The following is a 40,776-nucleotide window of genomic DNA, read 5'->3' as shown; positions in this document are numbered from 1 at the left end:
CCGGCGACGAAACAGCGGTCCTCGCGGTCGTCGAGGAGTTGGCCGCTCAAGGCCACAAGACCAAGCGCCTCACCGTCTCGCACGCCTTCCACTCCCCGCTCATGGAGCCGATGCTCGACGAGCTGCGCGCGGTCGCCGAGAGCGTCACCCACCAACCACCCACCACTCCCCTGGTCTCCACCGTCACCGGCGAGGTCTTCACGCCGTCCCCGGAGTACTGGGTGCGCCAGGCGCGCGACGCGGTCCGGTTCGCCCAGGCCGTGGCGACGTTGCGGGGCCAGGGAGTGCGGACGTTCCTGGAGGTCGGTCCCGATGCGGCACTGTCGGCGATGGTGGACTCCGACGAAGTCGTGGCGTCCACGCGGCGCGACCGCGACGACGTCACCGCGGTCGTCGGCGCGCTGGGCCGGCTGCACGCGCGGGGCGTGCCCGTAGCCTGGGCGAACTTCTTCGCCGGCGCCGGCCACGTCGACCTGCCCACCTACGCGTTCCAGCACCAGCGGTACTGGCTGGTCACCGAGGAGGCGACGGGCAGCCCGACCGGCTTGGGCCTGACCGCAGCAGACCACCCCCTGCTCGGCGCGGTCCTAACCCTGGCCGATTCGGAACGCACCGTCCTCACCGGCCGCCTCTCCCTCCGCGACCAGTCCTGGCTGGCCGACCACGCCGTCCTCGGCGAGGTCCTGCTCCCCGGAGCCGCCCTGGTAGAGCTGGCCCGCCGAGCAGCCGAACACGCAGACCTCGACGTCGTTGACGAGCTAACCCTCCACGCCCCACTCGTCATCCCCACCGAGGGTGCCGTCCAGCTCCAAGTCGAGGTCGGCGACCCCGACGAGTCCGGCAGCCGCCCCGTCCGCGTCCACTCCCGCCGCGAGGACGCCCTCGACGACGACCCGTGGACCCACCACGCCACCGGCCTCCTCAGCACCACGCATTCAGACGTGGACACGTCATGGGCCACCGAATGGCCGCCCAACGCCACTCCGGTGTCCGTCGAGGATCTGTACGACCGGATCACGGACCTCGGCGTCGACTACGGCCCAACGTTCCGCGGCCTGACAGCGGTCTGGCGCGAAGGCGAGACCCTGTACGCCGAGATCACCCTCCCCGAGGGCGTCCCGACCGGCTTCGGCCTGCACCCCGCGCTCCTCGACGCGGCCCTGCACACCCTGTTCGTCGACGCCGAGGCCGTCCGACTCCCGTTCAGCTGGCACGGCGTGCACGTGGTCTCCCCCGGCGCCACCGCCCTACGCGTCCGCATCACCCCGACCGCCCCCGACACCTACACGCTCTCCCTCGCCGACCCGTCCGGCACCCCGGTCGCCACAATCGACTCGTTGGTGGCCCGCCCAACCGAGCGTGCTTCCACTGTGGACTCCCTCTACCGCTTGGATTGGGTCGCCATCCCCACCCCGGTCGGCCCGGTCGACACCCCCGCAGTCTTCGAAGTCGGCTCCGGAGTGGACGCAGAGTCCGTCCATACCGCCGTCCACCACGCCCTCGCCGCGATCCAGGAGTGGCTACCCACCGACCGCTCCCAACTGGTGTTCGTCACCCACGGCGCCACTGACGGCACAAACCCGGCCGCCGCAGCCGTGTGGGGCCTGGTGCGCTCCGCCCAGACCGAACACCCGGACCGCTTCGTCCTGGTCGACACCGACGACGCGACCCACGTGGGCACGGCCGTGGCAACCACCGAACCCCAAGTGGCCGTCCGCAACGGCACCCTCCTCGTCCCCCGCCTGAGCAAGGTCCGCTCCACCTCGCAAGACCGCCTCTTCGACCCTTCAGGCACCGTCCTCATCACCGGCGGCACCGGCGCTCTAGGCGCCGACCTGGCCCGCCACCTGGTCCAAACCCACGGCGCTCGCCACCTGGTCCTGACTTCCCGCCGAGGCCCAGACGCCCCCGGCGCCGGTGACCTTGCCACCGAATTGCGCGCTTCCGGCACCACCGTCGACGTCGTCGCCTGCGACGCCGCCGACCGAGATGCCCTGTCCGCCCTCCTCTCCACCCTCCCCAACCTGGTGGGCGTGATCCACGCGGCCGGCGTCCTGGACGACGGCACCGTCGAATCCCTCACCCCCGACCGGATCGACACCGTCCTCCGCGCCAAGGTGGACGCGGCCCTGAACCTGCACGACCTGACCGGCGACCTGGACCTCTTCGTCCTGTTCTCCTCAGCCACCGGCATCCTGGGCACCGCCGGCCAGGCGAACTACGCCGCCGCCAACGCCTTCCTGGACTCCCTGGCAGCCCACCGACGAGCGTCCGGCCGTCCCGCGACCTCCCTCGCCTGGGGCCTCTGGCAACAAGACAACGCCATGGCCGCAACCCTCACCTCGACCGACCTGGCCCGCATCACCCGAGGCGGCGTCCTCCCCCACACCGTCGAGGAAGGCCTGTCCCTCTTCGACGCCGCCGTCCGCACAGCCGAGCCCACCCTGGTCCCGATCAAACTGGACCCAGCCACCCTCCGCACCGCCCCCGCCCCACCCCCACCCCTGCGCGGCTTCACTCGCCCCCGCAAACAACCCACCACCCCCACCACCCCCCTACGCGACCGCTTGGCAGCAATGGAGGAACCCGCCCAACGCGAGGCCCTCCTGGACCTGGTCCGCACCAACGTCGCCACCGTCCTGGCCCACGCCTCGACGGACACCATCCCCCCGGACACGGCGTTCAAGAACCTGGGCTTCGACTCCCTGACCGCCGTAGAACTCCGAAACCGCCTCAACACCGCCACCTCCCTACGCCTACCCGCCACCCTCACCTTCGACCACCCGACCCCGTTGGCCCTGGTCGAGTACCTGCTCCAGGAGCTGGGCGGCAGCCAGGCGAAACAACGCATGCGCAACCTGGTGGACGGAATCGCCAAACTGGAAGCAACCCTGGACCTGGTAGACCCGGAATCCGCCGACTCCGACATCGCCGCCGCCCTCCAACGGCTCGTCACGAAGTGGCGCGACAAGGCGGCACCCGGGCCTCAGGAGGACGCGGACCTCAGCGTCGCAACGGCAGACGACATCTTCGACATCCTCGACAACGAACTGGACATCGCCTGACCCTCGCACCCCGGCCGGGCTGCGACGCACGCTCGCTGGTGCGTCGCAGCCCGGCCGGGGCGGTTGGCGCTGCCCCGGTTGCGCGGTAAGGCAGGCACGGCAGCGGGCGTGTCGGGCGCTGCCCTGGTTGGGCGGTGAGATGGCGGCGCGGCGGGCGAGGCCGCGGTGCGGTGGCGCGGCGGCGTGGCACGGCGCCGCGGCGTGGCGGTGGTAACCGTGCGGCGACGCGGCCCCGCGGCTTGGCGGCGGGGGCGAGTTGTCCCGGATGGCCGGCGGCGGGCGGGGCGTTGGCCGGCGGAGTGGCGGGAGTGTTGGCCCAGCGGAGTGGCGGGTGGGTGGGGCCGGGTGAGCGGTTGAGGTTGTTGGACGATGGCGCAATTTCTCGGCCCAAAACAGTGCGAGCGTCTTTCACCTCATACTCGACATGCCGAAGCCCCGACCGGACAATCCGGCCGGGGCTTCCACGTCACCCCGATTCAGCGATGGTTCAGCAGCACCGGCAAAGCGGCCACGTCGTTGGCGATGAACGAGTGCAGCGGAGCGATGTCCTCCGGCGCGACGGCCAGCGCCAACTCCGGGAAGCGCGCGAACAGGGCCGGCACCGCGACGTTCGCCTCCAACCGAGCCAGGCGGGCACCCGGGCAGAAGTGGGGGCCGAGGCCGAAGGCCAGGTGGTCCTTGTCGGCGCGGTTGACGTCGAAGGACTCCGGGTTCTCGTGGACGTTCGGGTCGCGGCCGTGGGCCAGGTAGTTGATCAAGATCGCGTCACCGGCCCGGATGATCACCCCCTCACCCAGGTCGATGTCCTCCTTGGCCCATCGCATCGGCAGCGAACCGACCGGGCAGTGGACCCGCAGGGACTCCTCGATCGCGTCCGGCCAGCGCGCCGGGTCGTCGAGGACGATCTTCAGCTGGTCCGGGTTGGCCAGGAGTTCGCGGACGGTGTGGTCGATGAGGGACACCGTCGTCTGGCTGCCGCCGCCGATCAGGAGGAGGAGCATGTCCACCAACTCCTGTTCCGCCAACGGTTCCTCGCCCACCACGCGCGCGGACAGCAGGAAGCTGGTCAGGTCGTCGGCCGGCTCGCGGCGCTTCAGATCGATCAGCCGGCGCATCGCGACGTTCATGTCGGTGAACACCGCCGCCGACTCTTCCTCGGGCACGTTGTCCGTGTTCAGGACCACGCGGAGGATGCGCAGGACCTCGGGGCGCAGGTCGTCGGGCACGCCGAACAGGTCGCAGATCATCCGGGTCGGGAGTTGCTGCGAGTACGCGGTGTGCAGGTCGACCGGCTGGTCGGCCGGGTGCTCGGCCAACTCGTCCAGCAGGCGCTTGGCGATGGCCTCCAGGTGCGGGCGCATGGCGTCGATGCGCTTGGGGGTCAGGGCCGGTGCGACGAGTTGGCGCAGGCGCTGGTGTTCGCGGCCCTCGGCGGTGGACATGGACTCGACGTCCACCCACGGCGAGAGCCACTGGACGACGCCCGGCGAGTAGCTCGGCACGTTCTTCTTGACGTTCCGGGAGACACCGGGGTGCGTCAACAGCTTGCGGACCACGTCGCCGCGGGAGACCGACCAGGCCGACATGCCTTCCGGCAGCTCGACGGCCACCGCCGGGCCCGCCGCGCGGAACTCGTCCATCTGGGCGTACAGGCACTTGCCACCCCGGCTGTCGATCTTCGCGGTGGTGGCAGCGCTGAAGTCGATCATCGTGCGCCTCCCGAAAGGATGACTGGAATGGTTCCGAAGTTACCGTCGGGCAGAAATCGCGAGGTAATTGCGCGCTGGAGTCCTGGTGCAGGTCATTGCCCCGAACCCGGTGTGCTGATTAGAGTTTTGCGCACAGGCTTCGTTCTTTGTGGCGGCGGTGATCCCGTCCTGCTCGTGTTATTCCACGCATTCACGTGAGGAAGCTGGGAACAATGGAGAGCATCAGCCGGGTCGGCGTGGTCGGGTGCGGGGTCATGGGCGCCGGGGTCGCCGAGCTGTGCGCCCGGGCCGGGCTGGACGTCCTGGTCGGGGTGTCCCGGCCCGCGTCCGTCGACGCCGGGCGCGCGCGGCTCACCGGGTCGCTGGACCGCTTGGTGGGCAAGGGGAAGCTCAGCGGCGACGAGCGGGACGCGGCGCTGTCGCGGATCTCGTTCACCGCGGACCTGGGCGACTTCGCGGACCGCCAGCTGGTGGTCGAAGCGGTGTCGGAGCAGGAGTCGGTGAAGCTGGACGTCTTCGCCACGCTGGACAAGGTCGTCGAGGACGAGGACGCCATCCTCGGGTCCAACACGTCGTCGTTCCCGATCGTGCAGCTGGGCGGGGTGACGAGCCGGCCGGAGAGCGTGGTCGGCATCCACTTCTTCAACCCGGCCACGGTGCTGCCGCTGGTGGAGGTCGTCGGGTCGGTGCTGACCGATGCGTCCACTGTGGACCGTGCCGAGGCGTTCGTCGTCGACGTGCTGGGCAAGCAGGTGGTGCGCACCAAGGACCGCGCGGGGTTCGTGGTCAACGCGCTGCTGATCCCGTACCTGCTGTCCGCGGTGCGGATGCTGGAGTCCGGGATGGCGCCGATCGCCGACATCGACAAGGCGATGACGCTGGGCTGCGCGCACCCCATGGGTCCGCTGAGCCTGATCGACCTGATCGGGCTGGACATCGTGGCGGCGATCAGCGAGTCGCTGTACCGGGAGTACCGCGAGCCGCACTACTCCCCGCCGCCGCTGCTGGCGCGCATGGTGTCGGGCGGACTGCTCGGCAAGAAGACCGGTCGTGGGTTCTACGAGTACCCGCGATGAGCCGGTACGAGAAGCTGCTCGCGGTGCTGTCGGCCGGCAACGCGCGGTACCGCTTGATCCACCACGCGCCGGAGGGCGTGACGTCGCCGGCGAGCCGGTTGCGCGGGCACCCGTTGTCGCAGGCGGCGAAGTGCATCGTGGCGCGCGTCAAGCACGGCAAGAAGGTGAACCGGTTCGTGCTGGCCGTGGTGCCGGGCGACCGGCGGGTGTCGCTGGAGGCGTTGCGCGCGCTGTGGGGCGGCACGTACGTGTCGTTCGCGACGCGGGAGACGGCGGAGGAGCTGTCCGGGTGCGTCAGCGGCACCATCATCCCGTTCACGTTCCGGGACGACCTGGAGCTGGTGGTCGACCGGACCCTGTTGGAGGAGCCGGAGATGTTCTTCAACGCGGCGCGGCTGGACGTGTCGGTCGCCCTGGACACGGAGGACTACGTCCGCCTGGCCCGGCCCCGGGTCGAGGACATCGCGGGCGAGCCGCTGGCGGAGGCGGGCTGATGGCGCTCGCGTCACGACTGCGGCGGGTGCTCGACGAGGCCAAGTACCTGTCGCTGGCCACGGTGTCCGCCGAGGGTGAGCCGTGGTCGGCGGTGCTCCAGTACGCGGTGCTGCGGGACCCGCTGCGGTTGTTGTTCGGGTCGGCGGTCGGTTCGCGGCACAGCCGGCACGTGGCGGCGCGGCCGGTGGTGAGCGGGTCCCTGTTCGTCACCGGTAGTGCGTTGACCGAGGTCGACGGTGCCCAGTTCAGCGGCACGTGCCGGGAGCTGACCGAAGACGAGGTCCGCACCCACCACGCCGCGTTCTACGACGCGTTGCTGCCGGACGAGGCGTCGCGACGGGAGTACACGCTGCCGGTGGAGGCGTTGGTGGCGCCCGCGGAGCACCGGGTGTACCAGGTGACGGTCGACCGGATCTGGCTCATCGACACGACAACGTGGATCGAGGACCGCATCGACCGCCGCGTGGAAGTGCCGTTGCCGTAGCCATTGGCCCAGCGGGCTCTGGCCCAGCCGGCGTTGGCCTGGCTGCCGGCCCGACCGACGTTGACCCGGCTGTCGGCACAACTGTCGTTGGCCTGGCCGCCGACCTACCGCTGTTGCCCCAGCCCCGCCTCGCCGCTGCCGACTCGCCGCTGCCGACTCGCCGCCAGCCCAGGCCGCCGCACTTCCGCCGCGCTTCCGCCGCCGCTTCGGCCGACTTTGTCGGTACTCCGTGGGACAATGGAGTCGGGGGCCGGAGGCCACGCCAGGCCGACGATCCGCACGATCTCGGTGGACCGGCCACTCGGGAGGCGCAACCCCGGCAGCAGCGCCCGACCGATCCTCACAGTTGCCCCGACCTACCCCATGCATCGCCCACCGACCCCGGCAGCGCCCGACAACCCGGAAAGCGCCCCGCCGACCCCTGGCAGCCGCCCGCGGATCCCGGCAGCGCCCCGCCGATCCTGGCAGCGGCAGCCGCCGGCGCGACGCTTCTCGTGGCGGGAGCGGCATTGGCTGTCGTTGCCGCCACCCCGGTTGCCCCCTCAGGCCCGGGTTGCTTCCGCCCGGTCGCCGCCAGGCCGGTTGGACAGGCCCGGTCGCCACCAGGCCGGTTGGTTCCGGCCGGTTGCCGCCAGGCCGAACTGCCGTTGAACTAGCCGCCGACTTGCCGCTGTTGGCCTAGCCGCCAGCCCACAGCAACAAGGTCAACGCAAGCCTGGCGTGGCCTCCGGCCCCCGATTCCATTGTCCCACGGGGTACCGACAGAGCCAGCCGAAGCGGCGGCGGAAGCGTCGGCTTTGATCCAGTTGCCGTCGGCCTACCAACCGTTGGCCTGCGTTGTTGTCCTAGCCGGCAGTGGACCCGCCATCGCCGCGGGCCTTGCGGCGTTGCTCCTCGGCGCGTTCGCGGCAGCGGCGGAGGAATTCCTCGTCGGCGGCCGGGTCGGGAGCGGCGAAGCGGCCGGGGCGGTCGTACTCGGGGTAGGCGGGGGTGTTGCGTTCGTACGCCCGGGGTCGGGAGTGGGCGCGGGGCGGGCGGCCGGCGGCGAGCCAGGCGATGGAGCCGACCAGTGGGAAGAACAGCACGATCAGCAGCCACGTCACCTTCGGCAGGTGCCGGATGTCGCCGTCGTCCGACGTGATGACGTCGACCAGGCAGAACAACCACAGGCCGAACGTGATCAGACCGAAGAAACCACCGAAGTACAGCACTTCCGCCAACCCCCCAAGGTCTTCAGGCGCCAGAGGGTAGCGCACCGCACCCAACGGCATAAGCGCGAGCGTGACGTCGGAGGGCAACTCGCCGCAGGTGTTCCCCAACCGGTTCGCGGACGACGCCGTCGAGCCGACCGCGACCAGTGCCTCCGCCCGTCGACCCGGAAGGCGTCGTTCCACGGGGACCGGCAGGACGCCTCCGCACCCGGGCTCGCTCCGCCTCCGCAAACTCGCCTGCTCGACCGCTTGCCCAAAAGCACTGCCCGAACCAGCCCCCCACCACGTGCCCACACCGCACACCGGGCGGGCCGGACGTCGTCCAGCCCGCCGCGCGGTATTGAGCTACAGGTCCGCGAGACGCGGCACGAGCGGCGTCGCGACCTCCTCGATCCACGCTGCCGGCGCGTCGCCCGGCGGGATCAGGATGACCGTGTCGATGCCCATCTCGGCGTAGTCGGCGACGTCCCGCAGGAAGTCGTCCGCCGTGTCCGCGGTGGGCAGGGGGCGGTAGGTGAGGGTCTTGTCGATGGTCGAGATGTCCCGGCCGATCGCGTCGCAGTGGCCGCGCAGCACGTCAAGCTTGTGCCGCACCACGTCCTTGTCGCCGCCGAACAGGTTGCACGCGTCGCCGTACTTGGCGACCAGGCGCAACGTCTTCTTCTCCCCACCACCGCCGATCATGATCGGGGGACGGCGGATCGGCAGCGGCGAGCACAGGGTCTCGGCGAGCTGGTAGTGCTTGCCCTCGAAGGAGCCGTTGTTGTCCGGGTCCCACATCTGCAGGCAGATCCGGATCGCCTCCTCCAGCCGCTCGAACCGCTCCGAGAGCGGCGGGAACGGCACGCCCAGCCCGAGGTGCTCGCGCTCGTACCAGGCGGCGCCGATGCCCAGCTCGACCCGTCCACCGGACAGCACGTCCACAGTGGACACCGTCTTGGCCAGCAGGCCGGGGTGGCGGTAGGTGACGCCGGTGACCAGCAGGCCCAGCTGCACGGCCGAGGTGTGGGCGGCGAGGAAGCCGAGGGTCGTGTAGCCCTCCAGCATGGGGTCCGTGGCGGGCTTGAACCCGTCCATCTGGAAGAAGTGGTCCATCACGGACAGGCGGGCGACCCCCGCGGCCTCGACCGCCTGGCCGACCTTCGCCAACTCGGGCGCGATGCCGGCCGCGCCGTCGGGAACGGTGAATTCGATGACGTGGATACCCAAGCGCACACCGCCAGCCTAGGAACTGGAGTGCGCTCCAGCACAAGGGGCAATCTGAAGTTCACGCGGCCGATCGGCTCACCAGGCGTCCGACATGAAGGTCCGGCCCTCGTCGGGATCGGGGTCGTCGGGTCGCCGGCGGACCGGGCGGCGCGCCCAGGACGCCTGGTCAGCGGCCGACGAGCCCCGGTCAGCGGCCGACGAGCCCTGGCCGGCGGCGGGCGAGGCCTGGTCGGCAGGTGGCGCATCAGCGGCGGGTGGGGCCTGATCGGGCAGGGTGTTCAAGGCGGCGATGCGGTCTTCGACGTCGTTCGCCGCCTCGGCCTCCAACCGGGCCCGGTCGGCGGCCGACAGGCGGTGCCACTGCTCGACCAGGTCCCGCACCGGCTGCAACGCCCGGTCGCTCAGCGCCGACGCGTACAGCAGGTCACGGGTCGACGCACGCCCCGCAACGACCTCGCGCGCGAAGTCCGCGATCTCGCCCGAACCGGCGGCGAGGTGCGTCAACCGGACCTGCTGCGCCCGCAGACCGGCCGGCGTGGCCCAGGGGTTCTCCACGGCTACACCTCCTTGTGGTCGTAGGGCGTGCACGGCCACTGCTTGGCCACCACCTCGCCGTTGGCGACGAGCACCTGCAACCCGGACACCGCGACGTGCGCCGCCGCCCGGATCGCGTCGATGGCGCTGGAGATCTTCGACACCGCGAACATCACCGACACCACCCCGTGCAACGGGTTCTGCCCGCGCAGGACGCTGATCGCCCCGCCGATGAACGCCCCGGCGTTGCGGGTGAGCAGGTCGACCACAGCGTCCAGCAGGGTGTCCACGAGGATGGTCAGGGCGCCGACCGCGTGGTAGGCCGCGCTCGCGAACTTCTTGATCTGGCCGCTGACGTCGGTCATGAACTCGACGTGCCCGTGGCACACGGCGGAGTACTCGGCGAGCCAGCTCTCGGCCGCGTCCGCCGCGTTGCCGTTCCACTTGTCCTGCACCAGGTAGCGCCCGCGGTCGACGTTCTCCTTCACGATCGTGCACGCGTAGGCGGTGTCCGCGAAGGCCTGGCCCTGCCGGTACAGGTTGCTCCAGTCGCCGCCGACCAGCCGGGTCAGCTCCTCGAAGACGTCTCGGCCGGTCAGGGCTTTCATGAGGTCCCGGACGTGCTGCGCGACCGAGCACCGGCCGAGCAGTTCGTCGACGCCCTTCTCGAAGTCGACGTTCCAGCCCTCGGCGACGGCCTTCTCGTCCGGGTTCGGCGGCACGCCCGGGTACTGCTCGGCGGGGTTGGCGGCCGGGTCGCGACCGCCGTCGAAGCCCGCGTCCGGGGCGACGACGTCGGCCTCGTCGATGCGGGTGGGCGTCGCGCCGGGGTAGGTGGCGTCCAGCGCGCGGGCCGCCGCCACGTCGGGGCGCGCGTAGCGCACGGCGAGCCGCGCGAACTCCGCGCCGGACGTCCGGGCCAGGTCGGCGGCGTGCCGGGTGTTGGCCTCGCCGATCCGCTGGACCTCGTTCAACGGCTCGTTGAGCAGGCCGAGGAGGCCTTCCTGGTAGCCGTCGGGCCGCCGGTACTCCAGCTCCAGGACGAACCGCCCGATCGCCTCGCCGTTGCGCGAGACCAGTCGCCCCAGACCCGCCACCGAAGGCGTGTGCACGAAGAACCCGGTCATGTCGCTCCCCTCGACGCCCCGCGCGGCGTAACGCCGAACGGCGCAGCCGCCACCGATCGGCGCGGGGACTCACTCGGCTATGACGGACCAGAAGGCGGCCTCGTAGGCGTCGACCATGCGCGCCGCGCGCAGCAGCTCCACCGGGTCGTCACCGGCCGCCAGACCCTTGGCGACGACCTCCGCCGCCTGGTCCAGCACCTCCTGCGGGGTCTCGGCGAAGAACCGGAAGTGCGCCACCGCCCGGTCCGAGAACCCCTGCGCCTGGAGCGCGTCCGCGAGCCGCGCGTAGGTGCCGCCGGACTCCTCGACGTTCACCAGCAGCGCCAACGGCACCGCGCCGCGCGGCCCGAACACCGCCGTCCGGGCCAGGAACGCCGGGTAGGCCTGGGCCAACGGCCGGGGCTCGTGCGCCCGCAGGTCCGCCTCCCCCGCGCCGACCGCCGCGCCGAAGTCCAGCAGCAGCGCCAGGGCCTCGTCCTCCGCCCCGGCCATGGCCAGGAACAACGGCTCCGGGAACCGCGCGGCGAGCAGCGCGAAGCTCTGCCGGTCGCTGGACACGAGGTGGTACAGCTCCCCGGCCAGCCCCCGCAGCCGCCCGGTCTCGACCGGGCCGGCCTCCACCAGCTCCAGGAACCGGTTCGGCGCCTTGGTCAACGCCTGCCGCCCCCGTGCCACCAGGTCCGCGACGTCCATCAGTCATCCCCTCTCGTGCCGAACTGGCCGAACTCGCCGGACCGACTTCGTGGTGGACGGCCCGGGCACCACCTCGGCGATCCACGGCCCCTCGGTCGACGGGTCGAGGACGCCGTCCTCCAGCCACGTGTAGGCGTCGTCCAGAACGCGTGCCGCGAGTGCCGCGTCCCGCTCGTCGGTGTTGACCCACAGCCGGTCCCACAGCCGCGCGATCCGCCGCCGCGACTGTCCGCAGAACGCGTCCGCCAACTCGACCGCCGACCCGCCCAGCGACCGGGCGTGCGCGCAGCTCACGGTCATCGCGTACAGCTCGGCGGCGATGTCCACGACCCGTCCCACGAACAGTTGCCGTTCGAGAATCCGCTCACCCCACCGCTTGCGCCCGCGCTCCAGGTGACGGGCCAGCTCGCGGCACGTGTCAGCGGCGAAGGCCATGTGCCCGGCCAACTCTCCGAAGTCATGGTCGGTCGTGGGCATTTCGTCTGGTATGTCGCTATCCCCCAGGGCGTCGGACGCGATGAACACCCGCAACGCCTCGGTGGAGCCGTCGAAGATCCGCCCGATCCGGACGTCCCGCAGGAGCTGCTCCACCGGCACACCGCGTTCACCGCGCGCGGCAGCGGACTCGGCCGTCTCGTACCCGCGCCCGCCGCGCACCTGCACCAGTTCGTCGGCGACCCGCCAGGTCTGCTCGGAGGCGAACAGCTTGGCCAACTCCGCCTCGGCCCGCGTGTCCGCACCCGCGTCGGCCCGCCGCCCGGTGACCTCGACGATCGACTCCAACGCGAACGCGGTGGCCGCGATGAACGCGACCTTGGCCGCGACCGCCTCGTGCGCCCCGATCGGCTTGTCCCACTGCACCCGAACCCGAGACCACTCGCGGGCGATCTTCAAACTCCACTTGGCAGCCGCCGCGCACACCGCCGGCAGCGACAGCCGACCGGTGTCCTGCGCGGCCAGCGCCACCTCCAGGCCCTGCCCTTCGGGCCCGATACGCCGGTTCTCGGGGATGCGGACGTCGTGCAGCCGCACGACCCCGTTCTCCAGCCCCTTCAGCCCGAGGAACGAACTCCGGTGCTCGACGGTGAGGCCCGGAGCGTCCGCCTCGACCACGAACGCCGACATCCCGCCGGGCCGGTCGGCCGTGGGCGGGACCATCGCCATGACGACGAGGAGGTCGGCGATGGTCCCGTTGGTGACCCACAGCTTCAGCCCGTTGAGGACGTACCCGCCGTCGTCGGTCGGGGTGGCGGTGGTGCGCATCCGGAACGGGTCGTTGCCGATGTCCGGTTCGGTGAGGGTGAACGCCGAGATCTCCCGCGCACACCGGGGCAGGAGGTCGCGCTTCTGCTCGTCGGTGCCGAACAGGAGGAGGGGCTGGGTGAGCCCGATCGCTTGGTGGGCCGCGAGCAGTTCCCCCAGGGAGGAGTGCGCCGAGCCGACGAGCATCAGCGCGCGGAGGTAGCAGAGGTTCGACAGCCCGAGGCCGCCGTACTCGCGCGGCAACTTGATCGCGAACGCACCGAGGTCGCGCAGCCCGTCCACCACGTCGTCGGGGATGCGGTCCTCCCGCTCGATCTCCGCCCCCGATACTTTCAGCTCACAGAAATTTTTAATTCGCTGAAGGAAAATTTTCTCCTCTGCGGTGAGACCGCCACCGACGAGCGGCACGACCTGGCCATCAAGGGCGGGCGGCGTGGACTGGCCCTCGCCGGCGGACGACGTGGTCAGGCCGCCGCCGGCGGACGACGTGGTCAGGCCCTGGCCGGCGAGCGGCTTGAGGTGACGGTCGCCGGAATTACGCCCGGTCAGGTCGTTGGCCGCGGGTGGCTCGAACAGGTCGAGTCGCAGTCGGCCGCGGAAGAGTTCTTTGCCGAAACTCGGTCGGGTCACCGTCACCGTCGCCTCCCCTGACAGGACTCGGACCGAGCCCCGTCCACTCAGGACTTGGTCGCTTCTTCCGTGCTTTCACTGGTCTCGGAACCCCAGTCCGCCCCGCTGGTCGGCGGCACGTGCCGGAGCTGCGTCACCGCGAGCACCGCGCCCACCGCGGCGATCACGGCCGCGATCAGGGCACCGGTGTTGAGGCCACTGGTGAAGGCGGCCCGTGCGGTGTCCAGGAGTTGGCCGCCCAGGTCGCCCGATGCGCGCGAAGCCACCGCCAGCGCGCCGTCGAGGCTGTCCCGGGCCGCCGCGGCGTCCTCGGTGGACAGGCCGCCCGGCAGCTCGACCCCACCCCGGTACACGGCCACGCCGATGCTGCCGATCAGCGCGACGCCCAGGGACAGCCCGAGGTCGTTCGCGGTGGTGCTCAACCCGGACGCCGCGCCCGCCTTCTCCGGCGGCACCGATCCGACGACCAGGCCGGTGGTCAGCGCCATCGCCGGGTTGACCGCCGGGTACAGCACGATGAAGCCCGCGATCAGCAGCGGCAGGCCCGCCGTGCTCTCGACCTGCGTGAGCATCAGGTAACCGACCACCTGGATCGCCAGGCCACCCGCGATGATCAACCCGGGCCGGACCTTCCGGGCCAGGATCGGCGTGGTCATCGAGACACCGACCAGGACGAGCGCGGCGGGCAGGATCGCGAGCCCGGTCTGCAACGGCGACAACTCGGCCACCAGTTGCAGGTACTGCGTGAACATCAGGTACATGCCACCCATGGCGAGCGCCGCCAGGATGTACACCGACAGCGCGCCGGACACCGTGCGGTTGGCGAACAACCGGACGTCCAGCAACGGGGCGTCGATGCGCAGCTGCCGCAGCACGAACCACACCCCGAACGCCACACCGACCACGATCGCGCCCAACGCCTCGACCAGCGAGTCGTCCTTCGCCAACGCCTTCACGCCGTAGATCAGCGGGAGGAGGGTCGCCAGCAGCAGTCCGACGCTGAGCACGTCGAGCTTGCCCGCGTTGACGTCCTTGTGCTCCGGCAACACGAACGGCGCCGCGATCGCCACCAGCGCCATCACCGGCACCGCGACCAGGAACGTCGCCCGCCAGGTGAAGACCTCCAGCAACAGTCCGGACAGGAGCGGTCCGAGCGCGACACCGACCGAGATCCCGGCCGCCCACGCCCCGATCGCCACCCCGCGCTGCTTGGGGTCGAGGAACATCGAGAAGATCAACCCGAGCGTGGCCGGCATGACCGCCGCGGCAGCGACCCCGAGGACGGCCCGCCAGAAGATCATCATGGACGGGTCGCTGGTGTACGCGGCGACGACGGACACGACCGCGAACACCGCCGACCCGAGCGCCAGGAGCTTGCGCCTACCGACCCGGTCCCCGAGCGTGCCCATCGCGACGAGGAAGCCCGCCATCAGGAAGCCGTAGATGTCGACGATCCACAGCATCTGCGTGCCGTCCGGGCGGAGGCTCGCGGAGATGTGCGGGATCGCGAGGAAAAGGATCGTCAGCATCATGAATAGGAGGAGGGATGGGAGCACCAGCAGGCCCAGTCCCAGCCACTCCCGTCGTCCGGCTCGTGGTGGCGCTTGGTTCGCGGTGGACATGACCCATCCCTTCCGTCGACTGCGATACCGGGTGGGGGTATCGGTGGGCGTTGCTGACCATACAGGGAGGGGGTATGCCGTCGCAGCCCGTGACCACCATTCGGCGGCAACGGGACGGTAACTCCACGCTAGAGCCGCAGGCCGATGCCCCGAGCGCGCCGGCCCGCCGCCACCCAACCGCTGCGCCGGCCCGTCGGCCTCAACTGGCGCGGCGGCCCGGGAGTGGGATGACGGGCGGCCCGGGAGCGCGCGGGCGGGCGGGGCAGCGGGCAGATGTTCCGACTCACCGCCCGCGACCCGCAATCCCGCCACACCACCCGAGCCGGCCACCGCCTGGGCCGCCGACCCCAACCGTCGCACCGGCCCGCCAGCCTCAACCGCCGCCCAGCCCGCCAGCCCGCCAGCCCGCCAGCCCGCCAGCCCGCCAGCCCGCCAGCCCGTCAGCCCGTCAGCCCGTCAGCCCGTCAGCCCGTCAGCCCGGAACTGTCGTACCCCCGTGGGACAATGCAACCGGGGGCCGGAGGCCGCCCACCACCCCCGCCTCACACCGCCGGACGGGCCGTGATCAGCGACAACGGCCCAGCCGCCCCGTGCCCCACCGACTCGACCACAAACCCCGTCTCCGCCAGCAGCGCCCGGAACTGCGCCTCCGTCCGCTCCCGCCCTCCAGCCGTCACCAGCATGTTGATGTCCGTGTAGAACATCACCGGGTTCTCCGTGTTCGCCCGGTCCGGCAGAACAGACCCCACGATCAACAAGGTCGCGTCCACCGGCATCGACTCCCGCACCGTGCGAAGCAACCGCCGGGCGTTCTCGTCGTCCCAGTCCTGGAAGACGCTCTTGATGACGTACAGGTCACCCCCACCCGGAACGGACGAGAAGAAGTCCCCCGCCACGACCTCGCACCGCTCCGACACCCCGGCCGCCGCCAGCACACCCGCCGCCTCCGCGACACCGGCCGCACTGTCGAAGCACACCCCCGACAGGTGCGGGTGAGCCCCCAGAATCGCCGACAGCAACGTCCCGTCACCGCCACCGACGTCAACCACCCGCCGGACACCGCTGTAGTCGTACCCGTCGGCCACCAAACCGGCCGAAACCCGCGACTCCTGCCCCATGGCCACGTTGAACAGCGCCGACAACTCCGGGTTCTCCGCCAAGTGCACGTAGATGTTCTTGCCGTGCACAAAGTCGAAAGCGCACTCACCGGTCTTGATCGTGTGCCCCACCTGCTGCCACGACGAGAACAACGTCGGGTTCGTGAAGAACCGCGTGAACGCCCACAGCGAGTTCGGCGAGTCCGTCCGCAACTGCTCGCCCACCTCCGTGAGGGCGAACCGGTCCGGCTCCGGCTCGGCGAGCAACCCGATGGCGACCAGGGTGCGCAGCAGCCGGTGCAGGGACGGGGCGTGGGTGCCGGTGGCCGACGCCAGGTCCGCGCTCGCCGTCACGCCCGCGTGGACGTGATCGGCGATCTTCAGCTCGGCGGCCAGGGCCAGGGCCTGCGAAGCCATGTAACCGCCGATGATCTCGATCAACGCGGCGCGGTTGGCGATCCGGGCCTGGTCGATCCCGGCGGCGGGCAGGGTGCTGGTCATCGGACATGCCTTTCGGTGAGGGGGTGTCGGACCCACACGTTGGGTTCCAGGTAGACGGCGTGGTCGTGGACGACGTCCGCCTGGACCGGGGTCAGCGCGCCCGGCACGACGACCGGTCCGCTGGTGTCGAAGGGGAGTCCGGTCCACTCGCGCCACTGCGCGAGACTGCCGGAGATGGTCATGGAAACCGGGCACACCTTCAAGATCTCCGCGCCCGCCCGGACGTGGACGCGCAGCCACGGGTCGGTGGGCAACCCGTCGTCCCGGACACGAGCCGCGTACTCCGTCATCGGCACGTGCGGCTCATGATGCTTGGCACTGGGCCGAACCGGCACGACTACATCCCGGTACCCATGAGCACGAGCATTCTCAGCCACGGCGGAAAGCGTGTAACCAGAAAGATTCTGGGCACGCCTCCCCGGAACCACAGCCACTTCCAAGGCACACAACGTGGTCAGCGGACGACCCTCGTACGTGTCCATCATGCTGAGCTTGAGGGAAGCGTCCCACCCGTTGTCGGGCAAGGAATCCGGGTCGCCGTCCCAAGCGAACGGCACAGCGGCGGCACGCGCCACCACGGTGTCCTCGTCGTCGACCACGACCATCTGGTGCTGCGGGTACCGGTCGAACGCCCACCCGATCAGCATCGGCTCGGGCGCGATGTAAGCGGGCCACTCGGCTTCCATGTACAGCATGGCGTCCGTGAGGTCCGGCCGCTCTTTCAGGGTCACCACACGCATGTCGACCTCACGCTGCCAGGCTGCGCGCGGGCAGCGTCTCAGTGGGCATCTCACCGAAAGCCGAACCGTGGTCGCGCAACAACGCCAGGTACTCCGCGCGCGGCACCGGCACCGCGCCGATGAGCTTCGCGTGGTCCCCGTCGTGCTGGACGTCGACCGCCACGCCGCCGCTCTCCGCGACCCGCCGCACCAGGCACGCCACCGCGACCTTCGCCGCGCCACTGCGCCTGGTGAACTGGGAGTCCGCGCTGAACACGCCGCCGATCCGCACGCCGAACGTGCCGCCGACCAGCTCGTCGCCCTCCCACACCTCCACGCTGTGCGCGTGCCCGGCCTCGTGCAGCGCCACCAACCCCCGCACCAGCCGGTCGGTGAGCCACCGGGGTTCCCGCCCGGCGCGGCAGTGCAGCACCACCTGCTCGAAGCACGCGTTCAGAGTCGTGGTCCACTCGACCTTGTTGCGCAGCTGCTGGCGCAGGCTGCGCTGCACCCGCAGCCGGTCCACGAAGATCACCGGGCGCGGGTCGGGCGAGCACCACGCGACCGCGTACGGGTCTTCGCCCAGCGCGGGCACCTCGCCGTACGCGAACTCGTTGACGATCTTCTGCTCCTCGGTGTCCGCCGGGAACGGGTACAGCCCGTGCCGGTAGGCGGCCAGGAGGGTCTGCGGCGACAGGTCGTCGCGGAACGCCACCGGACCCTCGGCGGGCGCGTCCGCCAGGTCGAGGAAGTCCCAGGTCATCACGCCGCCCCGAGGAACTCGATGGCGGTGAGGTAGCCGATGTAGCGGTCCAGCATGGCCGCGTCGACCGGCGGGATCTCGATGCCGCTGCCGCGCAGCGCCTCGGTCACGTTGGTCTGGGTGAACACCGGGAACGTGGTCTCCAGGTACATCTCGGCCACGCTCATGGACCCGGCGGCGCACCGGTCGATGAACAGCGGCGCGAACGGGGTCATCGGGTGGTCGGGCTGTTCGACGGCGACGCGCACCATCTCGTCCAGCCACTCGCTCCACGACACCTCGCGCACGTCGTGCCCGTGCGCCCGCAGCCGGTCCACCAGCACCGAGATGTTGACCTTGCCCGCGTTGGTGAGGTGGTAGACCTCCCCGGCGGGCAACGACTTCCCGGCGATGTGCGCGACCGCCGCCGCGAACACGTCCACCGGGGTGTAGTCCAGCGGCAACTCGGCGATCGGCGCGGTCCCGGTGTCCACCACGAACTTCTTCATCGCGCACATCTCGGTGGCGATGTTCCACGCACCGTTGACCCGGTCGCCGGAGATGTCCGCCGCCCGGTACACCGCGACCGGCAGCCCCTGCTCGGAAGCCTTCCGCAGCAACGCTTCCGCGACCCACTTGCTCTCCACGTACCCCACGGACAGGTGGTCCGCGTAGCCCAACGGAGTGGTCTCGGTGACGTGCCGGATGCCGGCGGTGCCGAAGCCCGCGATGACCGCCATGGTGGACGTGTAGTGCACCGGGATGTTGCGGTGCCGCGCGGCCATCCGGATGATCTCGCGGGTGCCGTCGACGTTGGCGGGCTTCATGTGCGAGTACGGGTAGATGAAGTTGACCCGGCCGCCCGGGTGGTGGATGACGTCCACCGTGCGGGCCAGCCGGTCGAAGTCCTCTTCGGACAGACCCAGGCCGGGCTCGCCCAGGTCGCCGGGGACGGCCGTGATCCGCGACCGGAACCGGCCGAGGTCGTCGCCGAAGTAGTGCACGGCGTTGGCCTGCAAGCGGTTCAGGCCGTGGTCGGGGTCGTCCGCGCGGACCAGGCAGTGCACGGTGGCGTCGGTCTTCTCCAGCAGTTCCCGCAGCAGGTAGACGCCGAGGAAACCGGTCGCGCCGGTGAGGAAGACGTGCCGCGGGTCCTGCCAGTTGGCGGAGTCCTCGACGTCCCGGCGGATCTCGACGTCCAGCGCCGACTCGGCCGCGAAGTCGACCTTGCGGCGGGTGTCGTCGCCGGCCAGGGTGCCCTCGCGGGCGGCCCGCACGGCACGCGCGAAGCTGCGCAGGGTGGCGTCCTCCAGCAGCAGCCGGATCAGCGGGCGGACCTGGGTGATCAGCACGCCCAGCGAGCCGCGGACCTTGGCCATCAGCTCGGCGGCGAGGATGGAGTTGCCGCCCAGCTCGAAGAAGTTGTCGTCGGCGGCGACCCGGTCCACCTTGAGCACCTGCCGCCACAGCCGCGCCACACCGCGCTCCACCAGGTCCACCGGACCGTCGTCCGCGGTCGTCCGGGTGGTCTCGGGCACGGGCAGGGCGGCGAGGTCGACCTTGCCGTTGGTCTTCAGCGGCAGCTCGGGCACGGCGACGAACGCCGTGGGCACCATGTAGTCGGGCAGGTGGCGGCCGGTGAACTCGCGCAGCTCCTTGGCGTCCACGGGCCGGGAGGACGTGTAGTAGGCGGCGAGGCGCTTCTGGCCGTTGCTCTCGTAGGCGGTGACGGCGACGGTGTCGACGGCGTCGTGCGCGGCCAGCGTCGTCTCGACCTCGCCGGGCTCGACGCGGAAGCCGCGGATCTTGAGCTGGCGGTCGATGCGGCCCAGCACCTCGACGCTGCCGTCGGCGGTCCACGCGCCCAGGTCGCCGGTGCGGAACACCCTTCCGTGCGGGGTGGACCGGAAGCGGTGGTCGGCGTCCTCGGTGAGGTAGCCACGAGCAACGCCCCGCCCGCCGATGTGGATCTCGCCGCGCTGCGCGGGGTTGCCGTGCTCGTCGAGGATGTGCACTTCGGTGCCGGGCAGGGGTTTGCCGACCGGGGCCGCGCCGCGCTCCGGCAGGACGTCGGCGGTGAGGTCCGCGACGCACGAGGTGATCGTGGTCTCGGTGAGCCCGTAGGCGTTGACCAGCCGCACGCCCGGCATGAGGTCCAGCGCGAGCCGGCAGTCCTCGGCGTTGACCGCCTCGCCGCCGACGACGACCAGCCGCACCGGCAGCTCGCCCGCGCCGCGCTCGACCTCCGACAGGAACCGCCGCCAGTACGCCGGGGTCAAATCCATGACGGTGATCCCGTGGTGGCGCAGGCGTTCCGGCAGTTCGCTGGGCGCCCACACGGTCTCCGGCAGCACGAGGGTCGCGCCGGCCAGCAGCGCGGTCGTGATCTGCTCGATGGACGTGTCGAAGGACAGCGCGCCGAACTGGAGGACGTTGTCGTCGGGCGTGATGCCGTAGACGCCTTCGAGTTCCGCGCACAGGTAGCTCAGCGACCCGTGCTCGACCACGACGCCTTTGGGCGTGCCCGTCGACCCGGAGGTGTAGATGATGTACGCGGCGTCGGCGGCGTGCACCGCGACCGGCAACGGGGACGCGGTGTCCGTCCCGGAGTCCGGGGTGACCGCCGTGACGGGCAGGTCGGCGAAGCGGGCGACGTCGTGGGTCAGCACGACACCGCAGCCGGTCTCCTTCACGAACGCCTCGACGCGCCCGTCCGGCGCGCTCGGCTCGACCGGCAGGTACGCGGCGCCGGCCTTCCAGACGGCCAGGAGGCTCACGATCGCGTCGACCGAGCGCTCCAGGTGGACCATGACGACCGAGTCGGGGCCGGTGCCCCGGCCGACGAGGAAGCGGGCGAGGCCGTTCGCGCGGCGCTCCAGCTCCCCGTAGGTGGTCGTCGCGTCGCCGTGGACGACCGCCGCCCGGTCGGGCTGGGACGCGGCACGGGCGGCGAACAGTTCGTGGACACGCGATTGCCTACGGATGTTCATGGGTTCCCTCGGGGTGCCGCCGAATTTCTCGATGACGCCGACATTACCGACGGACTCCGGTTCCCCCGACTACCAGAACGAGCCATCCTCGGATCGGGTTCCCGCACGGTCCACTACTCATCAGAGTAGTCGGCGGGGCGCGCTGGAATTGCGCTGGAATTGCACTTGGACGCGGCCGGCGAAGGGCTTTTCCGCGGAACTGTCAGGCCATCGCGGGGACGTGCCGGACGAGTTCGGCGCGCGAGGAGATGCCCAGGCGGCGGAACAGGCCGCGCAAGTGGTAGTTCACCGTGTGCGGGGACAGCCGGACGCGGGTCGCGATCTGCCGGTTGGTCATGCCCTCCGCGACCAGCCGCGCGATGGCCCGCTCGACCCCGCTGAACGTGTCCCAGGCCGGGCTCGTCTCGGTCGGTTCGCCCAGGTCGGCGAGGTCGCGCCGGGCCAGCGCGGCGGCCCGGGGGTCGACGTGCACGACCGCGGCCAGGGCGGCGGGGTCCTTGTCCAGCAACGCTTTCGCGTGCGCGGCGGCCGCCACGACCGTGGGCACGGCGGGGTTCGCGGCGGCCAGGCGGGCGGTCTCGGCCACCACGCGGCGGGCGAGGTCCGGGTCGTCGGCGGCGGTGGCGGTGCGGACCAGCCACGCGGCGGCGGCCGGTTCGGCGAGCAGGAGGACGGGGTCGGTGGATGCGGCCGCGGCCGCGGCCCGTTCCGGGCCGTAGCGACGGGCGGTCACCAGCAACGACACCCAGTCGTGCAAGGTGGAGCGGACGGCGTGGCCGGGGGTGGGCTCGGCGAGCAGGGTCGCCGCGCGGTCGACGTCACCAGTGCGCAGTGCCACCGCGGCCAGGACCGCCAGGGCGTGCGGGATCAGCAGCAGGACACCGGCTTTCCGGGTGGCCGCGAGCCCGCGTTCGGCTCGGTCGGCGGCGTCGTCGAGGCGGCCGGCGACCAGCAGGACGGCGGCTTCGACGATGTCCACGCAGCCCTCGTAGCAGTCGCGTTCGCGCGGGCCGAGGTCGTCGCGGGTGGCGCGGAGCAGGGAGTGGGCCTCGTCGAGGCGGCGCAGGCTGCCCAGCTTGTCGGCGAGCGCGAGCCGTTGCCACAGCCGCCAGTGCGGCGCCCGGCTCTCGTGCGCGCGGGCCAGGTGCAACGACTCCGCCACCATGCCCCGCCGCCACCGCAGCTCGGACAACACCAACGCCGCCACCGAGACGCTGACCGGCGCACGCGCCCCCGCCGGAACATCCGCACTTTGCTGGTGATCGCGGGCGAGCACCTGCCGGTCGGCGGCCAGCACGGCCTCCGCCGCCGTCTCCGCCCGCCGATCACCGGCCAGGGCCAGCGCGGCGAGCCGAGTCCCCGTCGCCTCGTCGGCCAGCCTCCCCGGCCCGGCCGGCTGCACCCGCTCGGCAGCGGCTCGCGCGGCGGTCGCGTCCCCCTTGAGCAGCAACAAGTTCCCGAGCAGCCCGTGCAGGTCGTCGGCGTACCGGGCAGCTCCGGGCCGGGCCAGCGCCGCGCGCACCAAGGCCAGCGACCGGGTCAACTCGTCGGCCGACCGGTCCCCCGCGACCCGCCGCCCCAGCAGCCGGTCGCAGTCGGCGGTCACCGCGTCCCGCAGCACCCGGGGCATCGCCCCCAGCACCGCCGACCACACCGACTCGCGCCGGAACCGCAGGTCGTCACCGGCCCACTCCAGGACCTCCGCGTCCAGCAACGCGTCCACCGCCCCCAGCAGCTGCACGACCCGCTGCCCGGTCAGCTCGGCGAGGTCCGCGACCCGGCACGTCCGCCCCACCACCGCCGCCACCTGCGCCAACGTCCACGCGCCGGGTGTGCCGCGCAGCCGGTCCCGCACGCGCGCGAGGTCGTCGCCGACCCCCGCCGGCGCACTCCCGGAGTCGCTTTCCCCGTACCGCACACGGCCATCGTGCATTCGGTTCCCCGGCCGCTCAACACCCCTTACCCCGCATTGCCCCCCGCGATTACCGGAAAATGGGCGGAATCGGCCGCGCCCGACTTCCCCGGCGATTACCCGGGTTTGTTTGGATCGCCGCGACGGCACAGCGGGAAATCAGGCGTGAATGGAGTCCGCATGATCGAGGGGCGCGTCCGCGACGTGATCGCATCGGTGTTCTCGGTCCACCCGGACGAGCTGCCCGCGCGGCTCGACCCGGACACCCTGCCGGGGTGGACCTCCCTGCGCCAGGTGCAGCTCGTGTTGGCGCTGGAGCAGGAGTTCGGCGTCGAGGTGGACCCGGCGCTGGTGCCCGAACTGGTGTCCGAGCGGGCGATAGTCGAGATGCTGGCGGAGGCGGCGGCATGAACGGGACGTTCTACGCCAACCTGCGCACCGTCTACGACGTCATCGGGTTCCACGGGTGGCAGCGGCCCGACCACGTGGCCGTGATCTGCGAGGACCGCCGGGTCACCTACGGTGAGCTGGCGACGTGGAGCAACCGCACCGCCAACGCCCTGCGCGCGCACGGCGTCCGGCCCGGCGACCGCGTCGCGTACCTGGGCAAGGAGTCCGAGCGGTACTACGAGGTGCTGTTCGCCTGCGCCATCGCGGGCGCGGTGGTGGTGCCGATCAACTGGCGGCTGACGCCCGCCGAGATCCACCACATCCTGCTGGACTCGGCCTCGACCGTCCTGTTCACCGACGACGCCACCGCGGACCTCCCGGGGCTGCCGCGGCTGCGACACGTCGTCCCCATCGCTTCCCTGCCCGAGTGGCGCGGCACGGACGACACCGACAGCGACCCCGTCTTCGACCAGGACCACCCCGTCGCGCAGGTCTACACGAGCGGCACCACCGGCAACCCCAAGGGCGTCGTGCTGGCGCACCGCAGCTTCTTCGCGGTGAAGGCCGCGCTGGCCTCGGCGGGGCTGGACTGGATCGACTGGCGGGCCGACGACATCAGCCTCATCGGCATCCCCGGCTTCCACATCGGCGGGCTGTGGTGGTCGATCCAGGGGTTCGGCGCGGGCATCACGATGGTGTCGGTGCCGGTGTTCGCGGGCAACCAGGCCGTCCGGCTGGTGCGGGAGCTGGGGATCACCACGGCGTGCATGGTGCCGGCGCAGATGCAGATGATGCTCGCCCCGCCGCGGCCCAAGCGCGAGGACTTCGCCACGCTGCGCAAGGTCGTCTACGGCGGGTCGCCGATCTCCGAGGCGCTGCTGGCGCGGTGCCTGGACACGTTCGACTGCGAGCTGGCCCAGATCTACGGCTTGTCCGAGAGCGGCAACACCGCCGTGTGCCTGCCGCCGTCCGAGCACGTCGTGGGCAGCCCCCGGATGCGGGCCGCCGGCCGGCCGTACCCCGGCGTGGACATCAAGATCGTGGACGAGGACGGCGACATCCTGCCGCCCGGCGCGGTGGGCGAGGTGTGCCTCCGTTCACCGGCCGCGATGCTCGAGTACTGGGGCCTCCCCGAGGCAACGGCCGAAACCCTGGTGGACGGCTGGCTGCACACCGGCGACGCCGGCTTCCTGGACGACGGCTACCTGTTCATCCAGGACCGCATCAAGGACACGATCATCGTGGCGGGCGAGAACGTCTACCCGGCGGAGATCGAGAACGCCCTGGCCGCCCACCCGGACGTCCTCGAAGTCGCCGCCGTCGGTGTCCCGAGCCCCCACTGGGGCGAGGTCGTCCACTGCTTCGTGGTCCCCCGCGCCGGCACTTCCCCGGACACGCGTGCTATGACCGGCTTCCTCCGGGGACGCATCGCCGACTTCAAGCTCCCGTCGAGCTACGAGCTGCTCGACGCGCTGCCCCGCAACCCCAGCGGCAAGGTCCTCCGCCGCGACCTGAGGGAGCGGTTCTGGCAGCACCTCGACCGCCGCGTGGCCTAGCCGCCTGCGGAAAGCCCCTACCACCTTCCCCACGACAGGCGGAGACCATGCGCATCTCCCTGCGACACAACAGCGACTACCAAGCCCTGCGAACCGGTGACCCGAGCAAGATCACCCTGGAGTACTCGGCCGACCCGACAACGGTCGCCCGTTCCCTGCCCCGCCGCCCCGCCGGCGAGCGCAAGACCGTGCTCCTGCTGGGCGCCAACGGTTTCGTCGGCATGCACCTGCTGCGCGAACTGCTCCTCGACGACCGCGTCGGCAAGGTCTACGCCCTCGTCCGCCCCAAGGGCGACCAGACCGGCGAGGCCCGCATCGCCCGCACGGCCCGCAAGTACAAGATGGCGCTGCCCGCCATGGACAAGCTGGTGGTCTTCGAGGCGGGGTACGTCGAGCCGCAGCTGGGCTTGGACGACGCCCGTTACGAGGAGCTGCTGACGTCGGTCGACGTGGTCGTCGACGGTGCCGGCGCCACGACGCACGAGTACCCGTACTCGCGGTACCGCGCGGAGAAGGTCGTGCCGACGGTGGCGCTGGCGGAGTTCTGCCTGACCAAGCGGTTCAAGACGCTGCACGTGATCGGCTCGGTGGGCAGCGAGGTGTACCGGTCGCTGCGCGACTTCCACCGCAAGAGCTTCTTCTTCCAGGGCTACAGCCGGATGAAGTTCGTGGTGAAGCACTTGGCACTGCGCGCGAACCGGGACGGCGTGCCGATCCACCTGTACCAGGCGCCGTTCGCGCTGGGTGGTCCGCTGACGTCGTTCAAGGACCCCGGGATGGAGTACTCGTTCTGGAACATGATCTGGCACATGGTGCAGCAGGGCCAGACGTGGGAGTCCGAGGCGAGGATCCCCATGGTGGCAGGCGACGTCCTGGCCCGCACGGTCCTCGACAACGCCCTCTCGGAGTCCCCGCGCGCCATCACGTACCCGGTCACCCCGGTCACCAACGCCGACCTGGCCGCGCGCTTCAACCTGCGGACGGTCCCGTGGCGCACCTTCCGCCGAACCCTCCTCCGCGCCAACCGAGTCCGCCTGTCCGACGTCGACTGGAAGCACCCGTTCTCCAGCACCCGCCGAGCCCGCCAGCAGTCCCGGTTCATCCGCTCCCTGTTCCCCCGCTGCCTGCCCACGGCGCTGGCCAACATCGACGCAGCGGCCCACACGACCCCCATCGTCCTGGGCTCGACCCTGGAACCGATCGACATCCTGGAGTCGAACGCCCGCAACATCCGCAAACTCGCCAGGGACCTCCCCCCGGAACCCACAAGGGAATCCCTGGCCCCCGCCCACCCCACCACCCCGATCCCCACGGCCGCCTGAACCACTCCCCACCCGAGCGGGGTCGAGCCACCCTCGACCCCGCTCGACCTTTTCCTCCCACAGTCCCACGCCCAGCTCTGTCATACCCCAGTGAGACAATGGAACCGGGGGCCGGAGGCCGCCCTCAGGCGCCGGCACCACACTCAGCCACTCGCGCCGGGCCACTCAGACCACGCCCAGCCACTCGCACCACACTCGGCCGCCCAGGCCCGGCTCGGCCACTAAGACCACGCCCGGCCGCTTTGCGCGCTTGGGCACTCACGCCACACTCGGCCGTTCACGCCACGCTCGGCCGCTCACGCCACGCTCGGGCACTCGGCCACGCTCGGACGCTTCCGCCACACTTGGCCGCTCGGACCGCGTTCGGGCGCTTGCGGCACACTTGGCCGCTCGGACCGCGTTTGCGCGCGTGGGCCCTCTTGACGCTGGGCCCCGCCCCACGAGGCTGGATGCAGCGCCAAGGCAGGTAGCGGCGTACAACGCAGCCATCGGCGGCCGAGTGGTTGAGGCGCGCACCGCCGGTCCGCGCGCACAGCAGCCGCTGGGCACCGGGCGCCGAGCACCGGACGTCGAGCGGCAGGGTGCCGGGCGGTGGCAACCGAGCGGCACGGCGGCGAGCATCGGGCACCAGGCATCGGGCACCAGGCAGCAGGCAGCAGGCAGCAGGCAGCAGGCAGCAGGCAGCAGGCAGCAGGCAGCAGGCAGCAGGCAGCAGGCAGCGAAGTGTGGGTTGTGGTCCGTGGAGGTGTGGCCTCCGGCCCCCGGTTCCATTGTCCCACGGGGGTACGACGATTTTGGGCGTGCGGGCGTGCGGGCGTGCGGGCCGGAGGTGCGGGCGGGCGTGCAGGTGGGAGGGCGTGCGGCGAGCGGGCAGGTGGGCGTTAGCGGCGGCGGAGGTTGGCGGTCGGGTGTGCGGGTGTCGCTGCGTGTAGACGGGTGTCGGTGCGTGTAGACGGGTGTCGGTGCGTGTAGACGGGTGTCGGTGCGTGTAGACGGGTGTCGGTGCGTGTAGACGCGTGTTGGTGGGCGGGCGGGTGTTGGTAGGGGGAGGTGTACTAGGGGCGAGGTGGGTGCGGGTCGTGAGTGGGTGGGGTGGTGAGTGGGTGGATGGTTTGGTGGTGGGGTTAGGCGGCTGGGCGTAGGCCTATGCGTTCGCCTAGTAGGTCCAAGCGTTCTAGGACGGTGGCGGTTATTCCGTCGGGGTCCAGGCCGTAGCCGGCTAGTAGTTGGTCGCGGTTGCCGTGGGGGATGAAGGTGGTTGGTAGGGCACACGTGCCGGCACAAGTGTCACTACCGGCCGCCGCAAGCGCTTGCGCCAAGCGGCCGCCCAAAGAACCGGCTGACGCGGTGTCCTCGACGGTCAGGACCAATCGGTGCTCGGACGCCAACCGCACCAACGCCGAGTCCAAGGGCGCGATCCACCGCGGGTCCACGGCCGTCGTGGGGACACCCCGCGCAGTCAGGGCGTCGGCGGCGGCCAGGCAATCTGCGGCTAGAGCCCCCACCGCCACCAGGAGAACCCTGGCGTTCGGAGTCGACCGGAGTACGTCGACGCTGCCCACCCGCCGCTCCGCCGCAACAGCCTGACCCACGGCCGCCTTGGGATAACGCAGCACCGTAGGGCCAGAGGACTCGTCAACGGCCTCGCGCAACAAAGTCCGCAAAGTGACAGCATCCCGCGGCGCACCGATCCGAATCCCCGGCACCACCGGCAGCACCGACGCGTCCCACATCCCGTGGTGGCTCGCACCGTCCGGCCCGGTGATCCCCGCCCGGTCGAGCACGAAAGTCACCGGCAGGCGGTGCAGCGCGACGTCCATCAGCAGTTGGTCGAACGCGCGCGACAAGAACACCGAATACACCGCCACCACAGGGTGCAAGCCGGTCATCGCCATCCCCGCGGCAGCGGTCACGGCATGCTGCTCGGCGATCCCGACATCAAACACGCGGTCCGGGAAACGTGCAGCGAACACGCCCAAACCGGCAGGACCGGGCATCGCCGCGGTCAGGCACACGATGTCGGGTCGTTCGGCACCGATCGCCGCGATCTCCGAGCCGAACACCGACGTCCACGTCTCACCACCGCGAGCCACCGGCCGCCCGGTCGCCGGGTCGAGCACACCCACCGCGTGCATGCACTCGTCGTCCACCTCGGCCGGCGCATAACCCTTGCCCTTGCGGGTCACGCAGTGCACGACCACAGGGCGGGACATGCTCACGGCAGCACGGAAAGCAGTTTCCAGAGCCGCCAGGTCGTGACCGTCCACCGGCCCGATGTAGTGAAGGCCCACGTTCTCGAAAACAGACGAGTCCACAGTGGACGCGCGCAGACCAGTCAAGTGCGCGGCCAGACCACCAACAGTAGGCGCGTAAGAACGGCCGTTGTCGTTGAGAACCACCACGACCGGCAAGTCCGGCGAAGCCCCCAGGTTGTTCATGGCCTCCCAACACATGCCGCCGGTCAGAGCGCCATCCCCGACCACCGCCACCACCCGCCGGCCCACCTCACCGCGCAACCGGAACCCCCGCGCAACACCATCGGCATAAGACAATGCCGTCGACGCGTGCGAATTCTCGATGACATCGTGCGCGGACTCGTCACGCGCCGGATACCCGGACATCCCGCCCGCCTGCCGCAACCCGTCAAACCCAGCCGCCCGACCAGTCAAAACCTTGTGCACGTAACTCTGGTGCCCGGTGTCGAACAACAACACATCCCGAGGCGACTGGAACACCCGGTGCAACGCGATCGTCAACTCCACCGCACCCAGGTTCGACCCGAGGTGGCCACCCACCAAGGACACCTTCTCCACCAGGAACGCCCGGATGTCCCCAGCGAGCCGCTCCAGCTCGACCAAAGAGAGGTGGCCCAAATCCGAAGGGGAAAGCGGTTTCACAGCGACCTCACCGCACCCGGCACGGTGAACTGGATCGTCTCCCGGGTCGCCTCACGCTCCACCACGGTCACCGGACCACGCTCCCGCAACGCCTCCACGACCTCCGCCACCAAGTGCGGCGGAGCGGACGCACCGGCCGTCACACCGACCCGAGCCACACCCTCCAGCCACTCCGGTCGAAGAGCCCCGGCATCCTCGATCAAATAGGCCGGACGCCCCTCCCGCCGCGCGATCTCCACCAACCGCTGCGTGTTCGCCGAGTTCGCCGACCCCACGACCAGCACCAGCTCCGACTCCGCCGTGATCATCCGCAAAGCCGCCTGCCGATTGGTGGACGCATAACAGATGTCCGCCGACCCAGGCCCTCGCAACGCCGGAAACCGCTCCCGCAGCACCTCCAGCACGTCAGCGGTCTCGTCGACGGCGAGCGTGGTCTGGGTCAGGTACGACACCTTCGAAGGATCGGGCACCGACACCGCCCGCGCCTCCTCCACCGACTGCACCAGGATCATCGACTCCGGCGCCTCGCCCAGCGTGCCCTCGGTCTCCTCGTGGTTGTCGTGGCCGATCAGCAGCACGGTGTCCCCGCGCTCAGCGAACCGCCGCGCCTCGGAGTGCACCTTGGCCACCAACGGGCAGGTCGCGTCGAACACCTCCAGACCCCTCCGCTCGGCCTCAACGCGCACCGCCGGCGACACCCCGTGCGCCGAGAAGACCACAGTCGCCCCGAACGGCACCTCGTCAAGCTCCTCCACGAACACCGCCCCGCGCGCCTCCAGGTCGGCGACGACGTGTGCGTTGTGGACGATCTGCTTCCGCACGTACACCGGGTGCTCACGGCTGGCGAGCGCCCGCTCGACTATCTCGATGGCACGCTCCACACCGGCGCAGAACGCGCGCGGCGCCGCGAGCAGTACCGTGCGTGACTCGACTACGGACATCGTGCGCTCCTTTCCACGCTTTGCCGCGAGTATCGGCGCGCGATCTCGCAACCCGGTCGCACCCGGGTGGAACCCCCGAACGGGCGCGCGCTTACCCCCGAATTACCCGAACTTGCTTCACTTCCCTTGGCAGCGCAGGAGATTGGGGTGGCCATGACGACCCGGCTCGACGTTCGTGACCTGCCGTGGCGCGACACCTGGCGCGCGGCGCGGTTGTTGGCGCAGGCGTACCGAGAGGGCGTGATCTGGGATTCGATCGCGCGCATCCGGCCGTGGCGCAAGCAGGTCGCACTGACCCTGCTGTACCTGGCGGAGCTGGTGATCTGCCGGTGGGAGAAGGGTTTCGTGCTCGCCGCCGCACGCGGGACGCGACTGGACGGCGTCCTCATCTGCTACCGGCACGGCGAGCGGCCCACGCCCTGGTGGGGTTGGGCGCTGCGGTCGATCGCGTGCGTGGTGGCCGGTCCGACGGCCGTCGTGCAGGGCGTGCGGCTGTCCAACGACCTCGACCGCCTCAAGCCGCGCGAACCGCACGTCTGGTACGCCGTGCTGGGCCGCCGCGACGACTCCCCCGGCGTCGGCTACGTCCTGCTGCGCGCCGGGCAGAAGCGGGCGGATTCCCTCGGCCTGCCGGGATACCTCGAAACTTCCGCGGGCGAGGAGCAGGTGCGCATCAACGAAATGCTCGGCTGGACCTCCCGCGACCACTACGTGCTGCGCAACGGCAAGGTCGTCCGGACCATGTGGCGCGACTGCCCGGTGGCGTCATGACCGCCTTCACGATCCCCCGGGCGCACCGCGCCGACGACACGTCCCGGGCCGCCGCCATCGAGATGCTCGGCGGCGAGGAAGCGCTGGACGCGCTGGTGCGCGACGGCCTGCCGGTCGGCCCCGGCGACCGCTTCGACTCACGCGACCTGTTCAACTTCGCGTTGCGCTCGGGCGGCGGGAAAACCGTGCCGGAGCAGGCTTTCGCCTTCGCCCTCCGGTGGATGCGCTCCCCCGCCGAAGCCCTCCTCAAGCCCCGCACGTCCAACTTCTCCCTGGCGCTCAAGTGCTCCTGCACCCCAACGGCCCTGGCCCGCCCGCGCCCGGAACCCTACGGCGGCTCCGTCTCCGACCTGACCGCCGACGACCCAACCGCCCTCCAGAGCCCAAACGACCTGGTTCTCGCCCGCGAACTCAGCGCAACCGTCCGCACCGAAGGCGAACTGGTCCCCCTGCGCTCCCCGCTCCTGCGCGACGAGGTCGAGGCGTTCGCGGACCTGGGCGTCCGGTGGGTCAAGCTGCCCGACTCGCTGCGCGAGGACGTCGACCTGGTCACCGACCACCGCGTGGCCACCTGCGAGTCCGCGAGCCTGCACCTGGCCCGGCGGTTCCGCGACGCCGGCTACCTCGCCGACACCCGCATCGGCTGGGTGATCGGCATGCTCGACCTGGTCCACGCGTGGGTCGAGGTGGTGGACGACGACGGCGTGACCAAGGTCGTCGACCCGATCTTCGCCCTGCTCGCCGACCTGGTCCCGGGCGCGAACCCGCTGCTCACCGACCCCGCCGTGGCGCTGCGGACGAACCGGCTCATCCCGACCGGCCTCGCCGTGGGCGGCCGGGTCGCCGTCCACGCCTGCGCCACCGCGCCGCGCACCAAGATCACGCCAGCCAAGGAGAAGCCATGACCGTGCCCGCGTTCATCACCACGTTCCTGAGCGCGAAGTGCCCGGACAGCGGGCCGATCGGGGAGCACGAGGACCTGGTCGACAAGGGCGTGCTCAACTCCATGCACTTCGTGGAGCTGCTCTACCTGATCGAGGCGGAGCTGGAGACCGAGCTGTCCCTGGACGACGTGACCGCCGACGACCTCCGCACCATCGCCGCCATCCGCGACCGCTTCTTCCCCGAGCCGGTTTAACCCGTTCGGTTGAAATCGGGGCACCCGGACCGCCATCATTCGCTCGCCTTTCGACGGGGGGAGCTGACGGTGCTGGGTGAACGGCTGCACGGACTGGTGCCCGACCACCGGGCGGTGCGTCGCCCTCGGACGTTCTACCTGGCCGGGTTCGTCGCCGCCGTCGCCTTCCCGTTCCTCACGCCCGCCGGCCGGTCGCACCTGACCCACGTCTGGGCCGAGGACGGCGCGCGGTTCCTGTTGGACGGGGTCAAGGAGTCGTCCGTCACGAACCTGATCACCCCGTACGGCGGATACCTGCACGTCATCCCCCGTTTGAGCGCCGAACTGGTGGCGCTGCTGCCGCTGGAGTGGGCGGCCGCGGGCTTCGCGCTGTCGGCCGCTGTCCCCCGCGCGCTCGTGGCGCTGGTCACTTTCGCCGCCTCAGGCGGCTACCTGCGCTCAACGGCCCTGCGCGTGGCCCTGGCCGCCCTGGTGATCGTCCTCCCGGTCGGCAACTCCGAGCCGCTGGGCAACATCAGCAACCTGCACTGGTTCCTGCTGTACGGCCTGTTCTGGGTGCTCCTGTGGCGCGACGCCCCCCGCGTCCCCGCCCTGCTCTTCACAACACTGGCCACGCTGTCCACCCCAATGGCCTTCGTCCTGGCCCCACTCGCCATCCTCCGGCTGTTCGTGCACCGTGACCGAGCCGTGGCGACCGTCTTCCTGATCACCGCCGCCATCCAAAGCGCAGTGATGATGTTCGCCGAACGGACCCCGTACTCCCACGACGCCGTGGACCCGGTCCAGGTACTGCTAGCGGCCCTCCTACGAGTACCCCTGGCCGGTCTCACCGGATCCGAGCAGGTCCCTGACCTCTACCCGAGGTTCGGCAACGTCCCACTCCTGATCGCCCTACTCCTGATCGCCGTGCCGATCACAGCCGCCCTCGTCTGGCGCGACCGCCCCGCACGCTTCCTCACCCTCCTGAGCATCGGATGCGGCATCGGCATCATCACGTTGTCCCTGGTCGCCAACTGGACCGTCGCGCTCCAGGTGCAGCAGCCCGGCGTGGTGATGACATCCCAGCGCTACAGCGTCCTACCGTGCCTGCTGCTGTTCACCGCAGTCGCAGTCGGCTTGGACGCCACCCCAACCCGAGGCCGCCGGCTGGTCATCACAACCAGAACCGTGATCGCCTGCACCTTGCTCGTCTCGATCGTCCAACACGTCCGAGACCAAGCCGGCGTCCTCACCGGCGTCACATGGACCGACAGCGTGACGGCAGCCAGGGCGCAGTGCTCCACCGGAACCAGCCCGGTGGGCCGTTTCGTGCACGAGCCGCCAGGCTGGTTCTTCGAACTCCCCTGCGACCTGATCAGGCAGGCGCAGGCACCGGCACAGCCTCGACCACCGGCTCCTCGGTCCTCTTCCGCCGCTGCGCGATGATCCGCCGCCCCATCGCGATCGCCGGCTGCTCGAACCACCGGTAAACGACGTCCGCCATCAGCAACGACACCGCCACCACCACGATCGCCGTGAGCGTCCCGTTCACCGCGAAGCGCGGGATCGTCAGCACCACGATGAAGTGCGCGATGCCCTGCACCAGGTACAACGAGTACGACCGGTCCCCGACGAACCGCATCGGCGCGGTCGACAGCACCCACCGCACCGGCCCGCGCGACACCAGGACGACCAACAGGAAGGCCACCAGCACCGCGTACCCGACGAGCAGGAGCGTGTTGTTGCGGGTGGACGCCCAGAGGTCGGTCATGTTGACGTGCAACGCCAGGAACACACCGACCACCGGCACCGCCGCCCACGGGTGCGTGAACGGCCTGACCAGGGCGAACGACCGTTCGTTGTGCATCAGGATGGCCAGCAGCGCGCCGATCAGCAGGATCGCGTAGTGGACCGTCGACTCGTAGAGGGTCGTCAGCGAGAAGTCCATGATCCAGCCGCCGGTGAACGGGATCAGCGCGACCATCGCGACCAGCGCCACCACGGCGACCGCGATCCGCCGCTTCACCGCCGCCACGCCCACGACCACCATCAGGGCGGGCCAGAACAGGTAGAACTTCTCCTCGATGCCGAGCGTCCAGGAGCCGCTGAAGAAGTTGTTCGGGCCGGTCGGGTTGGCCTCGGGGAGGAATTCGTTGAAGAAGGTCAGGTAATACGGGAGGGCGGTCGGGAACTCGCGGGAGTGGAACTCGCCGCGCAGCCAGCAGAAGACGACGATGAAGCCGAGGATCACCAGGTAGGGCGGCAGGATGCGGAAGACCCGGCGCAGGTAGAACGCCTTGAGCGAGATCCGGCCGGTCGTGCTCTGCTCGCGGAGGAGCAGCGTGGTGATGAGGAACCCGGAGAGCACGAAGAAGATGTAGACCCCGACCCACCCGGACACCCAGAGCCACTTCGGCCCCGCGAAATGCGAGACCACCACGATGACGGCGGCCACGGCCCGGAGGCCGTCGAGCGCGGGAAACCTCCGCATGGCCCTGAACTCGGCATGGGTCAGCACCGCGCACAGCCCTTTCCGTGGGGACTCCACACGCCAGAACCGGCGTCGGGGACGCCACACGGTACCCGAGCCCCCGAGCCCATCCCCGCATCGGTGCAGGACAGTGACCTCCAGCTCCACACACCCCAAGCACCCGCCCCTGGCGCCGCCCTCCGCACGAAGCGCGGTTGCTTTCGCGCCGCAGGCGCGGCTTTTGCTCGGGCTATCAGCCACAGGAAGGGCGCCTGCCGCGCGGCGAGCGCCGCTTTTGATCTTGAGAGCGCGCAGCGCGTCCGCTTGAGAGCGCGCAGCGCGTCCGCTTGAGAGCGCGCAGCGCGTCCGCTTGAGAGCGCGCAGCGCGTTGATCTTGAAACGCGCAGCGCATGGAAGAGCGAAGCGCCTGCGGCTTGCCTCCGGCCCCCGCTTCAATCATCTCACGCGGGTACGACAAAGCCGTTCGTTCAGCCCACCGAGCAGCACCAGCAGGCTGGGGCAGCGAGCCAGCCCCTGGGCACAGCCGGGTGACACCGAGGGAGCGGCAGCGAAGGCGGGTGGCCACGAAGGCAGGGTGGCCACGAAGGCGGGCAACAGCGAAGGCGGGTGACAGCGACGGGGTGACAGCGACGGGGTGACAGCGACGGGGTGACAGCGCAGCCTGCCGAACGAGCCGGAGCCCGACCTGCGTATAGTGCGCGCCGACCGCCCGTGGTGAGGCCGGGCGCCACTCCTGTCACGAGCAAAGGCACGAGCAAAGGACGGTTGGCCCGTGAGCGCCGAGGCAACCGAGGCACCCGCCCCCGAGGCACCCGCATCCCAAGCACTCCAAGCCCCCGAGGCACCCGCACCCCAAACACTCCGGGCCCCCGAGGCACCCCAAGCCCCCGAGGGCGGGAAGAAGCACGTCACCTACATCTTCCCGATCTACAACGAGGCCGGGAACATCGACCTCCTCCACCGCACAGTCTCCCAGGTCACCGAGGAACTCGCCGACCGCTACGACGTGAGCTTCATCTACGTCGACGACGGCAGCAAGGACGAGTCCCTCACCCACCTCCAGGCCCTCGCCGACCGGGACGACCGGGTCACCGTGATCGAGCTGTCCCGCAACTTCGGCCACCAGATGGCGGTCACCGCGGGCCTCGACCTGGCCGACGCCGACGCCGTGATCATCATGGACAGCGACATGCAGGACCCGCCCCGGGTCAGCCTGGAGCTGGTCGAGAAGTGGGAGCAGGGCTACGAGGTCGTCTACGCCCAGCGCCGCTCGCGCCAGGACACCGCGTTCAAGAAGCTCACCGCCAGCGCGTTCTACCTGTTCCTGCGCAAGGTCGCCTCGATCGACATCCCGCGCAACACCGGCGACTTCCGCCTGATCGACCGCAAGGTCGTCGACGAGCTGCGCAAGTACCGCGAGCGGGACCGGTTCCTGCGCGGGCTGGTCAGCTACATCGGGTTCCGGCAGACCGGCGTGCTGTTCGACCGCGACGAGCGCCACGCGGGCGTGACCGGTTACCCGCTGAGCAAGATGCTGCGGTTCGCCGCGGACGGCATCCTCGGCTTCTCCGTCGCTCCCCTGAAACTCATCAGCCGGCTGGGCTACTTCATCTCGTTCCTCAGCTTCCTGGGCATCCTCTACGTCGGGGGCGTGAAGCTGTTCGCGCCGGAGACCGCAGTGCCGGGCTGGGCGTTCATCACGATCGGCATGTTCTTCCTGGGCGGCATCCAGATCACCATGCTCGGCGTGCTGGGCAGCTACATCGGCCGCACCTACGCCCAGTCCCAGGCCCGCCCGCTCTACACGGTCGCCTCCGTGCGCACTGCCCTACCCAGCCGCACCCACAACCAGGACCGGAGCCTCGTGCGGTGAGACCCGGACTAGCCACCAAGATCCGGTTCGGCCTGGTGGGCATCGCCAACACGCTCGTCGACCTCGTGGCCTACACGCTCCTCTCCCTGGCCGGCGTGCCGATGTTCGTGGCGAACCTGCTGTCCACCTCGGCCGGCATGGCGTGCAGCTTCACCCTCAACCGGTCGTTCACCTTCCGCGCCCGCACCGGCGACGTGAAGTCCCAGGCCGCGCTGTTCCTGCTGGTCACGGCGTTCGGCCTGTGGGTGGTGCAGCCGATCGTGATTAGCCTGGTCACCGGGGCGTTCGAGGGGACGCACCCGGTGGTCGCCGTGGTCGGGCCGAAGCTGTCCGCGCTGGTGTTCAACCTGGTGTGGAACTACACGCTCTACAGCAGGCTCGTCTTCAGACCCAAGGAAGCCGCCTGATGACGGACGTGATGACCCGCACCGAGCAGGCCTCCCCGGAGTCCGCCCGAGAGCACAAACCCCGGTGGCACCACACGGACTGGGCACGGGCGTTCGCCCTGGTCCTCGCCTGGCACGCGGTGCTGTCCGCGGTCGCCGTGCTGTTCCAGGGTTCCCTGCCGGTCGGCGAGGGCTACCCGGTGAAGGTGCTCGGCCCGGACGCCACCCTGCTGTCGCACACCTACCGGTGGGACGCCGAGAACTTCCACCAGATCACCAACGGCGGCTACGCGAACGAGGCGACGCCGTGGGTGCCCGCGTTCTACCCGTTCTTCCCGTTCCTCGTGTGGCTGGTCGAGACGATCTCTTTCGGGCTGCTCGGTTTCCTGGCCGCGGGCATGGTCGTCAACGTCCTGGCGACGTGGCTGGCCGCCGTGGCGCTGCTGCGGATCGCCCGGCACTTCGTGACCGGTGAGCGCGCGCCGTGGCTGGTGGTGGCGGCGTTCCTGACCGCGCCGACGGCGTTCTTCGCGCACGCCTTCTACAGCGAGGCGGTGTTCTGCGCCCTCGGGTTCTGGGCGTACCTGTTCGCGTTGCGGCGGCAGTGGGTCTTCATGGGGCTCACGCTCATCCCGCTCACCGCGACCCGCATCACCGCCGTTCTCTTCGTGGGCCTGTGCTTCCTGGAGTTCTACCGCGCCAAGGAGTGGAAGCTCCGCGGGCTGCTGTCATGGCACCTGCTGTGGTTCCCGGCCGCCGGTCTCGGGGTCGCGGCCTACGCGCTGGTGCTGAAGATCGTCAAGGGCGACCCGCTCGCGATGTTCTCCGCCTACGACACCGTGTCGACGTGGGGCTACCACGTGGCGAACCCGAACATCCCGGCGACGCTGTGGGGCGAGCTGAAGGTGTCGCTGCACGCCCTGGCCGGCGGGCGGCCGAGCAACTGGGACCTGATCAGCCACATCCTGCCGCTGTTCGGTCTGGCAGTGCTCGTAGCGCTCTTCGTGTACCTGTTCGCGGCGCTGAAGAAGGACGGCATCCCGTTGGCCGCCTTCGGGTTGGCGTCGTTCGTGATGTTCACGCTGAACAGCAACGTCGTGTCGGTGCACCGGTACCTGTTGCCGTGCGTGGTGATCTACGTGGCGATGGTGGTGGCCGCACAGCGCAAGCCGGCGCTCAAGCCCGCGCTGTACGGCTGGATGTACGCGTCCTCCCTCGTGCAGACCGGCGTGTTCCTGCTGTTCGTCGCAGGCATCTGGGCCGGTTGACGGTCCCCGGCGCACAGACGCACAGACGCACAGACGCACAGACGCACAGACGCACAGACGCACAGACCATCCTCAGCACTTCCGACCCAACGCCGCCAGCCGCGCGAACCGCTCGCGATCGCGTTGACCGCGGTGTGCCCTCCGGACTGGGAGGTGCTGCCCGTGCCGGTGGACGTCGTGCTGGCCGACGACACCGTGTTCATCCCCGACGTGGTCGTGCACGCTCCGCGGTGCTTCCGGGCGACCGGTCCGCGTTCACCACCCGGGCGTCGATCGGGCCGCCCGTGCCGGCCCGTCGAGGTGCACTCGCCGCGCACCCGCCTGGTCGACCTGGAACTCAAGCGGGTCAAGCTGGGAGAGGCCGGGTGCCCGCACTACCGGCTGGTCGACCCGGACCTGCCCGCGCTGCGCTGCCTCGCCCTGCGCGACGGCGCGTACGAGGAGGTGGTGCTGTCCGAGGGTGCCGCCGTGGTCGAACTGGACGAACCTTCCGGGTGCGGCTGAGCGCGCTCTCACTCGTCGGCGACACCCCGCCGCAGGCATAGGATGTAGGCCCACACCTGCGCTCCCGGGGGTCCGAGTTGTCCGTCCGCGCCGCCTGGTCCGACCTGCACGCGCTGCACCACCGGATCAACGCCAGCCTGGAGCGCGCCCTGCAGCGGAAGTTCCACTTCGGGATGTCGGAGTTCACCGCGCTGTCCGCCCTGCACGAGGCGCCCGACGGTGAGCTGCGGATGCAGGAGCTGACCGAGGTGGTGGGCCTGAACCAGAGTTCGGTGAGCCGCCTGGTGGCGCGCCTGGAGCAGTCCGGCCTGACCGCCCGCGAGGTGTGCGAGACGGACCGGCGCGGGGTGTACAGCAAGATCACCGCGGAGGGGCGGGCGGTGTACGAGAGCGCGGCCCCGTTCTTCGAGGAGACCTTGAAGGCGATCTTCGACGAGGTCGAGGCCGACCCCGACCTCGGCCCCCTCCTGTCCAAGGTCCGCGCCTAGCCACCCCTGCTCGGCACCCGCTCCGCACTCACTCGATCACCCCTCCGTGCACCCGTCCGTGCACCCGTTCGGCCACCCGAAATTGTCGTACCCGCCCGGTAGAATTCGAACGTAAGTTCGATCGAGGGGAGCCTGCCGTGGTGGAGCCGGTCAGCGTGACCGCGTTGTCGTTCACCGAGTACGTGATGAGCGGTCAGCGCGGGCGCATCAGCATCGTGTCCGAGCAGCGCAGCGTGTACCTGGGTGTCGACCCGTGGGTGTGCGGGTTCTACAACCCGATGAGGGACGCCATGCGCCGGGCGGCGAACTCGATCGACCCGGATGCCGAGCTGGACGCGGCGGTGCGCTCGGCGTCCAGGAACGGCCAGCCCAGGGCGTTCGAGGAGCTGCGCGAGGGCTTCCTGCCGTGGCTGCGCTCGACGAGGGCGACCGGTGTGCCGGTGGCGGCGACGAGGTGGGAGGCCGGTGACCTGACCCTGCGCGTGCGCCCCCACCTGGGCCTGCGCATGCCGGACGGTTCGACGGCGGCGGTCCTGGTGTACGTGAAGGAGACACCGATGACCCAGGAGGCGGCGAACGTGGGCCTGCGCATCCTCCAACACACGATCGACAAGACCCTGCCCGGCGCCACCCCGCTCCTGCTGGACGCCCGCCGAGGCCGCGCCTTCCGCATGTCGAGGCGAACAAACCTGGCCAAGCTCGACGCCCTGATCGCCGCCGAAGCCGCCGGCTACGTGGTCCACTGGCGCATGAGCGCCTGACTCCCAGACCCCCACACGGCGGGCCTCCACCCCCGGAGGCCCGCCCACTCACGCTGCCCGAACACCGCAGATCAATACCGCGAACACAAGCTCAGTCGGCGAACCCCGCCGGATCGTGCCGGAACTCGCCGCCCACCACCGTGGCCAGCACCGCGATCTCCGAGATCCGCTCCACCGAAACCTCCCGCGGATCACCGTCCAACACCGCGAAATCCGCCAACTTCCCCGGCGTGATCGACCCCAACACCCCCTCCACCCCACACGCATGAGCCGCCCCGCGCGTGTAAGCCGCCAACGCCTCGGTCACCGAGACCGCCTCCCCCGACCCCACCGCCAACCCCGTCCGCGACCGCCGCTCCACCATGAACCTGATGCCCCGCAACGGATTCCCGTCCGCCACCGGCCGGTCCGAAGACCCCGCCACCACGATCCCCCGCTCCAGGAACGACCGCCCCCGGTACAACCAAGGCGCCCGCTCCGGCCCCATGATCTCCGCGTAATCGTCCCCGTAAGCCCACAAAAACGCAGGTTGCACAACGGGAATCAGCCCCAGCGAAGCAATCCGGTCCAACTGGTCCGGCCGCACCAACCCGCAGTGCTCGATCCGGTGCCGCGCCCCCGGCCGAGGCACCAACCGCTGCGCCTCCTCCACGACATCCAACGCGAAGTCGATCGCCCGGTCCCCGATCGCGTGCACCGCCAGCTGCCACCCGGCCGCGTGCCCGTCCAGCAACGCCGCCCGCATCACCGCCGGGTCGTCCTGCCACTGCCCCACCCCGCCCACCGTGTAGGGCTGGGTCAACGCCGCCGTCCGGGCGATCATCCCGCCATCGGTCCACAGCTTCAGCGCCCCGATGGACAGCCAGTCCGACCCCAGCCCCGTCCGGATCCCCAACGGCAACGCCCGCCGCACCCCGTCCGCCGGGTGCGCC

General features: G+C 70.6%; 34 protein-coding genes (1 of these 34 running past the window's edge). 17 read left to right on the top strand and 17 right to left on the bottom strand.

All coding sequences use genetic code 11. The features are described from left to right. Window positions 1-3,065: SDR family NAD(P)-dependent oxidoreductase (locus RIN75_RS28065; RefSeq protein WP_309115034.1), on the top strand; the 3,065-nt coding region annotated here is incomplete at its 5' end. A gap of 476 nt (window positions 3,066-3,541) precedes the next feature. Here the strand turns inward: RIN75_RS28065 and RIN75_RS28060 are convergent. Next, window positions 3,542-4,774: a cytochrome P450 gene (locus RIN75_RS28060; protein WP_309115033.1), complete on the bottom strand. Its 1,233-nt coding sequence runs from the start codon at window positions 4,772-4,774 to the stop codon at window positions 3,542-3,544. Between the two features lie 212 nt (window positions 4,775-4,986). Here RIN75_RS28060 and RIN75_RS28055 point away from each other — a divergent pair, with 212 nt between their 5' ends. Genes RIN75_RS28055 through RIN75_RS28045 form a run of 3 tightly spaced genes read left to right on the top strand, consistent with a single transcriptional unit; the run spans window position 4,987 to window position 6,829 of the window. After that, entirely contained in the window at window positions 4,987-5,850 is an 864-nt protein-coding gene (locus RIN75_RS28055) for a 3-hydroxybutyryl-CoA dehydrogenase (protein ID WP_309115032.1), read from the top strand. Then, the gene (locus RIN75_RS28050) at window positions 5,847-6,344 is read left to right on the top strand and encodes a YbaK/EbsC family protein (protein WP_309115031.1); all 498 of its coding nucleotides are present in this window, start codon (window positions 5,847-5,849) and stop codon (window positions 6,342-6,344) included. Before RIN75_RS28055 ends, RIN75_RS28050 begins: the two co-directional genes overlap by 4 nt. Beyond that, window positions 6,344-6,829 (top strand): pyridoxamine 5'-phosphate oxidase family protein, encoded by a 486-nt coding sequence (locus RIN75_RS28045; RefSeq protein ID WP_309115030.1) that lies wholly within the window; start codon window positions 6,344-6,346, stop codon window positions 6,827-6,829. Before RIN75_RS28050 ends, RIN75_RS28045 begins: the two co-directional genes overlap by 1 nt. An 845-nt stretch (window positions 6,830-7,674) precedes the next feature. On the opposite strand, the gene RIN75_RS28040 is transcribed toward RIN75_RS28045, so the two are convergent. The 12 genes from RIN75_RS28040 to RIN75_RS27985 form a co-directional block, all read right to left on the bottom strand. Then, entirely contained in the window at window positions 7,675-8,040 is a 366-nt protein-coding gene (locus tag RIN75_RS28040) for a PLD nuclease N-terminal domain-containing protein (protein ID WP_309115037.1), read from the bottom strand. Window positions 8,041-8,385: 345 nt separating this feature from the next. Then, entirely contained in the window at window positions 8,386-9,255 is an 870-nt protein-coding gene (locus tag RIN75_RS28035) for an LLM class F420-dependent oxidoreductase (protein WP_309115029.1), read from the bottom strand. 69 nt (window positions 9,256-9,324) lie between these two features. Beyond that, entirely contained in the window at window positions 9,325-9,804 is a 480-nt protein-coding gene (locus tag RIN75_RS28030; RefSeq protein WP_309115028.1) for a hypothetical protein, read from the bottom strand. A 2-nt stretch (window positions 9,805-9,806) separates the two neighbouring features. Continuing rightward, window positions 9,807-10,910, bottom strand: coding sequence for a hypothetical protein (locus RIN75_RS28025; RefSeq protein ID WP_309115027.1), 1,104 nt, complete (start codon window positions 10,908-10,910; stop codon window positions 9,807-9,809). A 69-nt stretch (window positions 10,911-10,979) separates the two neighbouring features. After that, window positions 10,980-11,603, bottom strand: coding sequence for a hypothetical protein (locus tag RIN75_RS28020; protein ID WP_309115026.1), 624 nt, complete (start codon window positions 11,601-11,603; stop codon window positions 10,980-10,982). 3 nt (window positions 11,604-11,606) lie between these two features. Further along, entirely contained in the window at window positions 11,607-13,502 is a 1,896-nt protein-coding gene (locus RIN75_RS28015; RefSeq protein ID WP_309115025.1) for an acyl-CoA dehydrogenase family protein, read from the bottom strand. Between the two features lie 41 nt (window positions 13,503-13,543). Beyond that, on the bottom strand, window positions 13,544-15,118 hold the full coding sequence (locus tag RIN75_RS28010; protein ID WP_309115024.1) for an MFS transporter: 1,575 nt from the start codon (window positions 15,116-15,118) through the stop codon (window positions 13,544-13,546). Window positions 15,119-15,660: 542 nt separating this feature from the next. After that, window positions 15,661-16,716, bottom strand: coding sequence for a methyltransferase (locus tag RIN75_RS28005; RefSeq protein ID WP_309115023.1), 1,056 nt, complete (start codon window positions 16,714-16,716; stop codon window positions 15,661-15,663). Next, on the bottom strand, window positions 16,713-17,447 hold the full coding sequence (locus RIN75_RS28000) for an N-acetyltransferase (RefSeq protein ID WP_309115022.1): 735 nt from the start codon (window positions 17,445-17,447) through the stop codon (window positions 16,713-16,715). The genes RIN75_RS28005 and RIN75_RS28000 overlap by 4 nt, the downstream gene beginning before the upstream one ends. A 16-nt stretch (window positions 17,448-17,463) precedes the next feature. Next, a complete protein-coding gene (locus RIN75_RS27995; protein ID WP_309115021.1) occupies window positions 17,464-18,198 on the bottom strand; it encodes a hypothetical protein in 735 nt (244 codons plus the stop codon). Then, on the bottom strand, window positions 18,198-21,167 hold the full coding sequence (locus RIN75_RS27990; protein WP_309115020.1) for an amino acid adenylation domain-containing protein: 2,970 nt from the start codon (window positions 21,165-21,167) through the stop codon (window positions 18,198-18,200). Before RIN75_RS27990 ends, RIN75_RS27995 begins: the two co-directional genes overlap by 1 nt. Window positions 21,168-21,369: 202 nt before the next feature. Continuing rightward, a complete protein-coding gene (locus RIN75_RS27985; protein ID WP_309115019.1) occupies window positions 21,370-23,085 on the bottom strand; it encodes a helix-turn-helix transcriptional regulator in 1,716 nt (571 codons plus the stop codon). A 174-nt stretch (window positions 23,086-23,259) separates the two neighbouring features. Between RIN75_RS27985 and RIN75_RS27980 the strand changes: the two genes are divergently transcribed. The 3 genes from RIN75_RS27980 to RIN75_RS27970 are packed head-to-tail and all read left to right on the top strand — an operon-like array spanning window position 23,260 to window position 26,347. Next, window positions 23,260-23,490 (top strand): acyl carrier protein, encoded by a 231-nt coding sequence (locus tag RIN75_RS27980; protein ID WP_309115018.1) that lies wholly within the window; start codon window positions 23,260-23,262, stop codon window positions 23,488-23,490. Beyond that, entirely contained in the window at window positions 23,487-25,025 is a 1,539-nt protein-coding gene (locus RIN75_RS27975) for a long-chain-fatty-acid--CoA ligase (RefSeq protein ID WP_309115017.1), read from the top strand. The genes RIN75_RS27980 and RIN75_RS27975 overlap by 4 nt, the downstream gene beginning before the upstream one ends. 47 nt (window positions 25,026-25,072) lie before the next feature. Next, window positions 25,073-26,347: an SDR family oxidoreductase gene (locus tag RIN75_RS27970; RefSeq protein WP_309115016.1), complete on the top strand. Its 1,275-nt coding sequence runs from the start codon at window positions 25,073-25,075 to the stop codon at window positions 26,345-26,347. A 1,124-nt stretch (window positions 26,348-27,471) separates the two neighbouring features. Here the strand turns inward: RIN75_RS27970 and RIN75_RS27965 are convergent. Then, window positions 27,472-29,220 carry a 1-deoxy-D-xylulose-5-phosphate synthase gene (locus RIN75_RS27965; protein WP_309115015.1) on the bottom strand — a complete coding sequence of 583 codons (1,749 nt, stop codon included), beginning with the start codon at window positions 29,218-29,220 and terminating at the stop codon, window positions 27,472-27,474. 20 nt (window positions 29,221-29,240) lie between these two features. Further along, a complete protein-coding gene (ispH, locus tag RIN75_RS27960) occupies window positions 29,241-30,185 on the bottom strand; it encodes a 4-hydroxy-3-methylbut-2-enyl diphosphate reductase (protein WP_309115014.1) in 945 nt (314 codons plus the stop codon). Window positions 30,186-30,332: 147 nt separating this feature from the next. Between ispH and RIN75_RS27955 the strand changes: the two genes are divergently transcribed. The 4 genes from RIN75_RS27955 to RIN75_RS27940 all read left to right on the top strand — a co-directional run bounded on the left by RIN75_RS27955 (window position 30,333) and on the right by RIN75_RS27940 (window position 33,519). Continuing rightward, the gene (locus RIN75_RS27955) at window positions 30,333-30,956 is read left to right on the top strand and encodes a hypothetical protein (protein WP_309115013.1); all 624 of its coding nucleotides are present in this window, start codon (window positions 30,333-30,335) and stop codon (window positions 30,954-30,956) included. Beyond that, window positions 30,953-31,861: a hypothetical protein gene (locus RIN75_RS27950; RefSeq protein ID WP_309115012.1), complete on the top strand. Its 909-nt coding sequence runs from the start codon at window positions 30,953-30,955 to the stop codon at window positions 31,859-31,861. Before RIN75_RS27955 ends, RIN75_RS27950 begins: the two co-directional genes overlap by 4 nt. After that, entirely contained in the window at window positions 31,858-32,094 is a 237-nt protein-coding gene (locus RIN75_RS27945; protein WP_309115011.1) for a phosphopantetheine-binding protein, read from the top strand. Before RIN75_RS27950 ends, RIN75_RS27945 begins: the two co-directional genes overlap by 4 nt. A 69-nt stretch (window positions 32,095-32,163) precedes the next feature. Further along, the gene (locus RIN75_RS27940) at window positions 32,164-33,519 is read left to right on the top strand and encodes a hypothetical protein (protein WP_309115010.1); all 1,356 of its coding nucleotides are present in this window, start codon (window positions 32,164-32,166) and stop codon (window positions 33,517-33,519) included. Here the strand turns inward: RIN75_RS27940 and RIN75_RS27935 are convergent. Further along, complete coding sequence (locus tag RIN75_RS27935; protein ID WP_309115009.1) at window positions 33,449-34,564, bottom strand: acyltransferase; 1,116 nt, start codon at window positions 34,562-34,564, stop codon at window positions 33,449-33,451. The two genes, RIN75_RS27940 and RIN75_RS27935, sit on opposite strands and share 71 nt — an antisense overlap. A 916-nt stretch (window positions 34,565-35,480) precedes the next feature. Here RIN75_RS27935 and RIN75_RS27930 point away from each other — a divergent pair. From RIN75_RS27930 to RIN75_RS27905, 6 genes are all read left to right on the top strand, one after another. Further along, window positions 35,481-36,437: a glycosyltransferase family 2 protein gene (locus tag RIN75_RS27930; RefSeq protein WP_309115036.1), complete on the top strand. Its 957-nt coding sequence runs from the start codon at window positions 35,481-35,483 to the stop codon at window positions 36,435-36,437. Further along, window positions 36,434-36,844, top strand: a complete 411-nt coding sequence (locus RIN75_RS27925; protein WP_309115008.1) for a GtrA family protein — start codon at window positions 36,434-36,436, stop codon at window positions 36,842-36,844. The genes RIN75_RS27930 and RIN75_RS27925 overlap by 4 nt, the downstream gene beginning before the upstream one ends. Then, window positions 36,844-38,091 (top strand): mannosyltransferase family protein, encoded by a 1,248-nt coding sequence (locus RIN75_RS27920; RefSeq protein ID WP_309115007.1) that lies wholly within the window; start codon window positions 36,844-36,846, stop codon window positions 38,089-38,091. Before RIN75_RS27925 ends, RIN75_RS27920 begins: the two co-directional genes overlap by 1 nt. A 132-nt stretch (window positions 38,092-38,223) precedes the next feature. Continuing rightward, a complete protein-coding gene (locus tag RIN75_RS27915) occupies window positions 38,224-38,595 on the top strand; it encodes a Uma2 family endonuclease (RefSeq protein WP_309115006.1) in 372 nt (123 codons plus the stop codon). Between the two features lie 77 nt (window positions 38,596-38,672). Continuing rightward, the gene (locus tag RIN75_RS27910; protein ID WP_309115005.1) at window positions 38,673-39,083 is read left to right on the top strand and encodes a MarR family transcriptional regulator; all 411 of its coding nucleotides are present in this window, start codon (window positions 38,673-38,675) and stop codon (window positions 39,081-39,083) included. A gap of 137 nt (window positions 39,084-39,220) precedes the next feature. Further along, window positions 39,221-39,844 (top strand): hypothetical protein, encoded by a 624-nt coding sequence (locus RIN75_RS27905; protein WP_309115004.1) that lies wholly within the window; start codon window positions 39,221-39,223, stop codon window positions 39,842-39,844. A gap of 91 nt (window positions 39,845-39,935) precedes the next feature. On the opposite strand, the gene RIN75_RS27900 is transcribed toward RIN75_RS27905, so the two are convergent. Continuing rightward, window positions 39,936-40,776: the 3' portion of an amidohydrolase gene (locus RIN75_RS27900; RefSeq protein WP_309115003.1), read on the bottom strand. Its footprint extends 698 nt past the window's final position; the window shows 841 of its 1,539 coding nt (coding positions 699-1,539); its start codon lies off the right edge, out of view; the stop codon is at window positions 39,936-39,938.

The organism is Saccharothrix sp. (assembly GCF_031180885.1).
GTDB lineage: Bacteria > Actinomycetota > Actinomycetes > Mycobacteriales > Pseudonocardiaceae > Actinosynnema.
Note: the sequence above shows the minus strand (reverse complement) of the source record. Positions and strands in the feature narration are given on the sequence as shown.

Coding starts and splice junctions, on each gene's coding strand:
- RIN75_RS27920 (WP_309115007.1), top strand. CDS start 36,844: ATGACGGACGTGATGACCCGCACCGAGCAGGCCTCCCCGGAGTCCGCC.
- ispH (WP_309115014.1), bottom strand. CDS start 30,185: ATGTCCGTAGTCGAGTCACGCACGGTACTGCTCGCGGCGCCGCGCGCG.
- RIN75_RS27970 (WP_309115016.1), top strand. CDS start 25,073: ATGCGCATCTCCCTGCGACACAACAGCGACTACCAAGCCCTGCGAACC.
- RIN75_RS28055 (WP_309115032.1), top strand. CDS start 4,987: ATGGAGAGCATCAGCCGGGTCGGCGTGGTCGGGTGCGGGGTCATGGGC.
- RIN75_RS28060 (WP_309115033.1), bottom strand. CDS start 4,774: ATGATCGACTTCAGCGCTGCCACCACCGCGAAGATCGACAGCCGGGGT.
- RIN75_RS28020 (WP_309115026.1), bottom strand. CDS start 11,603: ATGGACGTCGCGGACCTGGTGGCACGGGGGCGGCAGGCGTTGACCAAG.
- RIN75_RS27995 (WP_309115021.1), bottom strand. CDS start 18,198: ATGACCTGGGACTTCCTCGACCTGGCGGACGCGCCCGCCGAGGGTCCG.
- RIN75_RS28010 (WP_309115024.1), bottom strand. CDS start 15,118: ATGTCCACCGCGAACCAAGCGCCACCACGAGCCGGACGACGGGAGTGG.
- RIN75_RS27975 (WP_309115017.1), top strand. CDS start 23,487: ATGAACGGGACGTTCTACGCCAACCTGCGCACCGTCTACGACGTCATC.
- RIN75_RS27935 (WP_309115009.1), bottom strand. CDS start 34,564: ATGCGGAGGTTTCCCGCGCTCGACGGCCTCCGGGCCGTGGCCGCCGTC.
- RIN75_RS28025 (WP_309115027.1), bottom strand. CDS start 10,910: ATGACCGGGTTCTTCGTGCACACGCCTTCGGTGGCGGGTCTGGGGCGA.
- RIN75_RS28050 (WP_309115031.1), top strand. CDS start 5,847: ATGAGCCGGTACGAGAAGCTGCTCGCGGTGCTGTCGGCCGGCAACGCG.
- RIN75_RS27980 (WP_309115018.1), top strand. CDS start 23,260: ATGATCGAGGGGCGCGTCCGCGACGTGATCGCATCGGTGTTCTCGGTC.
- RIN75_RS27990 (WP_309115020.1), bottom strand. CDS start 21,167: ATGAACATCCGTAGGCAATCGCGTGTCCACGAACTGTTCGCCGCCCGT.
- RIN75_RS27950 (WP_309115012.1), top strand. CDS start 30,953: ATGACCGCCTTCACGATCCCCCGGGCGCACCGCGCCGACGACACGTCC.
- RIN75_RS28005 (WP_309115023.1), bottom strand. CDS start 16,716: ATGACCAGCACCCTGCCCGCCGCCGGGATCGACCAGGCCCGGATCGCC.
- RIN75_RS27945 (WP_309115011.1), top strand. CDS start 31,858: ATGACCGTGCCCGCGTTCATCACCACGTTCCTGAGCGCGAAGTGCCCG.
- RIN75_RS28045 (WP_309115030.1), top strand. CDS start 6,344: ATGGCGCTCGCGTCACGACTGCGGCGGGTGCTCGACGAGGCCAAGTAC.